Raw genomic sequence first — 57,671 nt, 5'->3', positions numbered from 1 at the left:
TTGAAACTTAGCAAATATACATTGTTGAGAAAGAAACTTTGTGATAAAAAAACTGGTTATTAGAGTTTGAATAACCCTAATAACCAGTTGATTTTTATTGATGTTTATTTGTTGTGCAACTTATAAGTTTTAGTTTCGTTGCCATCAAATAGTTTTAAAATAATAATGCTATGCTGTAAGTTGGCTATACTAATATTAGATTCGTAGCCTCCTTGCTGCAGAAGTTGTCCTGTTGTTGAATAGATTTTATAACTCTGGTATTTATTAGACAAGCAAATGTTTTTATCAACAATATAGGGAGTTTCTGTTTTGTTGGGTGTTTCTGCACTATTAATACCTGTATAAAGGTCGGCAAGTGCTTTCACAATTACGGTTTCGGCACCAGGAACTTGAACAATGAATGCTGCTGCATATTTTTTATTGTCTTCGCTATAGAAAATAAACGATGCATCGCCGCCTTCCGGAGCTAATTCTGGTGTAAGCAATTGGAAATTTTTCTTCATTTTTGAAGGCGATAACATTATGCTTACATTATCAGATGGGTTGTTTGTGGTTGTTACTTTAAACACAACAGGATCTGTTTTCTGTTTCATCTTATATGGAACATAAAGGAACTGCTTATCGACAGTGATTTCTGGCAAGTCGGTTCGACCAAACGAAACATTATCTATCATCCAATTTAAGCCAGAATAGGTGCCACCTTCTTTACTGTAGAATGAGAATGCAAGATGGAAATTGTCGTCGATATTAACATCGGTAAGTTTTGAAAGGTCTATGCGATAGTTCAACCATGTTTCGTTGTCTATTTCTATACCAGTTGGCTTATACTTGTCAATATCGAGAACTTGTTCTTTAAGAACTCCATTTTTTTCGGTAATAATGTAGGCTTGGAAAAGTTCTTCGCGTTGTTCGTCTTTACTTAAACCATTAAAACGAAGACTGAAAGTAAGTATTTTACTTGCTGCTTGTTTGTAGGAAAGTGTTGGCGAAACAAGCCACGATTCGTATGGGTTATGGTCTACAATTCCTGTTTTCCAGAAAGTAATGTATGCTCCTTCGCTTTGGATTTTACCATCAATAAGATTATTTTCTCGCTGTTTCCACGTCCAGAATGGGCGATCGCCACGTATAATTAAGTTTTGCCAACCCGGAATGCTTAATATTTGTCGGTGGCGCATATTGTTAAAACGTTCGTTAAGCAACAATAATGGTTTAGAATCGGCATTAGGCATCATAGCTTTGGTAATGTCGATAAATGTTTCGCGCTGCGTACTTTCGTTTTCATAAAATTGCACACTATTTATATTTATATCGGTTTCGGCTACATTTACAAAACGAATAAGGGTGGGACGATGATTATTTAGTATAAATTCGTTGGAAGTATTTGCCATTCCATTGTTATTTATAAGCAACCAATGTCCACCACCATCTATAGAATATTCTGCACGTAGAGAAGTTGTTGCTGTTGTTGGATTTACTTTTATCTTGTTCACTCCATTAACAAAAACATTGTCGAAATAAAGTATACCACTTTTATTAAGCGTAATATTGCTTGCGCTATTCCATTTGCCTTCTATCTTCCAATATCCAAGGTCGTATTTTCCAAAGTTGTTCCATTCTGGTTCGTTCTTAAAACGTTCTTCTATATTATTGGCAGTAAAGTTTTCTACTTTTGCCCCTGTTGTTTCTTCTTCGCAAATACCTTTTAAGTTGTAACGTACAGTGTCGCCCAAAATTGTTGAGACAACTAATGTAGCTTGATATGTACCTACAGTAAGTGGACGGAAATCTATACGGAGTTTTGGCTCTGCATAGAGTGTTCCCTTGCTCTTGTTATACATAAATATATTGGTGTTGCTCTTGAAACAGGTTACTTGTGGGGCATGGTCGATTGCTATTTTAACATCGGTAATAATATCGTTTACATCGAATTCTAAATTTTGCGTAACAGTTTTACCTGGTTCTGCTTTCATTTCTTTTATAGGTGTCGATGCAGACAACTTAACAGAAGGCTTTTTGCCTTTTTCCATGAAATAAGCAATAAGCATAAGGCTGCCATTGTGTGTATCGTCGGCACCAGAGAAACTTAATTTAAAAGAATCAGCATCTTTAAAAGCCCCTTTCTTTGTTGGAGTAACAATAAGTTGTGCACCTATAGACTGGTTTTTGTCTATCTCGTCTATATTAAGTTTCATCATATTGCTTGCCAAAGTATATTTGTCGCCACCACTGAAATTTGGTTTCTGGACTTGACTAATATGCATTGTTTGAATAGCAATATCATATATTGCAGTCTCTCCTACTTCACCATAAATTGTTTGTACTTGTGGAAGAATTGCTATAAGTGGAGTTGCTTTAGCTTTTGAAGCCGGAAGACGATTGGCACTAAAATCGTCTAAACTTACTTCGCTATTTTCTTGTACTTCAATGGCAAATTCTAACTTTGTTGCTCCGTCTGGACAAATGGTGCGGAAAGTTAATGTTCCCCACGATTTCATTTTCCCAAAAAATACTTTCGGATTGTTTATAAAAGCATCTTCGTTACTTTGAACTACATTGCCATTATCGTTAAGCCAACGGAATGCAAGACGTAAAGGACCTTTATTATTAGGTGATGAAATTGTAGTATAATGTATTTGACATTCTATTTCATCGCCTACTGTTACGTTGTTTTTAGCTAAATCTATTGTTTGTTTTAAGAAACCTTTTTCGTTTTTTGTCTTAATACCCACTCCAAAGCCAGTATCGGAATGGTAGCTATCGCGCTTCTCTCGTTTAAATATGTGTTCGCCTTTTATTTCCCAATTCTTAGGAGTATTATCGGAATTGAAATCCCAAAAGAACTGATTTTCTAACAATTCCTTTTCAGGTTTATCTTCCTTTTCGGTTTCAACACCTTTACCTTTTAATGAAATAACAGCAACTTTATCGGCTAACGTAATTGTTATAGTTGCTACCTTATCGCCTTTTGTTTTTGGCTGAAACTTTACAAACAATTTACCACCCGTTGAAGAAAGTGCTTCGTTTGTTTCGGTTCTAACTATAAAGTCGTTACTATCTTGACCATCTAATACTGGTATTATTTTCTCGCCCTTAAAATTGGTAACTGTAATGAGTGCAGACTTTTCTTCTGAAGTTTTATTTAAAACTATAGAACCAAAATTAAGCTCTGCAGGGTCTACAGTTATATTTATAGGATCGCTCTTTTCGTTGGTAGTAACATTTTTAAGCTTAAAAGCAGTATAATTATCTTTATTGCCTTCTACATAAAAAGCAACGAAACCTATTCCTTTTTCTTTCACAGCAATTGGAATATCAACAGAGTAATTTTCGTAATCAGAATTAGAAGACACAGGAATTACATTACCCAGCGTAGCTATAGTTTCACCACTCTTGTTAATAAGAAGAACTGAAAGTTTTATATCACCCTTAATGGTTCCTGTTTTCCATTCGAAATTTAATTGTTTCCCAGCAATATCGCGTAAACTTAATGAAGGAGAAACTAAATAAGATTTAAAGTTTTCTTTTAGCTTGCGTATCTGCGTGTATAAAATGTTAAGACTAAATTCTTGATTAGAATAAGGCACATTCCAATAAACTCCATTCTTAACGCTGGAAATGTTTTGCCACGTTGTACCTAAAGCCTCTTTATATTTTTCTACTTGCAATAAAGTTTCTTGTGGCTGAGCATCGTCTAATTTACTGAAATCTAATTCTTGCGCACACACATTTACATTTGCTATCACACTAAATAAGGTAATTAATAGCCAAACTGGTTTTCGTCTGATAAAAATTGATTGTTTCATAATAACTAAAATATGGTTCCTTTATTAACAAATTTGTATAATATTGTACAAAGATACATATTAAACTTAAACATTACAACCTTTCCTCTATGTTTTTGTACAAGGTGGAATATGAAATACAATTAGTTAGTATAGTTACAGATTTCATTTAAAACTCAAATTGATAATTAGACCATAATATTATCATATTCATATCCCCTTTTTGCTTTATACAAAAATAATGAATGGTAGTGTCTAAAAAAGAGTGTAAGTTCTCTCTACTTTTTCTTAAGACTGTACTTTTGTTTACTCCCTTATTTCTGGCATCTCTTATTTTCGTGTTAGTAAATTGAATATTTTTATAATGAAGATATTATTTAAACGCAAATAGCAATAATTCAAGAAGAACAAGAAGAAAGATACAAGTATAAAAAAGACTCGCAAACTTTCGCTTACGAGTCTTTTTATTATTTATTCAAATGTGAATTAGTAACCTGGATTTTGTGTAAGGTTTGAATTCACTTTTATTTCACGTGCTGGAATTGGCCATGCAAAGAACTTAGAGTCTGCAGGAAGAACCTTGTCTGTGAAGTTTTCACCTGTGACAACTAACTTATCAGCAGCCTTTGGTTGAGCAGGACGACCATTGAAGCCCATGTGATTACGCTTTAAGAATAAGAAACGTTGTCCTTCACCAACCATTTCACGGAACCATTCGTCACCAATCTCGTCAATACTTGCACCTGTTGTTTGAGCACCACGAGCATTTTGAAGTTGATTCAAGATAGTTACAGCATCTGTTGTTTTACCAGCCTTAGCATTAGCTTCTGCATTGATTAGATACATTTCTGGTAATAAGAATGGTTTAACCAAATGACGGCTATTAGGAACTGATGTTGTAAGTTCAGGATTACCCATATAACGTGTGAATAGATAAGCATTTCCTACAGTTGCACCACCTATATAAAGGATAGCTCTTTCATTGAACCAATTCTGGAAGCGTAAATCACCTGCTGTGTAGAGAGAGATTAACTTCTGTGAAGGAAGGTAATATGGTTGATAATAATATCCCTTAGGGTTCCATGACAAAACAAATCCTTGGTTGAACTCTGTACGAGTAAACATATAATTTGTACTAGCACCATTTTCTTGGATATTACCAGCCAATTGCATAATAGCTTCAGTACCCTTATCGTAAGTGTATTCAGCTTCAAATGCATCTTGAGTGCTTGCCAATGCGAACTCAGGGTTATCTATAACCTTCTTAGAGTACTCAGCAGCCTTAGCATAATCTTGAATATCAAGATAGTAACGTGCGTAAAGAGCATCTACACCTGAAACTGTTGGGGTCATCTTGAAGTTTGCAGTAGTAACTCCTAACATAGGGTCAACTCTCTTTGTTGCAATTTCTGCAGCAGCAATATCAAGGTCAGCTTTAATTTGGTCGTAGACAGCCTTAACAGTTGCACGAGCAGGTTTTGCTTCGATATCATTTTCTAATACCAATGGAACAGCTTCATCTGTAGCAGCAGTTGCAGGGTCGTATGCCTTTGCAAAGTGGCGAACTAATTCGAGATATGCATTAGCACGATAGAAGTGAGCATATCCGTCATAAAGTTTCCCTTTTGCTACAGCATTTGCATCAGAGCTATAGTCTTGTAAGAATCTTTCAATCTGGTTTATAAAGATATTGAAGTTCTTAAGCGAGCCATAATGTTGTCCCCAAGTTTCGATGGTATTTTGGTTTGATGCTGTAAAGTCTGCATCGGAACGGTGAATAGCACCATAGTTATTACCATAAATATTGGTTGCATTGAAGCCATCGCACATTACTTCAGCAGGATAAATGAGATCGCCATAGAATGATGCACGATAAGATGCATTAATACCATTCAAATAGTAATCAACATTCTTTGTAGTGAGGAGATTCTCTGTGGTTTCTCCTTTTATATAATTATTTGGCTCAAGATCTAAGTTACATGATGTCAACGACAATGCGCCAAATCCTGCAATGAGCAAAAATTTATTGTATTTTTTCATATCCGTTTCTCTTATTAATTCAATTATGAACTATAAATTAGAATGTAACTTCAACACCGAAGAGTATTTGTTTAGTGTTACCAAGCTTACCGTATGTAAGGTTACCTGCTACTTCAGGATCTAAACCGGTATATTTTGTAACGGTGAATAGGTTACGTCCAGTAAATGTAAACTTAAGACCTTCTACTACATGTTGCCATGCAAGTAAAGATTTAGGCAATTGGTATCCAATCTGTAAGTTCTTCAAACGCATGAAAGAAGCATTTTCCAACAAGTGTGAGTCGAACTGCATTGTATAGCCCTTGCTCCAATCTGGGAACTTAGCATTTGTATTATCAGCACGCCAGAAGTCATTAACCATCTTGTGTTGGTTGAATTGAGTGCGAGCGAAACCGTAGTTAGCGTAGAAGTACATATCGTTGTTTACAAGATACTTACCAAGAACTACAGAGAAGTCTGCAGAAAGCGTAAGTCCCTTCCACCCTGCACTGATGTTGAAACCACCATTGAATGGAGGATTAACACGCTGACCAGAACTCTGTGTCAATGCAGCTTCATCATAGTTAGAAGTTACGCGAGACTTATCTTTTGTTGTTACATCAACATCGCTACCTGGGAGATACCACTGTGGAGAACCATCAGCAGGATTTACACCAGCCCAAAGTGGCAAGTAGAACATAACAGGTTTACCAACTACATAAGCTGTTTTAGCATTAGCTAGCTCCCAACGGTGACGACCTTGGAATAGTTCAGTAACCTTTTCATTGTTGTAGTTGAAGTTAATACCAGCACGAAGATAATAGTCGCGACCACGAAGAATATCGTAACCCAACTTAACATCAATACCAGTATTTTGCATTGCACCTACGTTACGCATAAGTGAGCCATAACCACTAGTGTATGGATAAGGTACGTCCATCAACATATTAGTAGTTTTACGGATGTAATACATCAATTCGAAGTCTAACTTGCTGAACAATCTACCATCTAAAGTTAGTGAGAACATACTTTGCTTTTCCCATGTTAATCCAGGGTTAGAAGGATGTGTATAAATCCAAGCAGCATTTGTATCATAGTTTGTTGTAGCACCAATCAAACCAAGAGCAGCGTAATCGCCAATTTCAGAGTTACCTTGTGTACCGTAAGACACCTTGAAATCCAAGTTATCAATCCACTTATACTGATTCATAAATGCCTCGTTCTTAACTTTCCAGAGGAAACCTGCAGCCCAGAATGTAGCATTCTTGTTATCTTTACCAAAGCGAGAGTTTGCGTCGTTACGAAGAGTGAAATCGATAAAATAACGATTGCTGAAGTCATAATCAAGACGTCCAAAGAATGAGAGAGAGCGCATATCAGTAGCTTCTTCTCCTAATGTATAAGATTCTTTCTTACCATTTTGGAGAAGCATCAAGTGATCGTCAATCTGACCTGAAGACTGTGCATAGAAGTAATCGTAGCTTGTCTTAAGACCTTCTTGTCCACCCAATATTGTGAAGTGGTGGTCATCGTTAATATTGAATGAGTATTCAATTGTATTGGTGATGGTATTTGTGAAACCATAATTAAAACTCTTACCTCTTGAACCCTGAGAAGCAAATTCGTAAGAAGCCTTAGTCATCCAATTATCACGTATGAAGTACATATCTGTACCCAAGCGAGACTTAATCTTCAAATCTTTAATAGGTTCTAATTCGAAGAATGCGTTTCCAAGAATACCGTAGCGTTCGTAAACGTCTGGACCATTTTCCATATCGTACTTTGGATTTGTTAAGTTAGTTCCAGGGTATTTCTTTGCATAATCTTTACCAGTAGCTGGGTCGATAGCAGGATACATAGGGTTAATAAGGAAGCTAAGACCACCCATCAAGTAAGCAGCGTTCTTGCCAGAGTTACCAAAGTTTGAGTTACGTTGTCTCTCGTCGTATGAGAAAGCAATATTCATACCCATACGCAACCAGTCCTTAGGACGTGCAACGATATTTGAACGGAAGTTGTAACGATTGAAATAGTTACCATAAGCAGCACCTCTTTGATGGAATTGACCAGCACCAACCATATAAGATACACGTTCACCACCGCCCTCAATGCTCAAGTCGTTTTGAGTTTGTGGGTTGTTGAATTGCATCATGTGGTTGTACCATCTTGTATCAGCATCATAAAGATGTTCAACACCATTATCATCTGTCCAGCTGTATTGCTTATTAATCTTTTCATCAGTAATACCTATCTTATTCCAGAAGCTTCTTAATTCAGAAGAGCTCATCATATTATGGTATAGTCTCTTATCAGCAGGTGTAGAGATACCAAATTGTGAGCGGAATGTGATGTGCGCCTTTTGGTTGAAAGAACCGTTCTTTGTAGTAACGTAGATTACACCATTAGCAGCACGTGAACCGTAGATAGATGTAGCAGATGCGTCTTTCAATACAGAGATATTCTTAATATCGTTAGGGTTCATTGCCATAATAGCACGTGAAGAAGATGGAATACCATCGATTACGTACAATGGAGTAGAGCTAGCGCCGATAGAACCGTGACCATGAATATTCATAGATACGGCATTATCTCCAGCTTCACCTGAAGATGAAAGAACGTTCAAACCTGCAACCTGACCTTGCAAAGCATCGAGCGCAGAAGAAGAAGGAGCATTCTTTAATTTGTCGGCATTTACAGTTGTGATACTACCTGTGATTGAACCAATCTTTTTGGCAGAACCGTAACCAACAACAACAACTTCTTGCATAGTCTTGCTATCTGATTCAAGCACTACATGCATATTTGCAGTTGCCTTTACTTTCTTAGGATTCATACCTACGTATGAAAACTCGAGCATAGCACCAGCAGGTACATTTAACTCAAACTTACCATCAACGTCTGTTTGAGTTCCATCTGAAGTACCGAGTACCTTAACAAAAGCTCCAATTACAGGCTGATTATCTTCTGCCGAGATAACAACACCCGTAACATGTGTCTGTGCCATAGCCATTCCTAAACTTAAGAAAAGGCAGGCGAGAAACATTGTTAGTCTTTTTTTCATAAATCTCTCACTTTTAAATTTAATTATTAACAGTTATTGTTTCATTTTGCTTGGGAGTTTTGTCCCAACTTCTCATAGCTTAGTTAAAACCGAAAGTGTTTTCATCTTTTAACGTAAATGCAAAGATAGTGTATAGCATTTAATAGAACAAATAAAATTAATAAAGCAACTATCTTTTTCACTTTTATTAACTCTAAATAAATTAAACCCCTACAAAAGATGAGCAGAAATGCGTGTTATGTTGGTCGTTAAGGTGTTAAGCTTGTAGTGTTTATGAAGTAGAAATAAAGATATATTATCAAAAAAGTGTATGCCATAAATAAGAGTAGAAGTTGTCTCACTTCTTCATAGAATATGCTTTTAGCATTTTTTGTATGTAGGCTTTAAAAGCATCGTTTTCCAGGATATCTATATCCAAATATAAGCCAAGTACAAATCGTCCGAGCCCTCTAAAGTCGCAAACTTCTATATTGAGCAACCAATCTTGTTCGCTAATTGGTGAGAGATATTTCGCTCCATGCGGATATTCCTCTACAAATATATTATAAGCAAGCTGACCAAGTCGCAATTTAACGTTATAATGTGTTTCGCTACTAAACATAAAAATATCTGTAAACACTTGTCGGTGATAGCATTCGTATATCCATTGTGTATTCAGTGTTTCTATATGCTGTATTCTGTTAAGACGAAAAGTTTTGTTTGTTCTTGTTTCTATTTCATGGCAACGTACATCTTGATTGTTATTCATAAGGAGAAACGGTTCTACTACACGATTTGTTACAGAATGACTGTGTGGACTAGAATAATCTACAAAACGAAGCATCTTTTTATTTTTAATGGCATTAGTTATAATCTTCACCTTATTAATATGATTTTTCCATGTAGTAGAGTTTACACTTTCCGAGAAGTTATAAGTGCGATCTAGCTTTGCTCGCAATTGGCTTACCATATCGCTGCTATTATCTGCCATAAGCAATATATTATATATGGTGTGTAGCTCGTCGTCGGTAAACTGTAGTGTTTGCGATAATTTGGTAAAGAAGAGAGAACGTCTATCTATATGAAACTTATTATCTTTTTTAAAAAGAATAAAGCCTGCCGACTTAATAAAATCAAGCAAATAGTAGATTTGACGACGAGATATATTCATTAGTTTGCTCAACTCAATGGCTGTATAACCTACAGAATCGGCAAGTAACATAATAAGCTGAAGTTCGTTTTCTAATTTAGAATAACGCATAAGGTTTAAAGATTATATTTTAAAATCGATACTTAGTTCTTCAGGAGGAAGCAACGTAAATGATTTTCGATGATAAGGCGAAATGCCATATTTTTTTATTGCGGCACGATGTTTATTAGTTGGATATCCTTTATTCGATTTCCAATCGTATTGCGGATATTCTTCAGCGATGGTCTTCATATAATCATCACGATAAGTTTTTGCAAGAATAGAGGCTGCAGCAATTGATAGATATTTGCCATCGCCTTTCACTATAGTTGTATATGGCACATCGTTATAAGGTTTAAAACGGTTACCATCTACAATAATTGCTTCTGGTTGAACCTTAAGCGCATCTAATGCACGGTGCATAGCTAGAATACTGGCATTGAGAATATTTATCTTATCTATCTCTTCTGCTGTTACCACTCCAACTGCCCATGCAACTGCATCGTTCTCTATTATAGAACGTAACAAATAGCGTTTTCTCTCAGACAATTGTTTAGAATCGTTCAACAATTCGTTCTCATAGTTTGGTGGAAGAATTACTGCAGCTGCATAAACGCTACCAGCCAAACAGCCACGTCCAGCCTCATCACAACCTGCTTCTACCTTATCTGTATAATAAGCACTCTTCAGCATATATATTATATAACTAAACTTTTTATTTGTGCGCAAAGATAGCATATTTTACTAACAGAGAGAAGAAGTAATAAAAAATTATGATAAGTGGCATTTACTACTCTACCTATACAGCAACGTTGCACATACGAATAACTGTGCTGAAACATACTGGTTATAAAAACATAAAATTAATGCAAGGTTACACTAAAAAGGATTGCACATTGTGTGTGTACAATCCTTTTTATCAATGAAGCTGCAATAATGAGGAAGTAAAAAGATACTAAAAAACTATTCAAGTAAATATTAATATTTACCTTTGCAAAGGTTTATAGATTATCGTCAATTATTAAAAACAAATGTCTTTTCTAAGTCTGACAAGACAGGAAGTTTAACAACAACAATAAAAAGGACAGAACAAATGAAAATTATTTTGCTTATTATCTTATTCTTTATACATTACTTTTTATCTATAAAAACTTATAAGAAATATCAAGGCAAGAAGTTGTTATTTCTTTATCTTAAATGGACTGTAGGCGCATGTATTCTGGCTGTCCTTACCTCTGTTATGGGTAATTGCTTCCCTACAATGGACAATAGGGAGCTTTACATTATGAGTACAGGTACTATAATAATCATCAGTTTGTCCAATCTAATGATACTTGTGCTAACAACCGTATTCCCTTATACACTTTCTCTTATGAAGAAACTAGCATTAAAAAATGGGGTTCAGCTGCCAGAGAATTACGATGAGAAGATAAATAAAAAGCAGACATGGCTTTTCAATTATCTTAAGATTATGCAATTGGTAATGTGTACCGTTGCAATATTAGCAATTATGTTTTTATGAAGAGGGTGTGTCAAAATGCAAATACCATTTTGATAATCTTACAGTTTGAAACAATCCAATAAAAAATGACCATTTCTGTACTCGATTTTGAGTAAAGAAATGGTCTTTTCTTTGCCTTTAGAAGAGCCCTACTTATAGATTGAAAGTTGTCAAGTTATTAATTTGCATTTTGACACACCCTCCTTTTATATAACGTGAGTTTCTTACTAAAAAGTAGTTCGAAAATTTTATTATTATAAAACACGAAAAATTTAATTATAAATTTTGAAATTATAATTATAAAATAAAAATTTATTATTATAATTTTTGAGGTTTGTAATTACTGCCTTCTAATAACAATAAATTCAACAAGTTATATTATTGTTTTTATTGAAGATTCGGAGGGATATATTAAATATTCAATAGGAAATATAAACCACAACGAAATATACAACCTTCGAAATTAGATTTATCCCTCATTTTTTATTTCCAAATTCGATACTATATAACATTGACCTCGTCTTTAAATGACAATGTATGAAGTATTTCTTATTATTAAATAAACAAGAGCTATAAGTACCGAAAGCACAATACTAATTATCGTTATTCCATAACAAATAATTTTTGAAGGAGGTTCGTTTATTATATTACGAATTTTCTCACTTCGATAATCTATTTTATCATCTGCCATAATCTTTTTTATTAAGAACCCAACTCCAATTGGTTTTTCACAAGATTGTAGTATGCACCACGCTTCTTAGTAAGTTGTTCATGATTTCCAACTTCCATAACTCTTCCTTTATCTAAAACCACTATTTGGTCAGCATTCTTAACCGTACTAAGTCGGTGTGCCACAATAATTACAGTTTTACCTTTATAAAAATCATTAAGGTTTTCTACTATCATACGTTCATTGTTAGCATCAAGCGAATTGGTAGCCTCATCAAAAAATATGTAATCAGGGTTTTTATATACAGCTCTTGCTATCAAGACTCGTTGCTTTTGTCCTTGACTCAAGCCAATTCCATCACGTCCTATCTTGGTATTATACTTTAAAGGTAGCCCCATAACATATTCCTTTATACAAGCTATCTCAGCTGCTTTTTCCAATCGTCCTTTATCAATTTCATTATCATCAACAGCAATATTGCGTTCAATTGATTCTGAAAAAATAACACCATCTTGCATTACTACGCCACACTGACTACGCCACCATTTTTTATTTAATGTATTTATATCGGTTTCACCAATAGAAATTCGTCCATTCAAGACAGGATAATAACCCAACATTAATTTTATCAATGTTGTTTTTCCGCTACCCGATGCTCCAACAATGGCGGTTACTTTTCCCTTAGGAATACTAAGTTTAACATTGTCGATAATATTTTTTGGAGCATAGTGATCGTATTTAAAAATAATTTCTTCTAAATCAATTCCTTTGTTATCTTCTTTTACAGCCTCTTTCAAACCATTCTTTCCATTTTCATCATCCATGCGATGAATTTCATTTATACGTTCAAGGCTAATTTTTACATCTTGTACATTATAAAAGAATCCCATCAGTTGTTCAACAGGAGAATTGAGCTGACCAATAATGTATTGAACAGCAAGCATCATACCCAAAGTAAGTTGTCCATGTATTACAGCTGTAGCAGCAACAACTGTTATGACTATATTTTTGAGTTCGTTAATAAATACACTACCAGCTTCTTGTGTTTGCTGAAGTTTCAGTGATTTCATCTGTACACCAAAAAGATCTGCTTGAATATCTTCCCATTCCCAACGACGGCGTTGTTCACAATTCTGAAGTTTTATTTCTTGCATAGAAGTAATAAATTCGTAAGTTTTGTTGCTGTTTATAGCTTGCTGTTCAAAAAGTTCATAATTAAGTGCTTCTCTTCGTCTAAGAAAGAGAACAAGCCAACCACCATAGAACAGACCTCCCAAAACAAAAATAGAAAATATCACCCAATTATAAAATAATAGTACGATACTAAACACTATAAATGTAAAGAACGAGAAGACAATGCTGAGCGTTTGGTGCATTAGAAAATCATTCACGCGACCATGGTCTCCCATACGTTGCATTAAATCACCTATCAACTTTGTATCGAAAAACGACATCGGTAGTTTCAAGAGTTTAATAAAGAAGTCGCTCAATAATGAAATATTAATGCGCATTGATATATGAAGCAGCAACCAACTACGTATAAAGTTGATAGCCGTACTGCTTATCGTCAACACCAATTGTCCTAATAATATCAACCAAATAAAACCTATATTTTGCTTTTTTATACCCACATCCACAATCGCTTGGGTAAGAAAAGGAAAAATAAGCTGTAATAAGCTTCCAGCAAGTAGCCCTAAAACAATCTGTCCAAAATATTTACGATATTTTTTTATGTAACCAAAGAGAAATTTAAATGACCTTTCACTTTCGTGTTTGTCATTAGTTGTTATCTTATAAAATTCAGGAGTTGGTTCTAAAAACATCGCAATTCCTTCTTCTGTACCTTCAGAATTTATACTAATCCAATGCTTTTTTAAATCCTCAAGGCTATATTTTAAAAGACCTTTAGCAGGGTCTGCGACATAGAACATTTTATTATTCTTAACCTTGTATAACACCACAAAGTGTTTTTGATTCCAATGAAGAATACAAGGTAATTTTGAATTTTCTAATGCACCTATAGAAGTCTTCAAAGAAAGAGACTTAAGTCCTATTTCATTTGCTATCTGAGTAATAGCAAATAGTGAGATTCCTTCATTTGTACAAAAGCTTCGTTTCCTCAGATATATAGAGATATGGTCTTTTCCAAAATACCTACATATCATTTGTAAACAAGTAATTCCACAGTGCATTGAATCACGTTGCTTTAAAAAAGGAAATGAGTTTAACATAACTTCAATAATGAGTGAAAGAGAATATTTTACTTATCTTTTGTTATTATTTACATCAATCAACACATTCATCTTTTAGGAAAAAATTAATTAATTCTTTTTGGGATTAATGTTGAACTTCCATACAAGAGAAAACATTACATAGCGAGGTATACTATTATTCCAAGATTCTGTACGTCCTTGCGAATTAATTATGTAGCGGATGTTTGACAGCTGTTGCAGCAGGTCAAACCCTTGTAGTTTAGCGGTAAGATGTCCTTTTAAGAAGGTACGTGCCAACTGAATATTCCAAATCCAATCTGTAGTATTCATCTCAGATTGCTGATAGCCTCGCCTTGCAAACATTGTCATATCGGTGGTCAATTGCAACTCCCAAGGCAATACAATTTGTGCATTCAGCCCTATGTTGTAGTCAGATGCCTTGATATTCTCAAAGCCTATACGCGCACTATTTATAAAATAGTATTTTCCACCCGTATGGAATGTAAATTCATAGTTGTCGTTCAGACGATAATTAACCTTCAGTTCATCGCCAAACTCCCAGTTATTTACAATGCTTCGTTGGCTTTCAGTGCTTCCTGCTATTGAAGCCATATCTACACTGTGGTTATAATTCGTAGAGAAATTGTTACTGAACAAGATTTTGTTCGCTTTATCTAATGCACGTTTAAACTCTACTTCAAACTTTGTATTCCAATTGCCATTCACACTGGTAGGATATATTGTTGAAATTCCTGTAGCATTATCGAAGATGAGCGCGTATGCCACTTGGTTGTCTGTTCGGTGATAATTGGCAGATAAACTAATTGTTTGTTCCTTTTCTCCATTAAAGGTAACATTGGCTTCTACATCATAATGATGCAGGTTGCGTAAGTTTTTATTACCCAATCGAATGTTCAGAGGGTCGCTGTCGTTGCGATAATCTGCTGTGGCAAGCAGAGTTGGAAAGTCTGAATTCATACGTGCAGTAAACACCCACGATACATTTTCGTCCCAATGGTATAATTCTATGTTCGGTTCAAAGAACAGTTTGCGGCGAGAAAAACGTTGCTCACTAATACCATAATAATAGAAATTGGCATTTAATAAACGTAGCGGAAGGTTTAGTGAAACAAAGCTATTTAATACTTTAATCTTACGATTAAAATATTTAAAATTAAACCTGTGTTCGTTTCGATACTCATTGAAGCGATAGCTATTGTTATTATCCAATACAGAAAGAAGTACATTTGAAGCAGAAGGCAAGACATTAAACTGATTAATATCTCTTCCTGCAAGCCAGTCAAGACGGTAAAGCAAATTACTTGCCTTGTTGTAAGTATAGGTATAAGAATAACTTGGAGCAAACGTTGTCTTACGTATATTTATATCATAGCCCACACCAGCAGATAGCTTCAGCTTCTGATTGGGCATATCAAAGTAATTGTTACGAAGGTCGTTGGGCTGTCCTCCTTGAAAATATTGAATGTTATTCAGCATAAACTGCTTTTGCTTATTACGATTGTAACTTACAGAAAAGTCTCCTCGTATCAAGTCTGTGATGTACTTAACATAATTGTCTGTCGAGAAGTCAAAGTTGAAATCGCTTGACTCAAAACTATTTCTCGATAGCAAAGCATTCAGCTTTGTTGTTTCATTTGCAGTGGCGCTGTTCGTACTTCCAAACCCATTATTGCGCAGATAGGAAATACTAAGAGAGTTAGATGTAGAGTAATTAGTCTTATCAATAGAAAGACGGTTTATGCTTTCCCACTTATCCGAACTATTCAGTTGTTTGCTATGATTGTGTAAGAATAAGTTTCCTTCAGGCAAATAAGTTTGCGTATGTGTAATAGACTCGTTGTCTGTACTGATATGTTGCCAAGTGTTTCCGGTTGAGACCCACGATCTTTCATTATTCAAGAAACGTACATACGATACACCTGCGTTCTTTACTGTAAGCAAACCGTTGCCCACTTCTTGCGGTTCCCATTCTCCAGTGAGTTCGGCACGTTGATTATCGTTCAGATTATTGATATTGAAGAAAGCTCCCATACGTTCTTTATCGGAGAACTTCATAGCAAAACCACGTAGCTTATAACGCTTCTGTGTGCCACCGCCAGCTTCCAAATCGCCCATATAGCCCGTTGCATATTCTCGTTTTAGTCTAACGTCCATCACGTAGGTATTATCTCCCATATTACGTTCCATCAGTCTCGACTTTATTCCTGCTTTATTATATACCTTTATTTTATTAACTGTATAGGCAGGAAGGTTCTCTAAAGCCAACTTTGGATTACCTGCAAAGAATTCCTGCCCATTTACCAAAAGGCTCTGAATGAACCTTCCATTCACATAAATTCTTCCGTCTTTTTCCAACTTTGCGCCTGGCAATCGAGCTATTAAGGCATCAAGCATATTGCCTTCAGCTAAGTTAAAGGCATCGGCATTGTAGACTATGGTGTCGCCTTTCATTACCATTTTTACTTTTGAAGCAACCACAGTAACTCCCTTCAGTTCGTGTTCTACAATCTTTGTCATACGTATTTGCTTCACCCCAATATAGTCTTCACGAGTGCTTCGCAATTCGCAATTCATATAACAAACGTCGTAACCCTCTTTCTCAGCCTTAACAATGTATTTTCCTTTCGACGTTACAGCATCTTTAAATTCATAATAAGCCTTGTGATAACCAATATCGTAAGGCATCTCTTCTATTTGTGCCGTTATCGTATCAATAACAACACTGTCGGCAGTCATTAAGGTTATTTTGGCTGTAACGCCCATGCCTGTCATGTTATCAACAACAGACCCTTGAACAGAATGCTTATAATCGTTCGCTTGAATTGGTAAAGCAAAAAACAGTAATGCTACATAAATATAGCCAACATACTTTTTAATACAGATATTTCTCATAATTCCAATTCGGTTTTTTAAAGGTGTTAAAAGAAGCTTAGAAAGCTCCGCATAGGTTAAAACTTATACAATAGATGCTATAATCACATTATACAATATAAAGTATTATGCTATCTACAGGCTGCAAATATAAGAAAAAAAATGGACAAACAAACATTAGTGTTACATTGATATAAATTTAACTTTTATTCATAATAAACCAATCCTTAAATCTTAATATCATCGTTTGTTGTTTTGCCCACATCGTATAGTATTATTTATATACCAGCAGGTCTATAATATGTATTGGTAACTGATATGAAGGAATGATAAATTTAGGCAGTCAATAGTCATAGCCTGTTTCTGTTTTGTTGTAGAGCCACTTTCTATACAATAAGCGCATAATGCGTTATGCAGGTTATAAAGACTATGAAGTCTACTGATAGAACTGACGGATTGGAGAGAAATGACGAAAAGTGGAGAGACTTTATAAAATAAATTGAGTGTAAAGAATTTCGCTTTTACACCACAAAACACCTAACAACACGTTGTTATAAAGCTGTTTACAACAACATACAAATAAAAACAGTGCAGAATAACGCATTGCATAATATACAGCTAAATAAACGTTTTTTAGGTGCTAAAATATAGAATCACAAATGTTGTTGCTTTTTATGATGTCTAAAACGAAACTTTCAGATATCTGAGACGAACGGGATAGATATCTGAAACAAGCGTTACAGATATCTGAGAAAAAAGGAACTAACGTCTGACTGATTTTTATAACTATTTGCGGTGTTCTATCTCTAATAAATCATTATACCATAACAGTATCAAACGTTGGTTTATACTATTACATCTTCCCATCATCTTTTATATTCTTGTAAGCCAATTCTGGTTATCTTTCTAACTTGCCGTTATTGGCTACACCTTCGTTAAGAACCAAATAAATCTGCCATAAAATAAACCCAAATGCGTAATTAGAACACAATATGAATAGTTATTATTATTATGGATTGTTTCCTAACATCATTTATTTTCTTATCGGCATCTTGTCTGCCTTTGTAACTTGACGTAGCCCGCTACGCCTGCATTGCAAAGACAGACAATCTACTCGATAATAAAACAAAATATGTTTAGGCTCTAATTACGTATTTGGGTTAAACCCAAATACGTAATTAGACCACAATATGTATAGTTCTTATTACTATGGATTGTTTCCTAACATCGTTTATTTTCTTATCGGCATCTTGTCTGCCTTTGTAACTTGACGTAGCCCGCTACGCCTGCATTGCAAAGACAGACAATCTACTCGATAATAAAACAAAATATGTTTAGGCTCTAATTACCTATTTGGGATAAAACAGAATATATACATTCTACAAACAAAGAGAGCCGTTTTTAGCTGGTAAAAACGGCTCTCTTTTGCAAATTTCAAATAACAACAATTGTTTCTTAAAGGAATATCTTATAGCGAATTTGAAGTAATCTTAGCTTTATAACTTCAGCGAATATTAAACATTAGTTCGTAATTCTGTATCAAGCAACACCCTCTATAAGAAATATTTAAGAACTGTTTGCTAAAACATTTTTATTACTCTTTTAATACCAGCCACAAGCAAATCAACCTCTTCTTTCGTATTGTAGAGTGCGAAAGAAGCACGAACTGTACCAGAAATATCAAAGCGTTCCATAAGAGGTTGCGCACAGTGATGTCCTGTGCGAACAGCTATTCCGAGTTGGTCGAGAAGCGTTCCTAAATCCATAGGGTGTATGTTGCCAACAAGAAAGCTAATAACAGCATCGTGATTGGCTACATTTATATTAGGCACACCAAAGAAACGAATATCTGGTATTGTACGCATTTGCTGTATTGCATAATCGGTTAGCATTTGCTCGTGCCGCTGAATGTTATCCATTCCTAATGCAGAAACATAGTCGATAGCGGTAGCCAAGCCGTGTGTTGCAACATAGTCGGGTGTACCTGCTTCAAACTTCAAAGGAGGACGTTCGAAGGTAGTTCCGCTAAAACTAACATGTTCTATCATTTCGCCACCCCCCTGATATGGAGGAAGTTTGTCTAACCAGTCTTCTTTTCCATAAAGAACACCAATGCCAGTAGGTCCATAGACTTTATGTCCGCTGAAAGCTAAGAAATCGCAATCCAACTCTTGCACGTCTATTGCAAAATGAGGAACGCTCTGTGCGCCATCTATCATTACAGGAACATTATGGGCGTGGGCAATACTAATTATTTCACGAACAGGATTAATTGTTCCCATTACATTGCTAACGTGTGCTACACTAACGAGTTTTGTTCGGTTGGTAATGAGCTGTTGGAAAGCCTCCATATCAAACATACCTTCATCGGTGATAGGAATTACTTTCAGCACAATGCCACGACGTTGGGCAAGTATTTGCCAAGGAACGATGTTAGAATGGTGTTCTACATTAGATACAATCACCTCGTCGCCTTCGTGCATAAATTCTTCACAGAACGAAGAAGCAACAAGATTAAGACTTTCGGTTGTACCCCGAGTAAATACTATTTCGTTTGTAGAACGGGCATTGATGAACTTTCGCACCGTTTCGCGTGCCGCTTCGTGTAAGTCGGTAGCTTGTTGAGAAAGCCAATGAATACCACGATGCACATTCGCATTTACGTTAAGATATTCGTTGCGCATAGCATCTAACACACAGAGAGGTTTCTGTGTGGTAGCTGCATTGTCGAGATAAACTAACGGTTTTCCATAAACAGTGCGTGAAAGTATAGGGAAATCGGTACGCACCTTAAATATATCATACATAAGCCTTACTTCGTTTTATTTGCACAGTTGGCAACCACGACACTTATCGAGTTCGCCACGGAAACGTTTTTCTACCAAGTGGTGGAGACGGTCGCGAAGAGGAACAAGTTCCATTTTATCGATTACTTCGTTAACGAAAGCAAACTCAAGAAGGAGTTTGGCTTCTCTCTTATCTATACCACGCTGCTGCATATAGAAAAGAGCAGCATTGTTAAGCTGACCAACCGTTGAACCATGATTACACTGAACATCGTCTGCATAGATTTCGAGCATAGGCTGAGTGTACATGTGAGCGGTAGAAGAGGCGCACAAATTTTGGTTTACTTCGTGCGAAAGTGTTTTCTGTGCATCTTTTGCTACATATACAAGTCCGGCAAAAGCACCCACTGCGTGGTCGTCGAGAACGTATTTATAGAGCTGATTACTTGTACAATTTCCTACCGAGTGATTAATAACGGTATTGTTATCAACGTGTTGATGTTTGTCGGCAACAACACAACCATTCAGGAAACATTCGCTACCTTCGCCGCTGAAAGTAAGGTCGAGCTTGTTGCGTGTTACACCGTTGTGAAGTGTAATAATATTATGCGACACACGACTATTTTTTTGCTGGTCGATGTAAACATTTGAGATACGTACATTCTTTAGGTGTGTTTCTTCCAGACAGTTCAACTCTAACTTTGCATTGTTGCCAACATACGCTTCGATTACTTGTGTAGCAAGAAACTTACGATCGTCGGCAGAGTCGTCGCAAAATAACATTGAGAGTTCTGCACCATCTTCGAGCACGATGAGTATACGGCGATTGAGCATTAAGTTTACATCAGAACGAAGTATGTTAATAACTTGTATTGTGCGGTCGGCTTTTACATCTTTCGGTACATAAACAAACAAACCATCTTGCGCTAACATTGTATTGAAAGCTGTAAGAGCATCTTTCGCTGTATCGGCAAGTTTAGCATAATGCTTGGTTATGATTTCACTATGTGTTTTAAGTGCATTTAAGAAGCTGTCTACTACAATACCATCGTTGAGCTGCGGTTTAGGCAATTGGTCGGTGTAGAACTGATCGTTCACAACAAAATAGAGTGAAGTATTAAGATCTGGAACGTCGCACTTAAACTCTTCGTATGGATTGATGGGCATTTTCAATCGTTGCAAATTCAATCCATAATCGGGCGCAAAAAGCTTTGAGATATCTGTATATTTGTAGCGTTCCATCTTTTTCGTAGGAAAGCCTTGTCTTTTAAAATCTTCGAAAGCCTTATCGCGCACCTTATTTAAGACATCGCAGGAATGTTGTTTTATCATTCCTTGTGTCTCGTTGTATAAGTCTATATATTGTTTTTCGCTTTGCATGTTTAGTCTTTCTATTTATCTACTTCTGCTTTTATCCAGTCGTAGCCACGTTTTTCTATTTCACGTGCAAGTTCTGGACCACCAGTTTTTACGATACGTCCTTTATAAAGAATATGTACTACGCTTGGTTTTATCATATCCAGAAGTCTATCGTAGTGGGTGATAACGATGGTAGAAGTTTCAGCAGTGTGCATTTTATTTACTCCTTCAGCAACAATGCGCATAGCATCAACATCAAGTCCAGAGTCGGTTTCATCTAAGATGCTGAGCTTTGGCTGTAACATTGCCATTTGGAAGATTTCATTGCGTTTCTTTTCACCACCTGAAAATCCTTCGTTTACAGACCGATGCGAAAGTTTTGAATCTAACCCTACGAGGTCACGCTTTTCACGCATCAACTTCATAAAATCAGCTGCTTTCAAAGGTTCTAAACCTTGATATTTGCGTTTTGCATTTACAGCAGCCTTCATAAAGTTAGTCATACTTACGCCTGGTATCTCTACAGGATATTGGAACGAAAGAAAAATGCCCTCGTTAGCACGTTCGTCTGGTCCCATTTCTAAGAGGTCTTTACCATTGAACACAGCCGAACCATCGGTTACGGTGTACAACGGATTACCTGTAAGTACTGCACTAAGAGTTGATTTTCCAGAACCATTTGGTCCCATAATGGCATGTATTTCGCCATCTTTAACAGTAAGGTCTATACCTTTCAATATTTCTTTATCTGCAATAGTAGCATGCAGATTTCTTACTTCTAACATGTTGTTTTTGTATTATCGTTTCTTAAATAATAAATTATCTAATGCTCCTGCAAAGATATCTCCTACGAAATCTAAAAAGAGGTCTCCCATTGCTTGTCCGAAAGTATAATCTCTGTCTTCCCAACGTGCTCTTTCAAGAGCTTTTTCCTGTTCTGCGAACAGACTTGGAGGGTCGGGAACATAAAACTGACCACAATAGAAAGCTCGTGAATTTATTTTAGGTTCTACCATTCTTTCACGTATAAGAATTGAGCCTGAATTGCATAGTGTATCGTTTTTAACTTTCTGTTCTATAACGTACTTCTGCCAACTTTTAGGTTGCCACCCTTGAGCTATAGAGACAGAGAATGTTAGCAACAACGCTATTAATAGAGCTATTTTCCGCATACATTTGTATCTTTGTATTGGTAAACCTTTCGCTGGTTGCATATAAACACTTCTTTGCGACCTCATAGTAATTTGTATCTATCCCACAGTACCTTCCAGCGTAACTGAAAGAAGTTTCTGTGCCTCAACGGCGAACTCCATAGGAAGTTTGTTCAATACATCTTTTGCGTATCCATTGACTATTAATCCAATAGCATCTTCCATAGGAATGCCTCGCTGATTACAATAGAACAATTGGTCTTCGCTAATTTTCGATGTTGTAGCTTCGTGTTCTACAATTGCCGAATCGTTATGTACGTCCATATAAGGGAAAGTGTGTGCACCGCAGGTTGAACCTAAGAGTAACGAATCGCAAGAGCTATAATTTCGGGCATTATCGGCATTGGGCGCAACACGCACCAATCCACGATAAGAATTCTGACTTTTGCCTGCCGAAATACCTTTTGAAATGATGGTGCTCTTTGTGTTCTTACCCAAATGTATCATTTTAGTGCCTGTGTCAGCTTCCTGATAATTGTTGGTAACGGCTACTGAATAAAATTCTGCTTGCGAATTATCGCCACGCAAAATACAAGATGGATATTTCCACGTAATAGCCGAACCTGTTTCTACCTGTGTCCAAGATAGTTTAGAATTCTTGCCACGCAAGTCGCCTCGTTTAGTTACAAGATTCAACACGCCACCTTTTCCATTCTCATCGCCTGGATACCAGTTTTGAACCGTTGAATACTTCACTTCTGCATTTGCCAATACTACTATTTCGACTATAGCTGCATGAAGTTGATTTTCATCTCGCATTGGAGCCGTGCAACCTTCAAGATAGCTTACATACGAATCGTCGTCGGCAATAATCAATGTTCGTTCAAACTGTCCCGTATTCATTGCATTGATACGGAAATAGGAACTTAATTCCATCGGACAACGAACACCTTTCGGAATATATACAAAAGAGCCATCGCTGAACACTGCAGAGTTGAGAGCTGCGGTAAAGTTATCTTTGTAGGGAACAACTGTTCCTAAATATTGGCGAACTAATTCGGGGTGTTCCTTCACAGCTTCACCTATCGAACAAAAGATTATTCCTTTTTCAGCCAGCTGCTTTTTGAATGTTGTTTTCACCGACACTGAATCCATAATAGCATCTACAGCAACACCACTCAATGCCAAACGCTCTTCAAGCGGAATACCTAATTTGTCGAAAGTCTTTTCCAACTCTGGATCTATCTCTTTATTCTTAGGTTTCTTTGCTAATGGATCGGCATAGTATGAAATTGCCTGATAGTCTATCTCTGGCAAGTTTAAATGCGGCCATTTTGGCATTTCCATTGTCTGCCAATGATGAAACGCTTTTAAACGAAAATCGAGGAGCCAATCTGGTTCCCCTTTCTTCTTCGAAATAAGCCTAACGACATCTTCGTTTAAGCCTTTCGGGATTATATCCGTATGTACATCGGTAGTGAAGCCAAACTCATATTTCTGCTCGGCGACCTTCCTTACATACTCATTACTTTTATTTTCTGACATTTACTTTTTACCTTTTTAGACGGGGCGAAACAATAGAAGACAACAAACAAGACATTCTATTATTCTTACGCCACCTTATATATATAGTATACGACAAACAAAAATTGTGCCGATACTCTTACATATCACATTTGTTACCAAAAATCAAGCCGCCTCACTTTTCCTTTGGAAATGAGAGGCGGCTTGGCACATCAGTCTTAAAGTTTTTGTTCTACCTCTATTTCTGTGAATGTTTCTATCATATCACCAGCTTGGAGGTCGTTGTAATTAACAAGAGAAATACCACATTCCAATCCTGTTACAACTTCTTTTACATCGTCTTTATAACGCTTCAAAGCGCTTATAGCTGCAGTATGAACAACAATACCATCGCGAATAACACGTCCTTTGTCTTTACTGTGAACTTTACCTTCTGTAACTACACAACCAGCCACAGTTCCGACCTTAGATATTTTGAACACTTGTTGTACTTCTACCTGACCAGTAACTATTTCCTTCTTTACCTTATCAAGCATTCCAACCATCGCTGAAGTTACATCGTCAATCGCATCGTAAATAACCGAATAGGTATTAATTTCTACTCCATCACGCTCTGCCAATTTACGAGCATCTGCAGAAGGGCGTACTTGGAAGCCAACAATTACGGCATCGGAAGCGGCAGCGAGCATCACATCATTTTCAGAAATCTGTCCGACAGCCTTGCTAATTACATTTACTTTTACTTTTTCAGTAGACAGTTTGATAAATGAATCTGAAAGTGCTTCGATAGAACCATCGGTATCGCCCTTTACTATAATATTCATTTCATGGAACTCACCACGAGCTATTCGATGAGATATATCTGACAAGGTCAAACGTGTCTGAGTACGCAAACCTTGTTCACGCTGTAACTGTTCACGTTTATTGGCAATATCGCGTGCCTCTTGCTCTGTTTCCATAATATGGAAAGTATCGCCAGCAGTTGGTGCACCATTCAATCCTAGTATAATAACTGGTTCGGCAGGACCAGCCTTTTCTACACGCTGATTACGTTCGTTGAACATTGCCTTAATACGACCCCATGAAGTTCCTGCAATAATATTATCGCCTATCTTCAATGTACCATTAGAAACAAGTACTGTGCTGACATAACCACGTCCTTTATCCAATGAAGATTCTATTACTGTTCCAGTTGCATTGCGATTAGGATTAGCTTTCAAATCAAGCATATCAGCTTCGAGTAAGACCTTATCAAGCAAGTCTGCAACGCCTAAACCTTTCTTTGCACTTATTTCCTGACATTGATACTTTCCACCCCACTCTTCTACAAGGAGGTTCATTTGCGATAAGTCTTCACGTATTTTATCTGGATTTGCACCAGGTTTATCAATCTTGTTAATGGCAAATACCATTGGTACGCCTGCTGCTTGGGCATGTGCAATTGCTTCCTTAGTTGTAGGCATAACAGAGTCATCAGCAGCAATAATAATGATAGCAATATCTGTTACCTGAGTACCACGAGCACGCATAGCTGTAAATGCTTCGTGTCCAGGAGTATCAAGGAATGTTACTTTACGACCATTCTTTAACGTTACACTATAAGCACCAATATGCTGTGTAATACCACCAGCTTCGCCAGCAATTACATTGGTATTTCGAATATGGTCGAGCAACGAAGTTTTACCATGGTCTACGTGTCCCATCACTGTTACAATAGGCGCACGGCTTACAAGGTCGGTTTCTTCGTCCACGTCTTCGCTAATAGCTTCTTGCACTTCAGCACTTACATATTCTGTCTTAAATCCAAATTCATCAGCTACCAAATTAATTGTCTCGGCATCAAGACGCTGATTTATTGACACCATAATACCTACAGACATCAAAGTTGAGATAACCTGCGTTACAGGTAAATTCATCATAGTAGCCAACTCTGAAACAGTAACAAACTCTGTAAGTTTCAGTATCTTACTTTCCTTGCGTTCTGCCTTAGCCTCTGCGCTCAATCGTTCTTGAACAGCCTCGCGCTTCTCTTTACGATATTTAGCACCTTTCTTATTTTGACTCTTACTTGTGAGACGTGCAAGTGTTTCTTTTACCTGGCGTGCTACAGCTTCATCATCAACCTCTAATGGTTTCTGACTACGGTTATGCCTTTTCTTTCCACCAGTAGCATTTTTGCTATTGTTATTATTGTCGTTAGTATTCTTTTTTCCACTACGCTTACCACCTTGTTGTTGATTTGCAGCAGCATTTATATCTACGCGTTCCTTATTTATACGGACACGCTTCTTCTTGCCCTGTGCATTTTGCACAGACTTATCTTCACGCTCTTTTCTGCGTTCCTCTTTCGTCTTTTTCTTTGGGCGTGTGCTTTGGTTTATACTACTAAGGTCTATTTTACCTAAGATATTTACCTTCGGCTGATTTAGCATTTTCTTCTCATTTGATGTTTGGAATATGCCATTATCTTCAGCTGTAATTTCTTTTTCAATCTTCGTCTCGTTCTTTTCTTTTTCAACCATAGGTTCCTTCTTTAAGGTTTCCGATGTAGATATATCGGCCTTCTGCGTATTTTCAGCTTTCTCTGAGCTTTCCTTTGCAGTTGCTAGTGTTCGAATTTCTTCGACCTTCTCTTGTACGGCAGCTTTCACCTCAACAACTTTTTCCTCTTTAGATGCATTCGACTCTGTCTTCTTTCCGACTGTCGTCTGTTGTTTATTAATTCCTGCATCGTTCTTTCTATCTTTCTTTTCCTTCGAAGCAACAGGCACTTTTGCCGTAGGTTTATTCAACTGTTCAAGATCTATTTTTCCAAGAGTCTTAATTTTTGGAAGTTCTTGTTTCGTAACTGTTTCCTTCTTTGGTTCAAATGCTTTCTTCGTGCGTACTTTATCTTTCTGCTTCTTTTGGAAGATTTTAGCAGCATCATTCTTTACAACCTGATCGGGTTTAAACTCCTTTTCAAGCGCTTTAAATTGTTCATCGCTAAGTTTGAAGTTTTGATCTCCTTTCACTTCTCCCAGTTCTGGTCTCTTTTCCAAGAACTCCACTGCCGTTTGGAGTCCTATATTTAGTTCTCGAATTGCTTTGTTTAATCTGATGCTCATTAATATTTCTTTCTTTTTTGAATGTGGTGTTATGTTTTTGCTCTCGAACTAAAAAACAGATACTACAATAGTTTTATAAAAAGACGTTTATCATTGTATCTGTTCGCAGACACCTAACTTTCAAACTCCGCTCTGAGGATATTCAAAATGTTATCAACAGTCTCTTCTTCGAGGTCTGCCTTTTCAATCAGCATTTCACGAGGAGCATTCAATACCTGACGAGCCGTATCAAGACCTATAGACTTTATAGCATCAATTACCCATTTATCTATTTCATCTGAGAACTCATCTAGGTAGATATCTTCTTCTGCTGTTTGTTCATCGAGTTCACGGAATACATCAATAGTATAACCTGTCAGCATACTCGCTAACTTTATATTCATACCACTACGTCCGATTGCTAAGCTAACCTCTTCAGGCTGTAAGAACACTTCAGCCTTTTTCTCTTCTTCATCGATAGTAAGGCTACTTACCTTAGCAGGAGACAAAGCACGTTGTACAAATAGTTTTGTATTAGCTGTCCAATTTATAACATCAATGTTCTCGTTGCAAAGTTCACGCACAATGCCATGAACACGACTACCACGTACACCTACGCAAGCTCCAACAGGATCAATACGGTCATCGTAGCTTTCTACAGCTATTTTTGCGCGTTCACCAGGCATACGTGCTATACCTTTTATACTAATCAATCCATCTTCTATTTCTGGAACTTCTGCTTCGAGCAAACGTTCCAAGAAAGTTGGTGCGGTACGCGAAAGGATTATTTTCGGATTATTATTATCGTTATCAACGCGCAAAATCACAGCACGTATAGTTTCGCCCTTACGATATTGGTCGCGCGGAATTTGTTCACCTTTAGGAAGAATTAGCTCATTATTCTCCTCATCTACAAGTAACACCTCTCGCTTCCAAACCTGATATACTTCTCCCGAAATTATTTGTCCAACGCGGTCTTTGTATTTATTGTATAAAGAGTCGTGCTCTAACTCTAATACTTTCGAAGCTAATGTTTGACGAAGGTTTAGAATTGCCCGACGACCAAACTTAGCAAAGTTCACGGGTTCGGAAACATCTTCCCCAACTTCGTAGTCTGGTTCTATTTTCTGCGCGTCAGTCAAACTAATTTCTTTATTCTCGTCTTGCACCTCACCGTCTGCCACAACAACACGGTTTCGATATATTTCTAAATCTCCTTTATCTGGGTTTACAATAACATCAAAGTTTTCGTCTGATCCATATTTCTTAGCAATTACGTTACGGAAGCTCTCTTCCAAAACGCTTACTAATGTAGTACGATCGATGCTCTTCGTATCCTTAAATTCTTTGAAGGTCTCAATCATATTCGGACGTTCTTCTTCTTTTCTTGCTGCCATAGTTCTACTTGAAACTAATTAGATATTTTGTGTATTTTACTTCATTCATATCGTACTCATGGTCTACATCCATCTTTACAGGACGTTTCTTACCTTCCACGTGTACTTTCTCATTGACCGAAACAACAAATTTATTTCCATCAACACTTTTTAAAATCCCACTCACTTTACGCCCATCGTGGTCTAACACTTCAACTTCTTTTCCTATAAAGTTTATGTATTGTTGTGGTACTTTGAAGGGTTGCCCTAATCCAGCTGAGCCTACTTCAAGTTCGTAATCTTCTTCATCACGTGAGAGATTTTCTTCTATAAACTTACTTAACTCTACGCAATCTTCTATCCATACACCATCAGCGTGGTCTATTTCAACTACAACTTTACTATCAGGACTTATCTGAATATCAACTAGAAAGTATTCTTTACCTTCCAACCATTCGTCTACAAGCCGTCTTACAATGTTTTTATCTATCATATACGTCTAAAGTGTCTTTGTTGTCCACTGGTTCTAAAACCATATCTTAATCTTAAAATAGATTTTGAAAAACAAACAATCTATCTCACTAAAAGATATGAAAAATGAGGAACTCTTTAAAGCTCCTCATTCCTCTGAACGGTGCAAAGTTAGCAATAAATATACTGACTACCAAATATTTTATAACTTTTCTTTATATCAAAGTACTTTCTTATCAAAACCAGAATAGTATTCATTATAAATTAATTACCTTTGCAACTCATTGGATATTTTTTATGGAACACAAACAACATTATTCAGGACTGAGCGAACAAGAGGTTAAGGAAAACAGAGCTAAATTCGGAGATAATGTATTAACTCCACCAATACAGACTCCTATATGGAAAAAATTTATTGCGAAATTTAACGACCCTCTTATTGTCATTCTTCTTATTGCGGGCGTTTTCTCTGTTGGTATATCATGTTACGAATATTTTGGTCTTAACGAAGGGACACAGGTGTTTTTTGAGCCTGTAGGCATTTTCATTGCTATCTTACTTGCAACCGGATTAGCTTTCTTTTTCGAAGAAAGGGCTAATAAAGCTTTCTCCATACTCAATAAAGTAGACGACGACGAACTTGTAGAAGTAATGAGAAATGGCAATACAACAAATGTTCCTAAGCGAGAAATTGTTGTAGGCGATATCGTTCTACTCAATACTGGAGAAAATATTCCTGCTGATGGAGAACTTCTCAAAGCTGTTGCATTAAGTGTAGATGAGTCTTCGCTGACTGGTGAACCTATTTGCAGAAAGAGCACTAAGCACGAAGAATTTGATAGCAACGCAACCTTCCCCTCTAATTTTGTTTTGCGCGGTACGAAAGTAATGGAAGGTCATGGAATTTTTCGTGTTACGGCTGTAGGCGATGCTACCGAAAATGGTAAAGTATTCACTGCTGCACAGATAGACAATAGTGTTAAAACTCCTCTAACAGAGCAATTAAACAAACTTGGAACACTCATTACATGGGCAAGCTATGCTTTGGGTGTATTAATTTTGGCAGGTCGTGTACTAATGTTCTTTAACGAATATTCTTTTACTTGGGTACATTTCATTCAGTATCTCTTAGATAGTATTATGATTTGTGTAACACTCATTGTGGTTGCTGTTCCTGAAGGGCTACCAATGGCGGTTACATTGAGTTTGGCTTACTCTATGCGTAGAATGCTTCAAACAAGTAATCTTGTAAGAAAGTTACACGCATGTGAAACGATGGGGGCTACAACTGTAATATGCACCGATAAGACTGGTACGCTCACGCAAAATCAAATGCGTGTTTACGCTTTGCAAGCCAATAGAGATGATGTTACTATCGACGCCTTATTAAAAGAAGGCATTGCCGTTAATTCTACTGCATCGCTCGACCTTTCCAATCCTGAAAAACCTGTTGCTTTGGGCAACCCTACTGAAGGAGCCTTACTTTTGTGGCTTCGCGATCAGGGATATGATTATCAGCAAATACGCGATGATATTGAAATTGTAGACGAACTTCCATTCTCTACCGACCGAAAGTATATGGCTACACTGGTTCGATCTACCCTACTCCCTAATAAAACTATCTTATATATAAAAGGTGCAACCGATATTATTAAACAATATTGCACATCGCTGGCTGATAACAGGTCGTGGCCCGAAATTTTTACACAACTGCAAACATGGCAAAGTCAGGCTATGCGCACCTTAGGATTTGCTTATCTTGAACTACCACAAACTACATCTGTTAAGTTGGCACCTGGCGTTATTCCTAAAATAATAAATGGCGAAACGGACATTGCCGTAAATTGTTGTTTCTTAGGTATTGTTGCCATCTCAGACCCAGTACGCAAGGAAGTTCCTGCTGCTGTTAAAGAATGTATTGATGCAGGAATCAGTGTAAAGATTGTAACTGGCGATACGCCTGGCACTGCAAAAGAAATAGCAAAACAAGTGGGATTGTGGACATCTAATGATACCGACAAAAACATTATCACTGGACCAGAATTCGAGGCGCTTACAGATGAAGAGCTGAGACAGCGTGTGTTCGACCTAAAAATTATAGCACGTGCAAAACCAATGGACAAAAAACGCTTGGTAGAGAGTTTGCAATCACTCAATCAGATTGTAGCTGTTACGGGCGACGGTACGAACGATGCTCCTGCATTAAAAGCTGCTCATGTTGGATTATCTATGGGCGACGGAACAAGTGTTGCTAAAGAGGCTTCTGACATTACTATTATAGACAATTCTTTCCTTTCTATTGGTCGTGCCGTAATGTGGGGACGCAGCTTATACCGAAACATTCAGCGTTTCATTCTTTTTCAACTTACTGTAAATGTTGTAGCCTGTCTCATTGTTTTGGCTGGTGCATTCATGGGCACCCATAGTCCGCTTACAGTTACTCAAATGTTGTGGGTAAACCTTATTATGGATACTTTTGCAGCAATGGCACTGGCATCTTTGCCACCATCACAACAGGTTATGAACAACCCACCACGCAATCGTAACGCATTTATTATAACACGCAATATGTGGACACGTATTATTGCGTTGGGTGGAATTTTCTTTCTTTCTCTATTAGGTTTCCTATATATTTTAGAATATTCGGATATTACACAAATGACCGATTTATTGCATTTCAAACTCAGTAATCATAAAGAACTTACTCCTTACGAGTTAAGTCTCTTCTTCACCATGTTTGTAATGTTGCAGTTCTGGAATATGTTTAATGCTCGTGCTTTTGCAACAAACCAAAGTGCTTTTCATTTTAAAGAGTGTCGTGGTTTTGGACTTATTGTGCTAATGATTCTCATTGGACAAGTTCTCATTGTAGAATTAGGTGGCCAGATGTTTAATGTAACGCCATTAAAACTTATTGATTGGTCAATTATTATTGTAACTTCTTCGGGGGTACTGCTACTTGGCGAAATTTTCAGATGGCTTACTGCTAAAAAGAAATCGTAAGAGTTTACTTGAGTAAAATAGAGAAATGGACTACACTCTAATATGAATATATGGACGGTTTCATCGGTATAATCACAGCCTTATTAGCACCTCAAAGGAGTGGCTATAAAATGCTACTTTCTTTTTAGACGTCTATCACGTATGTTTTAGATATCTGTCACGTTCGTTTTAGATGTCTGTCGCGTTCGTTTTAGATGTCTATCACATTCGGGACAGATATCTGTTTTTTTGTAAAATACAAACTGATAAATTAGAAAGACCTTAAAGTTGTGAAATAAAATGAAAACGAATCACTTCGCAATAGCTTGAATTTCTTCTAACGAGACACGACCTAACAGGTTTACAATAGTAAACTCGCCACGTTCTACTGTCAGCAGTACATATTCGTTTTTACCGTTCTTGTATTTCTTTTCGTAAATTGTAACATCATCACCATTGTTCTTCGTTTTCATTACAACAATATATTTGGCTTGCTTATAATAAGCGAAAGCTGCATTTCTTATACTGTTAACGAGCGACGGACGTTCGCAATGCAACACCTGAATATGGTCTAACCGCTTTGCAATGCGCGTTATATCTTTATTGCCTGCTTGTACGTTCCCCATCATTTTCAACATTGTCGCCGAAATATAAATAGTCGATACACCTTCCTTATCGTTATACCTGTCGAAGAATGCTTGCTGTGCAAAAACAAAATTAAATGCGAAGCTGAATAGTAAAATTAGTAATATCTTCTTCATTTTATCTGTCTGTTGATTGTTTTGTTACGTTATTGATTGCTTCCAGTCCTTTGTTGAGCGATACGGAGAACTTTGTGAGTGCTTTGTTTGCTGTAGCGTATGCATCTTCGGGGTTATCAAATGTATCCATTCTTTCTATGTCCGACAACTGTTTTTCCCCAGTTTCATCGATAAAAATACCTACTCCCAGTAACAGCAATATACTAGCAGCTATGCCTACCACCCAACGTAAACCACTCTTGCGTATCTCTTTACGTGCCGTAAGCTCTACCATATTCCATTGGTTTATTTGTCGTTCTATTTTGTGTTCTAAATCAAATGGAACTTCGATGGCAATGTTTTGTTGCAGCGCAAGAAATATTTTGGCATCCTCGCGCAATTCCTCGTCTACTTCATTACTACAGAAGTACTCCGCAAGATGTTTTTCTTCGGTTTCATCGGTTAATCCACAGTAAAACCGTTCTAATAATTTCTTTGTTTCCTTCTTATCTATCATCGCTTTATATTCTTTATCTTTTCTCTTATCTTTTTTCGAGCCCTACTCAAAACAGAACGTAAATTAACCTCCGTGAGTCCAGTTTCGGCACTTATTTCTTCGTATGTTCGTCCCTCCACATCGCGCATAAGCATCACCCTTCCTTGTGGATCGGGCAGTGCGAGTATCATAGCTCTTATACGTTGCCATTGGTCTTTGGCTTCTATGCAATCGTTCAGATCGTTGGTTTCCCCACTATATTGCATTGCACTTACATCGTTTTCGGTTTCCTCAATGTGCTTTATGCGTTTCACATCGTAGAATATCCTACGTAGCGTCATAATGCTATACGCCTCTGGATTTTCTATATCTGTAAGTAGATGGCGACGTGTCCACAAACGCAGAAAGGTTTCTTGTATCAAGTCTTCGGCAGCCTGTTTATTTCTAGTAAGATGCCATGCCACCACATAAAGTTTGCGATGACATGGCAAGAAGATTGCTTTGAACTGCGAGGCTTCCATTTATAACTATTTCGTGAGAGAGTTTATCTTGTCTACTTCTTGTGTTGGCTATCGATAACATCGCTAAGTTTATCTAACGGTATCTTACCTCTTATCATAACAAGAGTGCCATCATTAGAACCAGCAGAGACAATTATAAGTTCGCGTACTACGCTACCCTTCATTCGTACCAATATATCGGTAAAACCGTCCTTTGTACTTTGTCTTACAAGTTCCTGATACCTATTATCGTTTATACGCTTTGCACGAGTCCAAAACTTATTTTTCACATTGTCGGAACAGTTGCTCAAATCTAATACTTTAATAGAACTAATATAGTTCAGAGCATCGTAACCAGAACTATCCTCACCTTTTACTGCCACCTTTGCAAGTGTAAACAACAAACTCCCAATATGGTGATAATCGGCATTCTTTACGGTCTTAAAAGTTGTCATCAAACTATTTACATCATCATCGGTATGCGCAGTTACGTTGAGCACACAACAATTGATGATAAGAAAAAAGATAACAAGCAGTCGTTTCATAACCTTACTTTCACTTTCCTATAGTAGTATCGTTTACTATTCCATCTATATCTTTTGGCAAGATACTTCCATCTATTACAACCAGAACACAATCTTCTTTATCGAAAGAGCAAATTATGAGACGTTTAATAAGTTCATCTGTTCCCTGAGTCATTATTCGCACCTTTTCTCCATTATCATTCACCTTTACAATATCATTATAGTCTTTCCAGCTGAATGTTTCTATCATTTTCTTAAAGTCTCGTTTAGTAGAACGATTAGCATCTTCGAGAGTAAGTATACGCAGATGGTCTATCTTTTTTGCCCACTTTTCACTTTCTTTATTTCCTGAGCTCTTTAATCCAAGCGATATTAACTCCTTTGGGACATCAACGAAAACTACGTTATCGCGATGTTTAAACTTATCGAAAATGCTATTTATATCCTGTGCTTTACACACCATACTTACCACAAGAAGGGCAAATGAAATAAGAATTGTTCTCATAATCGTATTCTTTTAAAAAGTTTCTAATATGTTTGTATTGGTATAGACGTAATTTGTTGCATTTTTGTGGCAGTGAAAACAGTTTTTTATACACTATTTTATTTTTTCTTAGCTATCGCCCAATAAACTAAAAGCCCAGACACAGTATTTATGTGCTGGGCTTTCATTATTCAAATAGTGATGGTTCGCTTACCGTAGAGCCACGTAGCGACTTACCAAGATGCTCGTAAGCCAGCTCTGTTGCCATACGTCCACGTGGTGTTCGTTTAATAAAACCTTCCATAATTAGATAGGGTTCGTAGACTTCTTCTAATGTACCAGCATCTTCGCCTATTGCAGTTGCTATAGTAGAAACACCAACAGGACCTCCGCGAAACTTATCAATAATGGTAAGAAGTATCTTGTTGTCTATCTCATCGAGACCATATTTATCGATATTCAACGATTGCAACGATGATTTTGCTATCGTATGATCGATAGTTCCATTACCTTTTACCTGTGCGAAATCACGCACACGACGCAACAGAGCATTACAAATACGAGGCGTGCCACGCGAACGGCGAGCTATTTCTATTGCAGCATCGTCATCAATTGGTACTTTCAGCAAACGTGCAGAACGCTTTATAATGCGGCTCAAGGTATCAGGGTCGTAATACTCTAAGTGCAAATTAATGCCAAAACGAGCTCGCAAAGGCGCTGTAAGTAGTCCACTGCGGGTTGTTGCTCCCACAAGTGTAAACGGATTTAAATCTATCTGAATGGAGCGTGCCGATGGACCTTTGTCTATCATTATATCAATTCTGTAATCCTCCATTGCAGAGTAAAGATATTCTTCTACAACGGGCGAAAGACGGTGAATTTCATCAATAAACAACACATCGTTAGGCTCAAGAGATGTAAGAATACCAGCCAAATCGCCAGGTTTATCAAGAACTGGTCCCGAAGTAATTTTAAAACCCACTCCCAGCTCATTAGCAATAATGTTGCTCAACGTGGTTTTCCCCAGTCCGGGAGGGCCGTGAAGCAACGTGTGGTCAAGTGGTTCGCCACGGTATTTGGCAGCTTCAACAAACACGTGGAGGTTCTCTACCACCTTATTTTGTCCACTAAAGTCATCGAACTTTGGTGGTCGCAAGGCGTTTTCAAACTCCTTTTCGGCTGTCGTTATTCGTTCCTCTCTTATATCGAAATCTTCATTCATACTTTCTTTATGTCTGTCTTTATTACAAATAAATAGACTTATTTTTTGCAAAGATAGCCATTAAAAACGAGAAACAACTTTGATTCAGAAATAAAACAGTAGTTGTTTTTCGGAGCTATATATATTTTAGCTGTTTCTCAGACGTTCTCTACAAATCTCTAATATACCGATGAGTTCGTCCATTTTGTTTGCTTTAAGCATTGCAATACGCATTTGTTTGAAGTCGGGAACACCTTTAAAAATGGGCGACGCTGCAAGATGTCGGCGAGTATGTAGTATACCTCTATACTCGTCTATTTTATCTACATTAATACGCAACATCTCCTCTAACACATCAATTTTATCGTCCAAAGTAAGTTGGTTTATGCCCACCTCAGCTGTTTCACTAAACAGCCACGGACAGCCAAAAGTAGCCCTGCCTATCATTATGGCATCTACTCCATAACGATTAAACCGTTCTTGGGCGTCAGAAACACTGGTTACATCGCCATTTCCTATAATTGGTATGTGTATACGAGGGTTGTTTTTCACTTCACCAATAAGTGTCCAATCGGCTTCTCCTGTATACATTTGTGCGCGGGTACGACCATGTATAGTCAGTGCCTGTATGCCACAGTCTTGAAGTTGTTCGGCTAATTCTGTTATAACAAGGTTGTTATCGTCCCACCCTAAACGTGTTTTCACTGTAACAGGTGTATGTACAGCCTTCACAACTTCGCGTGTTATCTCTAACAACAGTGGTATATTCCTCAACATACCAGAACCTGCTCCTTTATTTGCTACTTTCTTTACTGGGCAACCGAAATTTATGTCGATTACATCGGGGTTTACACGCTCTACGATTTTAGCTGCCTCAACCATCGAATCTACATCTTTCCCGTATATTTGAATACCCACCGGGCGCTCATCTTCATCGATAACAATCTTATTGAGTGTTGATTTTATACTGCGTATAATGGCATCTGCCGACACAAACTCTGTATAGACCATTGCAGCGCCAAAGCGTTTACACATCTTACGAAAGCCTATATCGGTTACATCTTCCATTGGTGCCAAAAACAAAGGACGTTCACCAAAATCTATCGTTCCTATTTTCATACTGCAAAGGTAGTGCTTTTTATTCGAATTGCAAGTTTTAAAAGCGTACTAACAAAGACTATTAATATTGACTGAATATGTTCAAGCATATTAATTCGCAATATTAATTATCTATAGCGAAGATGATAGCTCGTAGAAGAAGAAATAACAACATTTGGCTTATATCATAATGGATATTAGAAGGTTTTACCTAAACTGTTTCCACCTAATTATATAAGGGGAAACAAACTTTCAAAACACTAATAGACCAACAACGGTTATTCGCACAATTACAATAAAAGCACCATTATTTTTGCATGTCTGTATAATAATCAGTACATTTGCAATATTCTGCTATACTTTTAAGTATGCAAACAAACAATATGAAATATCAATAGTTATAATTAAACAAACTAAAGCATTACAAGTATGAAGAAAATCTATTTATCTTTTGTATTCTTAATGATAGGGATACTAACTACATTCGGACAAAGTGCAGGCTGGATATTCCAACCTGGAAGTGAAGGACCATGGTTTGAAAAGGAGATTGAACAAGGAAAGCCAATGGAGTTTTACGACTACGGCGGACCAGAAAAGGGTATGCGAGGCAACTATGCTTACACGCTCCAACGATTAAGACCGAAGAATTCGGATTCACATATCACGGTTATATTCGAGAATGTAGAATTTGGACAAGGCGACGAGCTGCGCATTTACAACGGTTTAATCGAGCTTTCGTGCGAAAGAGACGAGGATAGCGGAGACTACTTGTGGGGTTGGGCGAAGCAAGATCCTCTTAAAATAATTAAGGAAAATCCTGAAAAGTTACCTATTAGAATAAGTTCTACTGCTACAGATGGCGGTCTGTCGGTTGCTTGCTACGCCGCAACAACTATGCCTGGTTGGAAAGCGATGGTTTATTGTGTAAAGAACGGAGACCCTGAACCTGGAGCAGAAACGCCTATGGATAAGCCAAACTTCACCTTAAAGGTAGATCCGAGTGCGAAGATTGAATACGATGAAGATGACGAACCGAAACCTATGTATTTGTATTTAGAACTACAAGGTGTTAATGATAACCAGAGTATTCAAATAGAGCATAAGGGGCAAAAGAACGATTACACGCTGAATAAGAATGTAACAAATTCTATTCAGTTGGAAGTGGAGCCTAACGATGTTATTAAAGTATATGCAGATGTAATTGCTTTCAAGGCACAAGCTGGTAAATTAGTAACTTGTGAGTTAGGGAAGAACGATAATTTGGAGGTGCTCGACCTTATGATGAACAAGATTACAGAGCTAGATTTGTCTCAACTTCCTAAACTGCGCGAACTTGCCATCACCGACAATCGTTTGACTACCATCGACCTTAGCAAACTTAAAAGTCTAAAAGAGTTCTACGGTAGTTATAATAATGTGGGGACATTAGATACCAAACAAAATCATAGCCTCGAAGTGTTGGCGTGTGCTGGTATGGGTTTAACAGAATTGGACCTCAGCAATAACCCAAAACTTGAGAACTTAACAGCAGGAAACAACAACTATACAACTTTTCCTGACTTAAGCAATAAGCCTGCTCTAAAGTGGATTGATATGGAGAGTTGTGGTATGAAAGAAATAGATGTAACAAAGTTTCCTAAGCTAAAGTTTCTTGACTTGTCGGGTAATCAACTCACACACATAGACCTTTCAAAGAATACTCTGCTTCGTAAGCTCGACTTAGACAACAATCAACTCGATGCTTGTGCTATTAACGACATTCTATTTACATTGCAAAAAGCGCAAAAGGAAGACGAGGCCTCTCTACAAATAAAAGGTAATACAGGTTCGTCTACTTGCGATAATGCACTGTTAGAAGGAAAGAACTGGACTACTAATGTTGATGGCAATGGTACTGGGTGTAACACTGTACGGCTACGCTTCGAAGACAACCCACAAGGCTCGTTTAAAACATTGGTTGATGGCAAAGACATTCCAGAATGGACACCTATAGAAAAAGGTAAAGAGGTAAAAATAGAGACCTCTCCAATAAAGGGCTATAAACTGGTTAAAATAATGCTTAATGGTGAAGATATTACAGCCAATACATTTAAAATACAGCAATATGGAGTGCTTGCTGCCATATTCGATATAGATAATGGCATTCGGAATGTACAAACAGAAGCTGTGAAAGTGGTGAAACACAATGGTAATATAGTTATAATGGGATTGCAACCCGAAACAGATTACCAGATTTACGATGTATTGGGAAAAATGCTCTATACTGGTATGACCGACGCTAATGGCAATGCAGAAATATCATTATCTACAGGACACCTTATTATAATAAAGCAAAACGATACTGTTATAAAAATAAGATGCTAATAAAAGACATCTATTTATAGAGACTTTATTGAGTAAACGCTATATACATTATTAATATATATACAGACTGTCTACACACTCTCTCAATGAATAACCAACTACATTGGAAGAAAGCTGTAGACAGTTTGTTTGTACATATATACTAAACATCTCAAAAAACAATGTACACGAAAAAAGATGCTAAAATATCAAGGTATTGGTATACAATGAACCATTTAAACAAAAAGAAGGCTGCGTAGAAAAGAAGATTGTTGTAATAGATTCCAGCCACATACAACCACATAGGGAATAGAATATTGAAAAACAGAAGCTTATAATAATACCTAAAGCAAAATATTGCAGAATAAGGAAAGGCATAATCTTCAGCTAAATACATATCGCTCAGCTATTATAATATAAGAACATAAAGGCTCTAAATTGTAATGACGTCTAATTTGATACTGACAGATATCTGAAACGATGCTGACAGATGTCTGAAACGAACGTAGGAGACGACTGAAACAAAAGAGCTACATTTTACTAAGTTTTATTACATATTTTATATACTCTACCTAATAGGTAAATAAGCAATAAACACAGATTATACTTTTCTCACCTAATTTCTACAGAGTCTACAATAACTTTTCACTCTAAAAAATACTATTTCAAAGTCAATTGACTAAGACAGAATAATCAAAAAAATCTTTTCCTCTATATTTATCCTGTTTGCATTATTAGAAGACTATAAGTGCCATTATCTTCGAATTTTATAAAATTCTTGACTTATAAACAAAAAAAATGCAACTTATAAAATTGACATAAATCAATCATATTAAGAACGTTATGCACCTATAACGTTGTTTTTTATGTTATAATAAAAGTATTAATATAAAAACACTAAGCATAATGTGAATTTCTACTTCCCGACATACTATTTTTCGTTCGTTTTTTTATCAGAAAATATTTTGTTAATTCAATTATTATATAGACCTTTACACCGAAATCTAACCATAACTAAAACAAAGAGAAGATTCTATGGAAGAACAGATCGAAGTGAAGGAGCTTGAACACGTTGTAGTGTTATTTTCCGGAGACTCGGGTGATGGAATGCAGTTAGCTGGAAACATCTTTTCAAATGTTTCTGCTACTGTAGGTAACGGAATTTCTACTTTCCCAGACTATCCTGCTGACATTCGTGCCCCGCAAGGCTCGCTTAATGGAGTAAGTGGATACAGAGTCCAAATTGGTGCGGGTAAAGTTTATACGCCTGGAGACAAATGCGATGTACTGGTGGCAATGAATGCAGCCGCGCTTAAAACGCAGTATAAAAACTGCAAGCCGCAAGGAACAATTATTATTGACACCGATTCGTTTAGTCCACGCGACTTAAGGAAAGCAGAATTTTCAACAGATGATTATCTAAAAGAAATGGGTATAGACCCAGATCGTGTAGTGGCTTGTCCTATTACAAAGATGGTGAAGGACTGTCTTGCCGATACAGGCATGGACAATAAATCTATGCTTAAGTGCCGCAATATGTTTGCACTAGGTTTAGTTTGCTGGCTATTCAATCGCGATTTGGAACTAGTAAACAACTTCTTGTTAGACAAATTTAAAAAGAAGTTGGCTATTGCAGAAGCCAATATTAAAGTAGTTGCTGCTGGTTACGACTATGGACACAACATTCATGCATCAGTGCCTAACACCTATCGTATTGAAACAAAAGAGAAGGTACCAGGACGATACATGGACATCACAGGTAATAAAGCAACCGCATACGGCTTAATGGCAGCTGCAGAAAAAGCTGGTCTGACACTTTTCTTAGGTTCTTATCCTATTACTCCAGCCACAGATATCCTTCATGAACTGGCAAAACATAAGTCTATGGGGGTTGTTACTGTACAATGCGAAGACGAAATCTCAGCGGCAGCCTCATCTATTGGTGCAGCATTCGCAGGTGCTTTAGCTGCAACATCAACATCAGGCCCAGGTATCTGTTTGAAGAGTGAAGCGCTCAACCTGGCTGTTATTGATGAATTACCTCTCGTTATTATTGATGTACAACGAGGAGGTCCATCAACCGGTCTACCAACAAAGAGCGAACAAACCGACCTACTGCAAGTGCTGTATGGTAGAAACGGAGAAAGCCCAATGCCAGTAATAGCTGCAACAAGTCCTACAGACTGTTTTAGTGCAGCTTTTGAAGCCTGCAAAATGGCTCTCGAACACATGACACCAGTCGTATTACTGACAGATGCTTTCATAGCAAATGGCTCATCGGCGTGGAAATTACCAAATATGGAAGACTTACCAGAGATACGTCCGCACTATGCAACAGAAGCACAACGCTATAAATATACGCCTTACAAACGCGACGAATATAGCAATGTACGCTATTGGGCTGTACCAGGTATGGAAGGATATGAGCATATTCTTGGTGGATTAGAGAAAGATGGAAAGACAGGTGCTATTTCTACAGATGCCGAAAATCATAACCGCATGGATAAACTAAGATTCGATAAAGTTGCTCGCATTCCAGTGCCCGATTTAGAAGTTCAGGGCGACAAAGACGATGCAGACTTACTCATTGTTGGTTTCGGCAGTACCTATGGACACCTCTATTCAGCAATGCAAGAACTCCGTGCAAAAGGATACAAAATAGCATTGGCACAATTTAGAAACGTAAACCCACTACCAAAGAATACTCCAGAAGTATTATCACGCTATAAGAAAGTTGTTGTTGCGGAACAAAACCTTGGTCAGCTCGCAGCTTTACTACGCATTCGTATAAACAATTTTGCTCCATATCAGTATAATCAAGTGAAAGGACAACCATTTGTTGTGCAAGAGCTTGTACAGGGATTCGAGCGATTATTAACACTTCCAGCACCTAAATATGAGTGTGGAACATTCTATTCAAGGATCTTACAATAATTAAGGAGAGAAATAAAATGAGTCAATATACAGATAAAGATTTTAAAAAAGGACAGCCAAGATGGTGCCCTGGTTGTGGAGACCATTTCTTTTTATCCAGTTTACACAAAGCAATGGCAGAGTTAGGAGTACCTCCATACGAAACTGCAGTAATCTCTGGAATTGGTTGCTCAAGTCGTCTTCCTTACTATGTAAGCACCTATGCTATGCAAACTATTCATGGTCGTGCTGCTGCAATAGCAACAGGACTAAAGGTTGCAAACCCAAAATTAACTGTATGGCAGGTTTCTGGAGATGGCGATGGATTAGCAATCGGTGGTAATCATTTCATTCATGCAATGAGAAGAAACGTCGATATTAACATAATTCTTCTCAATAACCGTATCTATGGTTTAACAAAAGGACAGTATTCGCCTACTAGTCCACGTGGTTTCGTTTCAAAATCAAGTCCTTATGGTACAGTAGAAGACCCATTCCGTCCTGCTGAGCTTTGCTTTGGTGCACGTGGAAAGTTCTTCGCACGTACTGTTGCTACAGATGCACAAGGAACTATTGCTGTACTAAAAGCAGCCCAGCAACATAAAGGTGCTGCAGTTTGCGAGATACTTCAGAACTGTGTTATCTTTAACGAAGGTTGTCATGATGCCGTATATAATAAAGAAGGACGCAAAACAAATGCTATCTATTTAGAGCATGGCAAACCATTAGTATTCGGTGCAGACAATGAATTTGGACTGGTTCAGGAAGGCTTCGGTTTGAAAATTGTTAAGTTAGGAGAAGACGGGTACACTATAGATAATATACTTGTACACGATGCCCACTGCGAAGATGATACGCTACAACTGAAGTTAGCTATGATGGACACGAAAGAAGGATTTCCAATAGCATTGGGAATAATTCGCGATGTTGAGGCTCCAACTTACGATAATGCTGTTTGGGAGCAAATAGAAGAGGTAAAAGCAAAGAAGCCTTACCATAATTTTGCAGAGCTACTCGAAACTAACGACATTTGGGAAGTTAAGTAAAAATAGATGTTAAGCTATAGAAGTATTTAATACATTGTTCATTTAGACAGAATTTTGCATTACTACTTACATAACTATATATGCTTATAACCCTATTTGCAATTCATATTCAACACAATTGCAACAAAATAGAGTGTTTTATACCTCCCCAAAATAATAAAAATAAAATAAAAGTATAACTAATTACATTTGCTATGAAAGTTCATGAATATCAAGCAAAAGAGTTTTTTGCTAGCTATGGAGTTCCTGTAGAGCGTGGAGTAGTCTGCCGAACACCAGATGAAGCCGTAGAAGCATACAAAAATTTAGGTGTAGAATTAGCCGTTGTTAAAGCACAAGTACACACAGGTGGCCGTGGTAAGGCTGGTGGTGTAAAGTTAGGCAAAAACGCTGAAGAGATACGTACACACGCTAGCAATATCCTCGGTATGGATATAAAAGGCTTCATTGTGGACCGAATCCTTCTTTGTGCAGCTGTTGATATTAAATCAGAATATTACGTTAGTATTCTTCCAGATCGCCAAACAAAATCTGCTATATTTATGATTAGCCGTGAAGGCGGTATGGATATTGAAGCTGTAGCAAAAGAGACACCTGAGAAGATTGCCAAAATAGCTATAGACCCTGTAGTGGGACTACAAGATTACAAAGCTCGTGAAATAGCTTTCAAACTCTTTGACGACAAGAAATATGTAAACCAGGCTGTTCCTTTGTTTAAAAATCTATATCGATTATTTGTAGAGAAAGATGCATCGTTAGTAGAAATCAACCCACTTGTTATTACTGGAGATGACAAACTATCAGCAGTAGACGCAAAGATGACATTTGACAACAATGCGCTTTTCCGTCATCCTGACGTGTTTGAGCTTTTTGAACCTACTGAAGAAGAGAAAAAAGAACAAGAGGCAAAAAACAAAGGCTTCAGTTATGTAAACCTTGGAGGAGAGATTGGTTGCATGGTAAACGGTGCAGGGCTTGCTATGGCTACTATGGATATGATAAAACTCTATGGTGGTAATCCTGCTAACTTCCTTGATATAGGTGGAAGTTCTAATCCAACAAAGATAGTTGAAGCTATGAAACTTCTTCTTTCAGACAAACATGTGAAAGTTGTTCTCATTAATATCTTTGGTGGTATAACCCGTTGCGATGATGTGGCAAAAGGTTTGATAGAAGCTTTCAAACTAATTGAGACTGATATGCCTATCGTTATTAGACTGACAGGAACCAACGAAGCCGAAGGAAGAGAATTGCTAAAAGGTACAAAGTTCCATGTTGCTACAACTATGAGCGAGGCAGGACACATGGCAGTAGACCTCTGTAAATAATTTATTTTACTTTAAAACATCAAGAAAAATGAGTATTTTAATTAATAAAGATACACGCCTTATAGTACAAGGTATTACTGGTCGCGATGGTAGCTTCCACGCTACAAAGATGAAAGAATATGGTACTAACGTGGTAGGTGGCACATCGCCTGGTAAGGCTGGACAAGAGGTCGCAGGTATTCCGGTGTTCAACACTGTTCGCGATGCTGTTGAAGCAACCAACGCTAACACATCAGTTATCTTCGTTCCTGCTGCTTTTGCAAAAGATGCAATGCTCGAAGCTGCCGATGCTGGTATTAAACTAATTATATGTATTACTGAAGGTGTACCTACACTCGATGTTGTTGAAGCATATCGCTATATCCAGATTAAAGGTGCACAGCTTATTGGACCTAACTGCCCTGGATTAATATCTCCAGGAGAAAGTATGGTTGGTATTATGCCAACAAATATTTTCAAGAAAGGACATACAGGCGTTATCAGCCGCTCAGGAACTTTAACTTATCAGGTTGTAGCAGCACTTACAGCCGAAGGACTCGGACAATCATCGGCTATCGGTGTTGGTGGCGACCCAATTGTTGGTCTCTATTTCCAAGAATTGCTCGAAATGTTCCAAAACGATCCTGAAACAGACAGTATTGCTATCATTGGAGAAATAGGTGGCGATGCTGAAGAACGTGCTGCAGAATATATTAAACAATATGTTACAAAACCTGTTGTTGCCTTTATTTCTGGTAGAGAAGCACCTAAAGGCAAACAAATGGGACATGCTGGAGCCATCATTTCAAGCAGTTCTGGTACTGCCGCAGAAAAAGTTGCAGCATTCGAGGCAGCAGGTATCCCTGTTGCGCGCGAAACACACGAGATTCCTATACTACTAAAACAGAAGTTAGGAAAATAAGTAACACCGCTTCAATTCTCATTTGATAATAACATTAAACCGAAGGTATGTCTATTTAATAATGGACATACCTTTTGTTTTTACTTCAATCCGTACACAATAAGAGCATAGCAAAGAATGGTTGTAATGTTCTGAGAAATAGGGAGATTATAAAGTTGTAGCTTGTTATGAAATATAAGCTGCGAATACCAGATATCTACAACGCAACTGACAGATATCTAAAACAAACGTTACAGACGTCTGAAAGAAACGTTACAGATATCTGAAAGAACTGTTACAGATATCTGAGACAAAAGTAACTGTATCTACTCACCTTTTCTACGCATCTAAGACATTCTATTTAATTTATAAATAAACACTACTATTGCTTTCAATAGAGTTTACGTTTACATCTAATAGCAGTCTTTTACAGTCGGGAAAAGTCATAAAACATATATACAATATGTATATAATAACTATAACATTTCTGCATTCTTTTTCCTATTCGTATATAATTATTTACTATAAAGGAATGAACATTTGGCAAACGCTATAAAAAAATATAACTTTGTTGGCGTATTTAGATATACACAGAATTTAAAACAAATAATAAGAAATATAAAACTATGAAAGAAAACAGAAGAGAACTAAATCGGAATTTAGCACAAATGCTTAAAGGCGGTGTTATTATGGACGTTACAACACCTGAACAAGCTCGTATAGCCGAAGCTGCTGGAGCATGCGCAGTAATGGCATTAGAACGTATTCCAGCCGATATCCGCGCTGCTGGTGGTGTATCTCGTATGAGCGATCCTAAGATGATTCGTGGCATTCAAGAGGCAGTTAGCATTCCAGTAATGGCAAAAGTTCGTATTGGCCATTTTGTTGAAGCACAAATTCTTCAAGCTATTGAAATAGATTATATAGACGAAAGCGAAGTACTTTCGCCAGCCGACGATGTTTATCATATTGATAAAGATAAGTTTGATGTACCTTTTGTTTGTGGCGCTAAAGACCTTGGCGAAGCATTACGCCGTATTGCCGAAGGAGCAACAATGATTCGCACAAAAGGCGAACCAGGCACAGGCGACATTATTCAGGCAGTACGCCACATGCGTATGATACAAACAGAAATGCGTCGTCTTACATCGCTTGGTGAAGATGAACTATACGAGGCTGCAAAACAGCTCCGTGCACCATACGAATTAGTGAAATACGTTCACGATAACGGCAAACTTCCAGTTGTAAACTTCGCTGCAGGAGGTGTAGCAACTCCTGCTGATGCAGCTCTTATGATGCAATTAGGCGCTGAAGGAGTGTTTGTTGGCTCTGGAATTTTTAAATCTGGCAATCCAGAAAAACGTGCTCGTGCCATTGTACAAGCTGTTACAAACTACAACGATGCTAAAATGCTTGCAGAATTGAGCGAAGACCTCGGTGAAGCAATGGTAGGAATAAACGAAAACGAAATAGCTGTTCTAATGGCAGAACGTGGCAAATAATTCAACAATATATGAAAATTGCCATATTAGCTCTGCAAGGAGCATTTGCCGAACACGCAAAAATGATGCAGCAACTGGGGCACGAAACTTTTGAAGTGCGCCAGTTGGCTGACTGGAACAAACCTAAAGATGGTTTGATTATTCCTGGTGGAGAAAGCACAGTAATGCTAAAATTGCTGCACGAACTAAACTTATTTGAACCGATAAAGAAAGATATAGAAAGCGGATTGCCTGTTTACGGCACGTGCGCAGGGCTCATATTGCTATCGAAAGAAGTAGAAAATGCAAAGAGTTCGTATGCACGTTTTGCAACAATGAATATTAAAACTTGTCGTAATGCATACGGCAGACAAATGGGAAGCTTTTCTGTTAATGCACAAATGAAAGGTATAGAAGCCCCCATTCCAATGACTTTTATACGAGCACCTTACATAGAAAATGTGGGTGAAGGAGTAGAAGTGCTTGCCGAAGTAGACGGACACATTGTAGCTGCACAGCAAGGAAAACAGCTTGTTACAGCTTTTCACCCCGAATTAGGGACAGATACTCGTGTTCACGAACTATTTGCCAAGATGCTGAAATAAGAGAAAAAATGTTTTTTAAACTATCTCATACAAATTTGAGAAATAGCAGTTTGAATTTCAACAGATGTTTTTAGTCTTCAAATAAGCAATTGAATTGACTAACAATAACAAAGGCGGCCTCTTTAAAAGAAGTCGCCTTTATAGTATCTTTCTAACAATTCGCTTTATGCATTTACAGCATCAGCAAGTTCAGCTCCTGGTTTAAATTTAGCAACTTTCTTAGCAGCGATTTGTATTTTCTGTTTTGTAGAAGGATTAATACCTTCGTGTGCAGGGCGTTCTGTTACAGAGTAAGTACCAAAGCCCACGAGCTGTACTTTATCACCAGCTACGAGTGCATCTTTAATAGCGGCAGTCATTGCGTCCAATGCTTTTTTTGAGTCAGCCTTGCTTAAGCCCGCTCCAGCTGCGATTCTTTCGATTAATTCTGTTTTGTTCATAATCTTTGAATTATTGTTTAATATTTTATAAAAACTGTTCTAACGTCTTTGCAAATATACTTGTTTAGTTTCATAAAACAAACAAAAAGGCAAAGAAATCTAAACTTTAGCCTAAAAAAAGAGCGTTGTTACGCTATTTCTTGCTAAGAATGCAGAAAAATTCGTATTTTTGCAAGTGTTTTATGGAAATAATTAGAAGTTTAAGACTTACGATACATTCTTTTACGAAAACAGAAATATTGGTAAATGCTTTGCTTCGCATAACATAGAAAGGTATAAGGGTGAGGTGAATAGAGTTATTTACTACCCAGACAGAAGAAGTGCTTATTACTGTTTCACCCAGATTCCTTAGATTTCAATAACCAGTATAATTAATCATATACTCAGGAATTAAAAGGATATACATTACAGAAGCATCAATGCACAACATAAGTAAGTATCGCCCGTTATAATTAGCACCTATAAGACATTAAAATAATAAGAAAAAAACAAAACATAGAATATGCGCAATATACCAACAGTTACAAAAAACTTACTCATTCTTAATATATTAGCTTTTATTGCTGGTATTATGCTTAGCAGAATGGGTATTGATCTTAACAACATCTTAGGACTTCATTTCTTTCTTGCCAACGATTTCCATCTTTGGCAAATTATAACTTATATGTTTATGCATGGCAGTTTTATGCACATTCTTATGAATATGTTTATGCTGTGGATGTTTGGTATGGTGATGGAAAATGTGTGGGGACCAAAGAAGTTCTTACTTTATTATATTATAACTGGTATTGGTGCTGGATTATGCCAGGAATTAGCACAATATGCAAACTATATGGCAGAAGGCTTAAATAGATACCAATATTTGGCTACCGAAATGGGACGAATACCAATGGAAAACTATTTAAACCTTTGGACAACCGTAGGCGCATCGGGAGCAGTATATGGTGTGCTATTAGCATTCGGACTTACATTCCCAAACGAACGTATGTTTATTATTCCAATACCAATTCCTTTGAAAGCAAAATGGATTATTATGGGTTCTATTGCCATGGAGCTTTTCTCTGCAATGAGTACTACCAACGACGGAGTTGCACACTTAGCACATCTCGGAGGTATGCTATTTGGATTCTTACTTATTCGTTATTGGCGTAAACACCCTTATTCTGGAGGGACCTTTGGAATGGACAAAGGACATCAATTCTTCGATAATATGCGCCATAATTGGGAGAATAGATCTCACCGTTCTGGAAGAGATAATCAACAGACAAATGATTATAATTATCGAGCAAATACATCATCTTCACAGCAAACACAACGTACAGAAAATGATTGGGACTACAATGCACGTAAGAAAAAGGAACAAGAAGAAATTGATAGTATACTTGATAAAATAAGAAAAAGTGGATACGATAGCTTAACAAAAGACGAAAAGCAGAAACTTTTTGATAGTAACAAACAGTAAAACATCTATAAAAAGGAAGAAAACTACTAGAAAGATATGCTCTACAAGGTTAAAGACATTGTCTATAAACTTGTCTCGGTTGCCAATATCGTTGCAATCATTCTTCTATTCCTTATTGGAAATGTAGATAAACTACAACCAATTGCTCACCCATGGTTAGCAAACTTTGGATTAGGGTTTCCTATTGTGTTGGCAATTAATGTACTGTTTATTATATTTTGGGTGATAGCACGTCCAAAAAGAGTTTGGCTACCTTTATTAGGACTCATCATTTGTTATGCACCCATTCGTAAATACATTCCACTTAACATAAAGAAAGAACCCCCTGTAAGGTCTATAAAAGTACTATCTTATAATGTATTTATGTTCTCGTTATGGGATTTTGAACCACAGAGTTATAATCCTATAGTCGATTACATTATAAAAAGCAACGCAGATATAGTCTGCTTACAAGAGACAGACGCCTATGGTAAACAACGAGATTATATTTACAACACTCTTGCAAAGGCTTATCCTTATCACGATTTTGTGAGTATGCCAGCTCCGGGACATCAACACATGATGTTGTTGAGCCATTATCCTATCGTAAAAAAAGAACGAATAATGTATAAATCGGAAGGAAACATAAGCTACGCCTACATTATAAATTATAATAATCAAGAAATATTAGTAGTCAACAACCATTTTGAGAGTAACCATTTGAGCGAAGCTGATAAGCGAGGATATAAAGAAATGGTGCGTTCGCCATTTGAAGGAAGAAACACGAAGATGGAAAGTAAACGCATTTTAGATAAACTTGGTGAAGCTGCCATCATACGAGCACCACAAGCAGAAGCCGTAGCTACTTATGTTGAGAGATACTTGAAAAAGAAAATACCTGTAATTCTATGTGGTGATTTCAATGATAATCCAATCAGTTACACCCATAATACTATTGCGAAGCAACTAACAGATGCTTACATAGCTAGTGGGAATGGGCCAGGTATATCGTACCATCGAAGTGGAATGTATGTACGCATAGATAATATTTTTTGCTCAAACGACTTTGAAGCATACGGTGCAAAAGTTGATGATAAAATACCTACTTCCGATCATTATCCTATATATGTATGGCTAAAATATCGTCCAAAATATTAAAAGGAAGCGAATAAAAGCGCTTAAATTTTCCGAAATGTGAAAAAAATAACTATCTTTGCACGTCTATCTATCCCTGAAAAGGAAATAATTAAAAATAAATAAATAAAATGCAAAACAAAGGATTAGTAATTTGTGTTGCCGTCTTGCTGACGCTCGCAAGCATTTTCTACTTGTCTTTCTCTGTAGCAACAAGCTACTATGATGGACAAGCTGCGAAGATTAAAGACCCTATTGCACGACAGGATTACAAGGATTCTGTAAAGTATTTGGGCATTTATCCGTACCAAAAGTGTTTAGAGACACAAATTGGTTTGGGTCTTGACTTGAAAGGTGGTATGAATGTTATCCTCGAGATTTCTGTACCTGATGTAGTAGATGTACTTGCAGACCATAAGACCGATGCAGCTTACCAAAAAGCAATGAAGGAAGCTAAAGCACAAGAAGCTACAAGTCAGAGCGACTTTATAACACTTTTCGTCGACAATTTCCACAAAATTGCTCCAGGAAGAAAACTTGCAGAGATATTTGCAACACAGCAATTGAAAGGGAAAGTTAGTACACAAAGTTCCGACAAAGAAGTTGAGAAAGCTCTACGCGAAGAAGTTGCTGCTTCTATCGATAACTCTTACAATGTCGTTCGTAATCGTATCGATCAATTTGGTGTAGTTCAACCAAACATTCAAAAACTCGAAGGACAAGAAGGACGCCTAATGGTGGAAATGCCTGGTATACGTGAACCTGAGCGTATGCGTAAGTTATTACAAGGCTCTGCAAACCTCGAATTTTGGGAAACATACAATAATCAAGAGATTGCACCTTACTTAACACAACTTGATCAGCGTTTGGCAAATGGTGAAACAAAGGCTGAAACTAAAGATTCTGTAACAAACGCTACAAACAAAAAGCAAGTTACAGAAAAGAAAACCACAACTAAACTTTCGCTAAAAGACGACAATATTGGCGAGAACATAGGTAGTAATGCACAGATGGCTGCCGCAAGAAAGGAACATCCATTACTTTCTATTCTGCAACTTACCCCTGGCGACGCATTGAGTGTTGTTGGTTATGCAAGCGTTCGTGATACTGCTGCCGTAAATAAGATTATCTATAGCAAATTAGCACAACAAGTTCTTCCTAGCGACTTACGTCTCCGTTGGAGTGCAAAACCTGCTGATGGCTTAAAACAAAAGAATATATTTGAACTCCATGCGCTTAAAGTTACAACATCTGATGGTCGTGCACCATTAGAAGGCGATGTAATTACAGATGCTAAAGACCAGTTTGACCAATACGGACGTCCAGAAGTTAGTATGACAATGAATTCTGATGGTGCTCGTCAATGGGCTGCTATTACAAAAGCAAATCTTGGTAAGGCTGTAGCTATTGTGCTTGATGGACTTGTTTATACGGCACCACGCATCAATTCAGAAATTACAGGTGGATCATCATCAATTTCTGGTTCATTCACCATTGAAGATACAAAAGACTTGGCTAATACTTTAAAGTCTGGTCGTATGCCTGCTCCTGCACGTATTGTACAAGAAGAGGTTGTTGGTCCTACACTTGGTGCACAATCAATCCAACAAGGTCTTTGGTCGTTTGCAATTGCTTTCGTACTCTTGATGATCTATATGGTTATAATGTACGATGTTATTCCTGGTATGTTAGCTAACTGTGCATTGCTTGCCAACTTATTCTTCACATTAGGTATTCTGGCATCATTCCAGTCGGCACTTACTATGCCTGGTATTGCGGGTATCGTACTTACACTTGGTACTGCGGTCGATGCAAACGTACTTATTTATGAACGTATAAAAGAAGAAATGCGAGCTGGAAAAGGCATAAAAGATGCATTGCAAGCTGGTTATAGTAATGCTTTCTCTGCTATTTTCGACTCTAACTTCACATCACTCATTACTGGTATCATTCTTCTTGTAACGGGAACTGGTCCTATTCGTGGTTTCGCTACAACTTGGATTATTGGTATTGTTTGCTCGTTCTTCACAGCTGTGTTCCTAACACGTCTTGTTTACGAGAATCGTTTGAAGAAAGACAAGTGGTTAAATCAAAAGTTCTATACTTCTATCAGCAAGAACTTGATGCAGAATGTAAACATTAAGTTTATGAGTCTTTACAAGACAACATTTACAATTTCTGCAATTGTTGCTGTAGGTTTCCTTGTAAGTATCTTCTTTGTAAGAGGTTTGAGCAAGAGTATCGACTTTACTGGTGGTCGCAACTACGTCATCACCCTTAATAAGAAAGTCCATGTAGAGGACGTTCGTAAGATTTTGGGTAACGCATTCGTGAATACCATTGGCGAAAATGCAGGTAAACCAGCAACAACAACTGTAATTGCATTGGGTACAGAAGGTAACACCATTCGTGTTTCTACCAACTATAACATCGAATCTAACGATCCTGCTGAAGACGATCATGCAGAAACAGTGCTCTACAATGCATTGAAGAAGGGTGGTTTCGTAAGTCAGGCAAATGTAGATAGCTTTAAGAATCCAGATATTCGTGAGGGTGGTTCTATTATCAGTTCTTCGAAAGTAGGTCCTTCAGTAGCGAAAGATATCACACATGGAGCTATTCGAAGTGTTGCTTTAGCGTTGATATTCATCTTTATTTATATCTTGGCACGCTTCCGCAACCTTGGTTTCTCTGTAGGTTCTGTAGTTGCGTTGGCACTTGATACATTAGTAGTGATAGGTTTCTACTCTGTCTGCTATGGTTGGATAGGGTTCTCTCTTGAAATAGACCAGACATTTATTGGTGCTATTCTTACCGTGATTGGTTACTCTATCAACGATAAAGTGGTGGTATTCGACCGTATCCGCGAGAATATGAAGCTACATCCAAAGCAAGATTACCAAACATTATTCAACGATTCTATCAATCAAACATTGACTCGTACAATTAATACGTCGTTCTCAACATTAATCGTATTGTTGTCAATATTTATACTTGGTGGCGATAGTATCCGTAGTTTTGCATTCGCAATGATACTTGGTGTATTCTTTGGTACTTTATCTTCTATCTTCATTGCATCTCCAGTAGCTTACTTAGTATTGGGCAAGAAGGCTGAGAACCGTCTAAAAAATAAGTCAGAAAAAGAATAAAGTAAACAGAATAAATCTTTTAAAAATAGCAGTTGCAATATAAAAGCAACTGCTATTTTTTTTATATCCATTTATAAAAAGCTTATTTCGTTCACAAAAGAAATATAGTCTTGCGAAGCCAAAAAATAGCGTTTCAATCATACATTTCAATGTTCAGCCCAAATAATTCATTTGGCAATAACATCGTCATAATGTGTTAATACTATATTGGAACTTCTTTATAGCTCTCATATTTATGCCAATCATATTGCTTACCATTCTCATTTGCTATAGTCTGCTACACCTTCGTTATTATTTCAATCCATCTACTCAACAACAAAACAGAACTTTGTGGAATACTGGCTTAATTGTTTCTCCATTTATTACGTGTACAGCCAATTTCCAGCCAATAGAATAATATAAGTGGAGCTGATATTTGCTATTCATTTCATAACAACAAAAGAACTACAAACACTCTATTACCAAATTATTTGCAAACTCTCTATAGATGTAAAGATTGACTATTCCCTATATAGCGGATTGTTTTCTTTGATTAACATCAATTATTACTGAATTATATGATATTTTATTATTCTAATTTTTCTATTTAATTAATATTGTTAATTTTGTACCCAATCAATAAAGCAATTAATTTATATGGGCAGAAAAGAGAACTTAATATAACCCAATTATATATATATTGCATACAGAATGCTACTTTGCTTCGATGTTTTTTAATGGAGATAATAAAAAAGAACTTTCTGAAAAGAATCTTAGAGCAATAGCAAATTTAATAATGGATTCAAAAAAATTATATACTTCCGCAAATGCAGATAATAAATACTTTTATTCATTCTGTTCGTATCACCACAATATTGTTTGTACGAACTCTTTTTGGGCAAGTGTCTTTAAATTAGACTTTTTTGCTATATTTTCATATATACTAAAAAAGGTGTAAAGGAAAAGTAATATAAACATAGTACGAGAATAACAAACAAAAACAAAATAGATAACCAGGATATTACAACTACGTATCCATAAAAATAGATTATATGAAAGTAATAAAAAGAATGTCGTACAAAGAACCTCAGTGTAGTGTAATATGTATAAAGACAGAATCTTTATTAAAAGATGCGAGTGGTAATGCAGGCTCTATTAACTCAGGTCAATCTGGAGGAGATGCAAAGCAAAATAACATTTGGGACGATATGGAAGAAAAATCATAAATAAACTTTTCAGAAGGTAAACAAAGAAAATAACATATCTAAAAAAGCCCTCTTTACCTTAGGTAGAGAGGGCTTTTTTGTTCTATTCAGCCGTTAAATCTAAATTAGCCATAAAATTCGAATAGGCTGTTACGTTAGTTTTACCCAAAATAGGTAAGACATTTTATAACCAGAAAACACAATTAGCGCACAATATGTATACTTGCCAATTGTTTTCCACTTTGGTTATAGGCTACAACAATGTAATGTCCAGATGGAATGTTGTGTAACGATACTCGTTCCTGAATATTTTTATATTGTTCTACGCACCGTCCGTCTGTTGAATATAAAACTATTTTAGCTACAAATGCCGATTTATAGATAGTAGTTTCGGAACTGTTATAATATAAATAGTTGTTTACAGCATTTTGTATTTCATTAATTTTTGTAGTAGAATTTGCTATAACTTTCCACCCATTTTCGGTTGCTTTTATTGTATTTGCATTCAATGTTCCTGGATTTTCGCTAATATCAACCACACCCCATTTCAAAGAATCTTGTTCTTCGGGCGAAACTTCTGGTGCTTTGGGGAGCGAATCGAGTAAACGAGTAAGCAATTCGCCTGAAAATTTATTTCCCACAATACTTAACGAATAGAGTTTATTTAGTGTGGTCCAACTAATATCGCCTAACAAATTGTGGTCGAGCTGAAGCATTTTTAGTTTCGTATTCTTTGTAAGGTCCAAGTTTGTAAGTTTATTGTTTCTGCAATAAAGTTCTTTTAACCGCACATTGGCAGAAAGGTTTAGGGTTTCTATAGCATTGTTGCTACATGCAATACCCATTAGCATTGTGTTTGGCAATGTTTCCAATGTTTTTATTTTATTGTTTTCTATGTCTAAAATGCGTAAACCAGTGTTGTCTTTTATGTTTATTGCAGTTAGATTATTTTTAGCGCAATAAAGTTCTGCCAAAATACTATTATTTGTAACATTAAGTGTTGCCAAATTGTTCTCACTAACATCTAATGTTACAAGTTGTTTGTTAGCTTGCAAATCAATAGAATTTAAATTGTTGTTTGCACATCGCAATGACGATAAGGCAGAATTTTTGGTAAGGTCTAAACTATTTAGTTGGTTGTTGCTACAATCTAAAATAGATAGTTTTTCAAGATTACTTAAATCTAAATTAGTTAATTGGTTTTGTTTACATTTCAGCTGTGTAATTCGTGGATTAGCATTTAAATTAAGCTCCGATATTTTGTTGTTTCCCATTGATAAGCGTTGCAATGCACTATTATGCGAAATGTCTAAAGCAGTAAGTTCATTTTCGTAGACAAATAAAGTCTCTAATTCTGGGTTATTGCTTACATCTATTTTACTAAGCATATTGTTGTTGCAACCCAATGTTTTTAGCACTCTATTGTGCGAAACATCAAGATTTTCTATTTTGTTTTCGCCACACGATAGTTGTGTTAGTGCTGCATTGTTGCTAACATCAATTGTGTTTAGTTTGTTTTGGTGGCAAATTAAAACGTGCAATTCTGTGTTTTTACTAACATTTAGCGCAGATATAGAGTTGTTTGCACAATACAACTGTGTAAGTGCTGTGTTTGTTTCCACTTGCAAGCTCGTTAGTTTGTTGTTGTGGCAATATAGTTCTGAAAGTTGTTTCAAATTGGCTGTATTTAATGTAGCCAAATTGTTATCGTTGCATGCCAACCATTGCAGCGAATAAACAGAAGAAACATCTAAAGTAGTGAGTTTGTTGCCACGACAATCTAATTTTTTCAGTTGGTGGCAATCGGATAAATCTATTTGAACAATGCTATTTTTATAGCAAGTCATCGACTCTATGTTACCTTTTACCACAATAGTTTGCGATTTTACCGTATATCCATCTTCATCGTTTCCGTTTAGTCCCTCAATAGTAAACGCACTATTGTTTGCAGTTTCAATATCTATATTAAATTCTTCGCCAATGTTTTTGTCGGTTTTTAACCGAATAACATCAGTTGTGGTCTGCCCCACTGCATTTTCTGTTCCAATAAATAATAGAATTACAAGCAACAGGCGGCTAAATATAGCCGAACGAAATAAATTAGTAATTGTTTTCATATATTATTTGTTAAATTATTATGCGATTATCTCGCAAAGGTAAATATAATTTATTAAACACAAATGGTAATTCTGTTTCTAATTTTATTATTGGTTTGCAAACAAAGTTTTTTTCGCTGTTCACTATTTTCTCACACACAGTTACAATATAAGGTAGTTTGCTTTATACATTGCGTTTATACTTTTTGTAGCATTTTCAGCTTTCGAGTGCAAAATAGCTTTTTGTTCTTTGTTCTCTTACTTTGCAAAACTGCATATATAATGTGTAAAAATATGTACTTTTATGGCACTTGTTATTATAACCACAAAAAAAACATTATTTTTTTGCAGAAAAATTTGGTAGATAAAAAAAAACGTCGTACTTTTGCACACGCTTAAGAGGAAATAATAATTCTGCTTCAGTAGCTCAGTTGGTTAGAGCACCTGACTGTTAATCAGGGGGTCGTTGGTTCAAGCCCATCCTGGAGCGCAAAACGAGGATAGTTTTTAACTATTCTCGTTTTTTTATACCATTTATTTATAG

38 protein-coding genes and 1 tRNA gene (1 of these 39 running past the window's edge) are annotated in these 57,671 nt (G+C 36.9%); 15 read left to right on the top strand and 24 right to left on the bottom strand.

The features are described 5' to 3' along the window. Positions 1 to 4, top strand: partial view of a hypothetical protein gene (locus HMPREF9144_RS13745; RefSeq protein WP_006044168.1) — the final stretch only. Its footprint begins 401 nt before the window's first position; the window shows 4 of its 405 coding nt (coding positions 402-405); its start codon lies beyond the left edge, outside the window; its stop codon occupies positions 2 to 4. A 100-nt stretch (positions 5 to 104) separates the two neighbouring features. Here HMPREF9144_RS13745 and HMPREF9144_RS02075 read toward each other — a convergent pair whose 3' ends face one another. The 5 genes from HMPREF9144_RS02075 to rnhB form a co-directional block, all read right to left on the bottom strand. Continuing rightward, the gene (locus HMPREF9144_RS02075; protein WP_006044167.1) at positions 105 to 3,806 is read right to left on the bottom strand and encodes a choice-of-anchor J domain-containing protein; all 3,702 of its coding nucleotides are present in this window, start codon (positions 3,804 to 3,806) and stop codon (positions 105 to 107) included. A 465-nt stretch (positions 3,807 to 4,271) separates the two neighbouring features. Next, a complete protein-coding gene (locus tag HMPREF9144_RS02070; protein WP_006044166.1) occupies positions 4,272 to 5,825 on the bottom strand; it encodes a RagB/SusD family nutrient uptake outer membrane protein in 1,554 nt (517 codons plus the stop codon). Positions 5,826 to 5,862: 37 nt separating this feature from the next. Then, on the bottom strand, positions 5,863 to 8,865 hold the full coding sequence (locus HMPREF9144_RS02065) for a SusC/RagA family TonB-linked outer membrane protein (protein ID WP_006044165.1): 3,003 nt from the start codon (positions 8,863 to 8,865) through the stop codon (positions 5,863 to 5,865). A gap of 337 nt (positions 8,866 to 9,202) precedes the next feature. Next, on the bottom strand, positions 9,203 to 10,105 hold the full coding sequence (locus tag HMPREF9144_RS02060; RefSeq protein WP_006044164.1) for a helix-turn-helix transcriptional regulator: 903 nt from the start codon (positions 10,103 to 10,105) through the stop codon (positions 9,203 to 9,205). Between the two features lie 12 nt (positions 10,106 to 10,117). Further along, positions 10,118 to 10,726 carry a ribonuclease HII gene (rnhB, locus tag HMPREF9144_RS02055; RefSeq protein ID WP_040595496.1) on the bottom strand — a complete coding sequence of 203 codons (609 nt, stop codon included), beginning with the start codon at positions 10,724 to 10,726 and terminating at the stop codon, positions 10,118 to 10,120. 400 nt (positions 10,727 to 11,126) lie between these two features. Here rnhB and HMPREF9144_RS02050 point away from each other — a divergent pair, with 400 nt between their 5' ends. Next, complete coding sequence (locus tag HMPREF9144_RS02050; RefSeq protein WP_112316970.1) at positions 11,127 to 11,555, top strand: lantibiotic ABC transporter permease; 429 nt, start codon at positions 11,127 to 11,129, stop codon at positions 11,553 to 11,555. A 681-nt stretch (positions 11,556 to 12,236) separates the two neighbouring features. Here HMPREF9144_RS02050 and HMPREF9144_RS02045 read toward each other — a convergent pair. The 10 genes from HMPREF9144_RS02045 to rimP all read right to left on the bottom strand — a co-directional run bounded on the left by HMPREF9144_RS02045 (position 12,237) and on the right by rimP (position 29,084). Next, on the bottom strand, positions 12,237 to 14,435 hold the full coding sequence (locus tag HMPREF9144_RS02045) for a peptidase domain-containing ABC transporter (protein WP_040595361.1): 2,199 nt from the start codon (positions 14,433 to 14,435) through the stop codon (positions 12,237 to 12,239). A gap of 90 nt (positions 14,436 to 14,525) precedes the next feature. Then, positions 14,526 to 17,330: an outer membrane beta-barrel protein gene (locus tag HMPREF9144_RS02040; RefSeq protein WP_006044158.1), complete on the bottom strand. Its 2,805-nt coding sequence runs from the start codon at positions 17,328 to 17,330 to the stop codon at positions 14,526 to 14,528. A gap of 1,559 nt (positions 17,331 to 18,889) precedes the next feature. Next, positions 18,890 to 20,116 (bottom strand): aminotransferase class V-fold PLP-dependent enzyme, encoded by a 1,227-nt coding sequence (locus tag HMPREF9144_RS02035; protein WP_006044157.1) that lies wholly within the window; start codon positions 20,114 to 20,116, stop codon positions 18,890 to 18,892. Between the two features lie 15 nt (positions 20,117 to 20,131). Continuing rightward, positions 20,132 to 21,475, bottom strand: coding sequence for a Fe-S cluster assembly protein SufD (gene sufD, locus HMPREF9144_RS02030; RefSeq protein ID WP_006044156.1), 1,344 nt, complete (start codon positions 21,473 to 21,475; stop codon positions 20,132 to 20,134). A gap of 11 nt (positions 21,476 to 21,486) precedes the next feature. Then, positions 21,487 to 22,239: a Fe-S cluster assembly ATPase SufC gene (gene sufC, locus HMPREF9144_RS02025; protein WP_006044155.1), complete on the bottom strand. Its 753-nt coding sequence runs from the start codon at positions 22,237 to 22,239 to the stop codon at positions 21,487 to 21,489. A gap of 12 nt (positions 22,240 to 22,251) precedes the next feature. Further along, on the bottom strand, positions 22,252 to 22,668 hold the full coding sequence (locus HMPREF9144_RS02020; protein ID WP_006044154.1) for a hypothetical protein: 417 nt from the start codon (positions 22,666 to 22,668) through the stop codon (positions 22,252 to 22,254). 36 nt (positions 22,669 to 22,704) lie between these two features. Then, positions 22,705 to 24,150 (bottom strand): Fe-S cluster assembly protein SufB, encoded by a 1,446-nt coding sequence (gene sufB, locus HMPREF9144_RS02015; protein WP_006044153.1) that lies wholly within the window; start codon positions 24,148 to 24,150, stop codon positions 22,705 to 22,707. 197 nt (positions 24,151 to 24,347) lie between these two features. Next, positions 24,348 to 27,236 carry a translation initiation factor IF-2 gene (gene infB, locus HMPREF9144_RS02010; protein WP_006044152.1) on the bottom strand — a complete coding sequence of 963 codons (2,889 nt, stop codon included), beginning with the start codon at positions 27,234 to 27,236 and terminating at the stop codon, positions 24,348 to 24,350. Between the two features lie 113 nt (positions 27,237 to 27,349). Continuing rightward, the gene (nusA, locus tag HMPREF9144_RS02005) at positions 27,350 to 28,612 is read right to left on the bottom strand and encodes a transcription termination factor NusA (RefSeq protein WP_006044151.1); all 1,263 of its coding nucleotides are present in this window, start codon (positions 28,610 to 28,612) and stop codon (positions 27,350 to 27,352) included. Between the two features lie 4 nt (positions 28,613 to 28,616). Beyond that, on the bottom strand, positions 28,617 to 29,084 hold the full coding sequence (gene rimP, locus HMPREF9144_RS02000) for a ribosome assembly cofactor RimP (protein WP_006044150.1): 468 nt from the start codon (positions 29,082 to 29,084) through the stop codon (positions 28,617 to 28,619). Positions 29,085 to 29,359: 275 nt separating this feature from the next. On the opposite strand from rimP, the gene HMPREF9144_RS01995 reads away from it, so the two are divergent. Beyond that, positions 29,360 to 32,065: a calcium-translocating P-type ATPase, PMCA-type gene (locus tag HMPREF9144_RS01995; protein ID WP_040595360.1), complete on the top strand. Its 2,706-nt coding sequence runs from the start codon at positions 29,360 to 29,362 to the stop codon at positions 32,063 to 32,065. A 290-nt stretch (positions 32,066 to 32,355) separates the two neighbouring features. Here the strand turns inward: HMPREF9144_RS01995 and HMPREF9144_RS01990 are convergent, their stop codons facing one another. The 7 genes from HMPREF9144_RS01990 to dusB all read right to left on the bottom strand — a co-directional run bounded on the left by HMPREF9144_RS01990 (position 32,356) and on the right by dusB (position 37,108). Next, positions 32,356 to 32,805 (bottom strand): DUF4252 domain-containing protein, encoded by a 450-nt coding sequence (locus HMPREF9144_RS01990; protein ID WP_006044148.1) that lies wholly within the window; start codon positions 32,803 to 32,805, stop codon positions 32,356 to 32,358. Between the two features lies 1 nt (position 32,806). Then, a complete protein-coding gene (locus HMPREF9144_RS01985; RefSeq protein WP_006044147.1) occupies positions 32,807 to 33,301 on the bottom strand; it encodes a PG0215 family putative anti-sigma factor in 495 nt (164 codons plus the stop codon). Further along, positions 33,298 to 33,801 carry a GFO_1088 family ECF-type sigma factor gene (locus HMPREF9144_RS01980; RefSeq protein WP_006044146.1) on the bottom strand — a complete coding sequence of 168 codons (504 nt, stop codon included), beginning with the start codon at positions 33,799 to 33,801 and terminating at the stop codon, positions 33,298 to 33,300. The genes HMPREF9144_RS01985 and HMPREF9144_RS01980 overlap by 4 nt, the downstream gene beginning before the upstream one ends. A 32-nt stretch (positions 33,802 to 33,833) precedes the next feature. Next, positions 33,834 to 34,325 (bottom strand): DUF4252 domain-containing protein, encoded by a 492-nt coding sequence (locus HMPREF9144_RS01975; RefSeq protein ID WP_006044145.1) that lies wholly within the window; start codon positions 34,323 to 34,325, stop codon positions 33,834 to 33,836. 10 nt (positions 34,326 to 34,335) lie between these two features. Beyond that, positions 34,336 to 34,809, bottom strand: a complete 474-nt coding sequence (locus HMPREF9144_RS01970) for a DUF4252 domain-containing protein (protein WP_006044144.1) — start codon at positions 34,807 to 34,809, stop codon at positions 34,336 to 34,338. Between the two features lie 166 nt (positions 34,810 to 34,975). Beyond that, complete coding sequence (ruvB, locus tag HMPREF9144_RS01965; protein ID WP_006044143.1) at positions 34,976 to 36,010, bottom strand: Holliday junction branch migration DNA helicase RuvB; 1,035 nt, start codon at positions 36,008 to 36,010, stop codon at positions 34,976 to 34,978. Positions 36,011 to 36,136: 126 nt separating this feature from the next. Further along, the gene (gene dusB, locus HMPREF9144_RS01960; protein ID WP_006044142.1) at positions 36,137 to 37,108 is read right to left on the bottom strand and encodes a tRNA dihydrouridine synthase DusB; all 972 of its coding nucleotides are present in this window, start codon (positions 37,106 to 37,108) and stop codon (positions 36,137 to 36,139) included. Between the two features lie 408 nt (positions 37,109 to 37,516). On the opposite strand from dusB, the gene HMPREF9144_RS01955 reads away from it, so the two are divergent. The 7 genes from HMPREF9144_RS01955 to pdxT all read left to right on the top strand — a co-directional run bounded on the left by HMPREF9144_RS01955 (position 37,517) and on the right by pdxT (position 47,683). After that, positions 37,517 to 39,451: a leucine-rich repeat domain-containing protein gene (locus HMPREF9144_RS01955; RefSeq protein ID WP_006044140.1), complete on the top strand. Its 1,935-nt coding sequence runs from the start codon at positions 37,517 to 37,519 to the stop codon at positions 39,449 to 39,451. A 1,014-nt stretch (positions 39,452 to 40,465) separates the two neighbouring features. Beyond that, complete coding sequence (locus HMPREF9144_RS01950; RefSeq protein ID WP_006044138.1) at positions 40,466 to 42,364, top strand: 2-oxoacid:acceptor oxidoreductase subunit alpha; 1,899 nt, start codon at positions 40,466 to 40,468, stop codon at positions 42,362 to 42,364. A 17-nt stretch (positions 42,365 to 42,381) separates the two neighbouring features. Further along, positions 42,382 to 43,389, top strand: a complete 1,008-nt coding sequence (locus tag HMPREF9144_RS01945) for a 2-oxoacid:ferredoxin oxidoreductase subunit beta (RefSeq protein ID WP_040595359.1) — start codon at positions 42,382 to 42,384, stop codon at positions 43,387 to 43,389. A 194-nt stretch (positions 43,390 to 43,583) separates the two neighbouring features. Further along, complete coding sequence (gene sucC / locus HMPREF9144_RS01940; RefSeq protein ID WP_006044136.1) at positions 43,584 to 44,717, top strand: ADP-forming succinate--CoA ligase subunit beta; 1,134 nt, start codon at positions 43,584 to 43,586, stop codon at positions 44,715 to 44,717. Between the two features lie 28 nt (positions 44,718 to 44,745). Beyond that, a complete protein-coding gene (gene sucD / locus HMPREF9144_RS01935; protein WP_006044135.1) occupies positions 44,746 to 45,618 on the top strand; it encodes a succinate--CoA ligase subunit alpha in 873 nt (290 codons plus the stop codon). 605 nt (positions 45,619 to 46,223) lie between these two features. Then, positions 46,224 to 47,099: a pyridoxal 5'-phosphate synthase lyase subunit PdxS gene (gene pdxS / locus HMPREF9144_RS01930; RefSeq protein WP_006044134.1), complete on the top strand. Its 876-nt coding sequence runs from the start codon at positions 46,224 to 46,226 to the stop codon at positions 47,097 to 47,099. An 11-nt stretch (positions 47,100 to 47,110) separates the two neighbouring features. Then, positions 47,111 to 47,683, top strand: coding sequence for a pyridoxal 5'-phosphate synthase glutaminase subunit PdxT (pdxT, locus tag HMPREF9144_RS01925; RefSeq protein ID WP_006044133.1), 573 nt, complete (start codon positions 47,111 to 47,113; stop codon positions 47,681 to 47,683). A gap of 164 nt (positions 47,684 to 47,847) precedes the next feature. Here pdxT and HMPREF9144_RS01920 read toward each other — a convergent pair whose 3' ends face one another. Beyond that, a complete protein-coding gene (locus tag HMPREF9144_RS01920; RefSeq protein WP_006044132.1) occupies positions 47,848 to 48,123 on the bottom strand; it encodes an HU family DNA-binding protein in 276 nt (91 codons plus the stop codon). A gap of 502 nt (positions 48,124 to 48,625) precedes the next feature. Between HMPREF9144_RS01920 and HMPREF9144_RS01915 the strand changes: the two genes are divergently transcribed. The 4 genes from HMPREF9144_RS01915 (at position 48,626) to HMPREF9144_RS13470 (ending at position 55,052) form a co-directional block, all read left to right on the top strand. Further along, entirely contained in the window at positions 48,626 to 49,585 is a 960-nt protein-coding gene (locus tag HMPREF9144_RS01915) for a rhomboid family intramembrane serine protease (protein WP_006044130.1), read from the top strand. A gap of 36 nt (positions 49,586 to 49,621) precedes the next feature. After that, entirely contained in the window at positions 49,622 to 50,722 is a 1,101-nt protein-coding gene (locus HMPREF9144_RS01910) for an endonuclease/exonuclease/phosphatase family protein (RefSeq protein ID WP_006044129.1), read from the top strand. Between the two features lie 107 nt (positions 50,723 to 50,829). Continuing rightward, positions 50,830 to 53,847, top strand: a complete 3,018-nt coding sequence (gene secDF / locus HMPREF9144_RS01905) for a protein translocase subunit SecDF (protein WP_006044128.1) — start codon at positions 50,830 to 50,832, stop codon at positions 53,845 to 53,847. A 1,049-nt stretch (positions 53,848 to 54,896) separates the two neighbouring features. Continuing rightward, complete coding sequence (locus HMPREF9144_RS13470; protein WP_169310309.1) at positions 54,897 to 55,052, top strand: hypothetical protein; 156 nt, start codon at positions 54,897 to 54,899, stop codon at positions 55,050 to 55,052. 182 nt (positions 55,053 to 55,234) lie between these two features. On the opposite strand, the gene HMPREF9144_RS01895 is transcribed toward HMPREF9144_RS13470, so the two are convergent. Beyond that, complete coding sequence (locus HMPREF9144_RS01895) at positions 55,235 to 57,148, bottom strand: leucine-rich repeat domain-containing protein (RefSeq protein ID WP_006044122.1); 1,914 nt, start codon at positions 57,146 to 57,148, stop codon at positions 55,235 to 55,237. Positions 57,149 to 57,543: 395 nt separating this feature from the next. Here HMPREF9144_RS01895 and HMPREF9144_RS01890 point away from each other — a divergent pair. Continuing rightward, positions 57,544 to 57,617: transfer RNA gene (locus HMPREF9144_RS01890), tRNA-Asn, on the top strand. Positions 57,618 to 57,671 lie beyond the last annotated feature (54 nt).

Origin of the sequence: Prevotella pallens ATCC 700821, assembly GCF_000220255.1 — a bacterium.
Lineage (GTDB): Bacteria > Bacteroidota > Bacteroidia > Bacteroidales > Bacteroidaceae > Prevotella > Prevotella pallens.
The sequence above is the reverse complement of the archived record's forward strand: the minus strand, read 5'-3'. Positions and strand labels throughout refer to the sequence as shown.

What these genes read in the sequence shown, in the direction of transcription:
- HMPREF9144_RS02075 (WP_006044167.1), bottom strand. Translation starts at nt 3,806, where the DNA reads ATGAAACAATCAATTTTTATCAGACGAAAACCAGTTTGGCTATTAATT.
- HMPREF9144_RS02070 (WP_006044166.1), bottom strand. Translation starts at nt 5,825, where the DNA reads ATGAAAAAATACAATAAATTTTTGCTCATTGCAGGATTTGGCGCATTG.
- HMPREF9144_RS02065 (WP_006044165.1), bottom strand. Translation starts at nt 8,865, where the DNA reads ATGAAAAAAAGACTAACAATGTTTCTCGCCTGCCTTTTCTTAAGTTTA.
- HMPREF9144_RS02060 (WP_006044164.1), bottom strand. Translation starts at nt 10,105, where the DNA reads ATGCGTTATTCTAAATTAGAAAACGAACTTCAGCTTATTATGTTACTT.
- rnhB (WP_040595496.1), bottom strand. Translation starts at nt 10,726, where the DNA reads ATGCTGAAGAGTGCTTATTATACAGATAAGGTAGAAGCAGGTTGTGAT.
- HMPREF9144_RS02050 (WP_112316970.1), top strand. Translation starts at nt 11,127, where the DNA reads ATGAAAATTATTTTGCTTATTATCTTATTCTTTATACATTACTTTTTA.
- HMPREF9144_RS02045 (WP_040595361.1), bottom strand. Translation starts at nt 14,435, where the DNA reads ATGTTAAACTCATTTCCTTTTTTAAAGCAACGTGATTCAATGCACTGT.
- HMPREF9144_RS02040 (WP_006044158.1), bottom strand. Translation starts at nt 17,330, where the DNA reads ATGAGAAATATCTGTATTAAAAAGTATGTTGGCTATATTTATGTAGCA.
- HMPREF9144_RS02035 (WP_006044157.1), bottom strand. Translation starts at nt 20,116, where the DNA reads ATGTATGATATATTTAAGGTGCGTACCGATTTCCCTATACTTTCACGC.
- sufD (WP_006044156.1), bottom strand. Translation starts at nt 21,475, where the DNA reads ATGCAAAGCGAAAAACAATATATAGACTTATACAACGAGACACAAGGA.
- sufC (WP_006044155.1), bottom strand. Translation starts at nt 22,239, where the DNA reads ATGTTAGAAGTAAGAAATCTGCATGCTACTATTGCAGATAAAGAAATA.
- HMPREF9144_RS02020 (WP_006044154.1), bottom strand. Translation starts at nt 22,668, where the DNA reads ATGCAACCAGCGAAAGGTTTACCAATACAAAGATACAAATGTATGCGG.
- sufB (WP_006044153.1), bottom strand. Translation starts at nt 24,150, where the DNA reads ATGTCAGAAAATAAAAGTAATGAGTATGTAAGGAAGGTCGCCGAGCAG.
- infB (WP_006044152.1), bottom strand. Translation starts at nt 27,236, where the DNA reads ATGAGCATCAGATTAAACAAAGCAATTCGAGAACTAAATATAGGACTC.
- nusA (WP_006044151.1), bottom strand. Translation starts at nt 28,612, where the DNA reads ATGGCAGCAAGAAAAGAAGAAGAACGTCCGAATATGATTGAGACCTTC.
- rimP (WP_006044150.1), bottom strand. Translation starts at nt 29,084, where the DNA reads ATGATAGATAAAAACATTGTAAGACGGCTTGTAGACGAATGGTTGGAA.
- HMPREF9144_RS01995 (WP_040595360.1), top strand. Translation starts at nt 29,360, where the DNA reads ATGGAACACAAACAACATTATTCAGGACTGAGCGAACAAGAGGTTAAG.
- HMPREF9144_RS01990 (WP_006044148.1), bottom strand. Translation starts at nt 32,805, where the DNA reads ATGAAGAAGATATTACTAATTTTACTATTCAGCTTCGCATTTAATTTT.
- HMPREF9144_RS01985 (WP_006044147.1), bottom strand. Translation starts at nt 33,301, where the DNA reads ATGATAGATAAGAAGGAAACAAAGAAATTATTAGAACGGTTTTACTGT.
- HMPREF9144_RS01980 (WP_006044146.1), bottom strand. Translation starts at nt 33,801, where the DNA reads ATGGAAGCCTCGCAGTTCAAAGCAATCTTCTTGCCATGTCATCGCAAA.
- HMPREF9144_RS01975 (WP_006044145.1), bottom strand. Translation starts at nt 34,325, where the DNA reads ATGAAACGACTGCTTGTTATCTTTTTTCTTATCATCAATTGTTGTGTG.
- HMPREF9144_RS01970 (WP_006044144.1), bottom strand. Translation starts at nt 34,809, where the DNA reads ATGAGAACAATTCTTATTTCATTTGCCCTTCTTGTGGTAAGTATGGTG.
- ruvB (WP_006044143.1), bottom strand. Translation starts at nt 36,010, where the DNA reads ATGAATGAAGATTTCGATATAAGAGAGGAACGAATAACGACAGCCGAA.
- dusB (WP_006044142.1), bottom strand. Translation starts at nt 37,108, where the DNA reads ATGAAAATAGGAACGATAGATTTTGGTGAACGTCCTTTGTTTTTGGCA.
- HMPREF9144_RS01955 (WP_006044140.1), top strand. Translation starts at nt 37,517, where the DNA reads ATGAAGAAAATCTATTTATCTTTTGTATTCTTAATGATAGGGATACTA.
- HMPREF9144_RS01950 (WP_006044138.1), top strand. Translation starts at nt 40,466, where the DNA reads ATGGAAGAACAGATCGAAGTGAAGGAGCTTGAACACGTTGTAGTGTTA.
- HMPREF9144_RS01945 (WP_040595359.1), top strand. Translation starts at nt 42,382, where the DNA reads ATGAGTCAATATACAGATAAAGATTTTAAAAAAGGACAGCCAAGATGG.
- sucC (WP_006044136.1), top strand. Translation starts at nt 43,584, where the DNA reads ATGAAAGTTCATGAATATCAAGCAAAAGAGTTTTTTGCTAGCTATGGA.
- sucD (WP_006044135.1), top strand. Translation starts at nt 44,746, where the DNA reads ATGAGTATTTTAATTAATAAAGATACACGCCTTATAGTACAAGGTATT.
- pdxS (WP_006044134.1), top strand. Translation starts at nt 46,224, where the DNA reads ATGAAAGAAAACAGAAGAGAACTAAATCGGAATTTAGCACAAATGCTT.
- pdxT (WP_006044133.1), top strand. Translation starts at nt 47,111, where the DNA reads ATGAAAATTGCCATATTAGCTCTGCAAGGAGCATTTGCCGAACACGCA.
- HMPREF9144_RS01920 (WP_006044132.1), bottom strand. Translation starts at nt 48,123, where the DNA reads ATGAACAAAACAGAATTAATCGAAAGAATCGCAGCTGGAGCGGGCTTA.
- HMPREF9144_RS01915 (WP_006044130.1), top strand. Translation starts at nt 48,626, where the DNA reads ATGCGCAATATACCAACAGTTACAAAAAACTTACTCATTCTTAATATA.
- HMPREF9144_RS01910 (WP_006044129.1), top strand. Translation starts at nt 49,622, where the DNA reads ATGCTCTACAAGGTTAAAGACATTGTCTATAAACTTGTCTCGGTTGCC.
- secDF (WP_006044128.1), top strand. Translation starts at nt 50,830, where the DNA reads ATGCAAAACAAAGGATTAGTAATTTGTGTTGCCGTCTTGCTGACGCTC.
- HMPREF9144_RS13470 (WP_169310309.1), top strand. Translation starts at nt 54,897, where the DNA reads ATGTCGTACAAAGAACCTCAGTGTAGTGTAATATGTATAAAGACAGAA.
- HMPREF9144_RS01895 (WP_006044122.1), bottom strand. Translation starts at nt 57,148, where the DNA reads ATGAAAACAATTACTAATTTATTTCGTTCGGCTATATTTAGCCGCCTG.